The following is a 57,543-nucleotide window of genomic DNA, read 5'->3' on the forward strand; positions in this document are numbered from 1 at the left end:
CGGCCCTCGGAGAGCACGATGATCGACTTGCCGGACTCCTTGAACGTCCACAGGTCGACCTGCGGCTTGATATTCAATTTCGTTGCGCCGGAACGCTCCAGCGCCGCCATATCGATCTCGTTGTCGAAGTGACCGATATTGCCGAGGATGGCCTGGTCCTTCATCGCCTTCATGTGCGCGAGGGTGATGATGTCCTTGTTGCCGGTCGAGGTGATCACGATGTCGGCGTTGCCGATCGCGTCTTCCACAGTGACGACGTCGTAGCCGTCCATCAGCGCCTGCAGCGCGTTGATCGGGTCGATCTCGGTGACCTGCACCCGGGCGCCCTGTCCCGCAAGCGATTCCGCGCAACCCTTGCCGACATCGCCGTAGCCGCAGATCAACACCTTCTTGCCACCGATCAATACGTCGGTGCCCCGGTTGATTCCGTCGATCAGCGAGTGGCGGGTGCCGTACTTGTTGTCGAACTTGGACTTGGTGACCGAGTCGTTGACGTTGATCGCCGGGAACACCAACTCGCCCGCGGCCGCGAACTGGTACAGCCGCAGCACACCGGTGGTGGTCTCCTCGGTGACGCCCTGGACCGATTCGGCGATCTTGCCCCATTTGGTCTTATCGGTCTCGAAGCGCTCGCGCAGCAGGTTCAGGAAGACCTTGTACTCGGCCGAATGATCCTCGTCCTCCGGCGGCACCAGGCCCGCCTTCTCGAACTGCGCGCCGCGCAGCACGAGCATGGTGGCGTCGCCGCCGTCGTCGAGGATCATGTTGGCGGGCTCGCCCGGCCAGGTCAGCATCTGCTCGGCGGCCCACCAGTACTCCTCCAGGGTCTCGCCCTTCCAGGCGAAGACCGGGGTGCCCTTGGGCTCGTCCACGGTGCCGTGCGGGCCGACGACGATGGCCGCGGCGGCATGGTCCTGGGTGGAGAAGATGTTGCACGAGGCCCACCGCACCTCCGCGCCCAGCGCGGTCAGGGTCTCGATGAGCACCGCGGTCTGGATGGTCATGTGCAGCGAACCGGAGATGCGCGCGCCCCGCAGCGGCAGCACCTCCGCGTACTCGCGGCGCAGTGCCATCAGGCCGGGCATCTCGTGCTCGGCGAGGCGGATCTCCTTGCGGCCGAATTCGGCCAGCGCCAGGTCCGCCACCTTGTACTCGATGCCGTTGCGGACATCGGCGGTCAGGGACGTGCGTGCGGGAAGTTCTGAGGTCGTCATCTGCCTCTATCAGCCTCTCCTGGTTCGTCAGTACCGAGATAAGGCTAACCGCTGCGGGCCGAGATGAACTACGCGGTCACACCGTAGGTCATCAGGATCCGACGGCGCTTACGCGGCTGGATATTCGCAAGGGTGATGTCGCCGCCGTAATGGGCCAGCACGCGGTGATCCATGATGGCGCGCCACAGCGGTGGGATGGCCGCGAACACGATCATGCTGAGGTAACCGGCGGGCAGTTGCGGCGCCTGCATCGAACTACGCAGGGTCTGGTAGCGGCGGCCTGGATTCGCGTGGTGGTCGCTGTGTCGCTGCAGGTGGAACAGGAAGATATTGGTGACGAGATGGTCGCTGTTCCAGCTGTCGCGCGGCGAGCAGCGCACGTACTGACCGTTGGGTCGACGCGCCCGCAGCAGCCCGTAGTGCTCGACGTAGTTCACCGTCTCCAGCAGTGCGATACCGAGCGCTGCCTGCACCACCAAATACGGCAGTATGTGCCAACCGAACACTGCGAGCAGGGTGCCGAACAACGCCGCACTCATCGCCCATGCCTGCAAGATGTGGTTGTGCACGCTGAACCAGCGGAGGCCCTTGCGCGTCAGCCGCTCACGTTCCAGCGACACCGCCGAGCGGATACCACCGGAAATGGTGCGCGGCAAGAACTCCCACAGCGACTCGCCCATCCGGGCACTGGCCGGATCCGCCGGCGTCGCCACCCGGGCATGGTGGCCACGGTTGTGCTCGACGAAGAAGTGCCCGTATCCGGACTGTGCCAGTGCGATCTTGGCCAGCCAACGCTCGAGATGCTCGGCCCGATGCCCCAGTTCATGCGCCGCGTTGATGCCGATACCGCTGACGAACCCGAGAGTGACCGCGAGTCCCACTTTGTCGACCACGCGCAACTCTTCGCCCGCCCACATGTAGGCGGCGATCCCCAGGCCGGTCAGCTGGATCGGGAGGAACAGATAGGTGCACCACCGGTAGTAGCGGTCGTTGGACAGCAACTCGTAATCCTCGTCGCGCGGATTGGTGCCGTCCTCGCCGACTATCCAGTCCAGCAACGGGATCGCGATCAAAATGATGACCGGCCCGATCCACCAGAAGACGGGGGCGCCGGTCCGCAGGACGAGTTGCGAGGGCAACAATGCGCACGCAGGAGCGATCAGACCGAGAACCCACAGATGGCGTTTGGGGTCTGGAGACCCGGCCGGTTTGCCAACCGTTTGCACGTTTGCCCCGCTAAATAAGAACCCAATTCTGACGAATGACAATACAGATAGACTTTACGTCCGTTACATCTCAGATTTATCCCCAACGGTGACAGCGGTTACATGCCAGCCAGTCGGTTTTTAAGCACGTTTGCATGTGATCATGATCACCGCACACTCGTCGCAATCGCGCAAGAGCCGTGCGCGGCGTGCTAGCGCCGCTCCCGGGCCGCCAGGATTGCCTCGACGTACGGACTGAATACGGCACTCAACTCAGCGGGCGCATTGCGTCCCGGTGCGGGCGGCGTGGGGATGTAGCTCAACGCAATGCGCACGAGGGCCTGCGCGAGCACATCCGATTCGATGGCCGTCGCCCGCACCCAGCTGTGCTGGAACGCGATGGACAGCCGCGCGGTGGCATGCTCGAGCAACGGCTCGGCATCAAGGGTGATGAGCCGCAACAGATCCAGCTTCACCTCACCCGCGAGCAGCGACCGCACCAGCGGGTCGGCGGCGGCCGCCTGGAAGAAATCGCGCAGCCCCTCTTCGAACGCGGCGCGCGCGTCGTCGACATTGCCGTCGATGGCGGCGCCGACGTGATCGACCAGATCGTCGGCCAGGCGCAGCGCGTAGGACTGCGCCAGCCCGGCGCGCGAACCGAATTCGTTGTAGAGGGTCTGCCTGCTCACCCCGGCCCGGGTGGCGACGTCGCCGAGGGTGATCTTCGACCAGTCCCGTTCGGTGAGCAGCTCGCGCATCGAATCCAGCACAGAGGTGCGCAGGAGGTCCCGCGCTGCCTCCTGATAGGAAACCCTCGGTCCGGTGCGCGGCATACCCGCGAGGTTGTCACGGGTGGTTACCGCAGTCAAAATTCACGACCGTTCGATCTCGACCATGTAGAAGTCGGCCTTGGCCGCGCCGCAGTCCGGGCAGGACCAGTCGTCGGGAATATCGTCCCAGCGGGTGCCGGGCTCGATCCCGTCCTCCGGCCAGCCCTTGGCCTCGTCGTACTCGAAGCCGCACTGGATGCATTGAAACAGCTTGTATTCGCTCATTTTCGGACTCCTACAGGTTCGAAGTCGATCTTCTCGCGCACACCGCAGTCGGGGCAGCACCAGTCGTCGGGAACGGTTTCCCACGCAGTGCCCGCCGGAAACCCTTCGTGTGGCGCGCCTTTCAGCTCGTCGTAGACGTAATCGCAAACCGGGCAACGAAACGCACTCATCACTACGCTCCCGAGCCCGCAGCTCCGTAACGGGCGATCACCTTGTCCCGCTTGGCCGGATGGATATTAGCGCGGGTGATATCGCCGCCGTAGTGCGCGAGCACGCGCTTGTCCATTACGCGCCGCCACAGCGGCGGGAAGTAGGCCAGCAGGATCATGCTGGCGTAGCCGCTCGGCAGATTCGGCGCGCCATCCCAACTGCGCAGGGTCTGGTAGCGCCGGGTCGGGTACGCGTGATGATCGCTGTGCCGCTGCAGGTGGTACAGGAAGATGTTGGTAACGATGTGGTCGCTGTTCCAGCTGTGCACCGGGGCGGGCCGTTCGTATCGGCCGGACGCTGTGCGCTGGCGGACCAGACCGTAGTGCTCCAGATAGTTGACCGCCTCCAGCAGGCTGAATCCGACGACCGCCTGCAGGATCAGGTACGGCAGCAGACCGATCCCGAACACCGCGATCAGCACCGCATACAGCGCAACCGACATCAGCCAAGCGCTCAGCACTTCGTTCCGCGGACTCCACGGCTTCTTGCCGAGCCGCTCCAGCCGGATCTTCTCCAGCCGCCAGGACGAGCGGAATCCGCCCCACACCGTACGCGGCCAGAAGGCCCAGAACGATTCGCCGACACGGGAACTCGCGGGATCCTCCGGCGTCGCGACGCGCACGTGATGGCCGCGGTTGTGCTCGATGTAGAAATGGCCGTAGCAGGACTGGGCCAGTGCGATCCGCGACAGCCAGCGTTCTAGATCGACCTTCTTGTGGCCGAGTTCGTGGGCGGTGTTGATGCCGATGCCGCCGATTATGCCGACGGTGAGCGCCAGGCCGATCTTGTCGACGAGGTGCAGCCCGCCGTCGATGCCGAGCCAGCTCACGTTGTCCGCGGTGATCAGGTAGGCCGCCAGGATCAGCGTCGCGTACTGGAACGGCAGGTAGAGGTAGGTGAGGTAGCGGTAGTACTTGTCGTTCTCCAGGTACTCCATCACCTCGTCGGGCGGGTTGTCGCCGTCCGGGCCGAAGAAGATGTCGGCCAGCGGGATCAGCACGTAGACCAGCACCGGGCCGAGCCAGAACGGGACCTGGGCCAGCCTGTGCCAGCCGAATTCGTTGAACGCCCAGATCAGCGGCAGGGCGATGGTGAACAGGCCGGTCGGCGCGAACAGCCCCCACAGCCACATGTATCGCTTGCGGTCGCGCCAGTCGGTCGCCGCGACCTGACGGTCGGACGTATGGGTTTCCGTGGACATCGTTGTCTCCTCATCCGAGCAGCACATCACATGTGATGCGCAGTACCACCAAAGTTGACATTAGAGATCAACTTGTCGTCTGTCTAGACAAATTGGTCATTTTGTAAAGACTGGCGGAAACGGCAAATCGGACGATCGATAAGGAGCGTGCGGGCCCCGACCCGACGAAGCGCACGTGCCTCGGGTTTCCGTGACACGTGCGCTCGGTCTATGACAGGTCAGCGCAGCAAGACGTCGGCGTTGGCGGGCAGGGCGTCGATCGGCCACCAGCGCAGGTCGGTGGATTCGTGGCTGCGGATCGGGACGGCACCGGGCGGGGCCACGATCCGGAACAGCAGATCGAGGTGCCGGGTCGGGACGCCGAGCGAGCAGGTGATCGGATGCGCCTGCGCGCCGTATAGCTCCGGATCCATCCGGAGTTCGGTGATGCCCGACTCCTCGGTCGCCTCGCGCAACGCGGCGGCGGCCACCGTCTCGTCGCCCTCCTCGCAGTGCCCGCCGAGTTGGATCCAGCGCCCGACCCGCGGATGCAGCGTCAGCAGCACCTCGCGCCGGTCGTGTGAGAAGACGACGGCCGAGGCGGTGATATGCCCCGGGGCGTGCTCACGCAAACACCCCCGCGGCGCCGACCCGAGGAACGCCAACATCGCCTCCCGCAGCGACGCATCCGAACCCCCTGCCGGACACCAGGATTCGAGCAGCTCCGTTGCCGACGCGTGCAGCGAACTCGCACTCACAGATCCGCACCTCTTCGCGGCAAGCGCATCCGCCGGCCTCGACAACGGGTGCGGCGGCCGATAGCGGGTGCGAGGTTACCGATCACAGCTCGACCAGGCCGGGGCCCGGGCCGAAGACCGGGCGGGGGGTGAGTTCTTCCAACGGGTGGCCGATCGCGATGGCGCCCAATGGGTTCCAGTCGGCGTCGAGGCCGAGGACATCGCGGGTGACCTCCGGAGCGAAGATGGTCGATCCGATCCAGCAGCTGCCGATGCCCTCGGTGGCCAACGCGACGAGCAGCCCCTGCACGGCCGCGCCCACCGCGACGGTGAACATGGTCCGTTCATTGCCGCGCCGACGTTCGTCCGGATAGTCGTGCGCACCGTCGGGCACGCAGAACGGGATGATCACCTCTGGCGCGTCGAAAAGAATTCGGCCGCGCCCGATTCGGCGCTCCACCCGCTCCGGGTCGAGTCCGTCCGCAGTGAGATCGGCACGCCATTGTTCGGCCATCGCTTCCAACAGCTGCGCGCGCAGCCCGGACTTGCGGACCCAGACGAACCGCACCGGCCTGGTGTGATGCGGCGCGGGTGCGGTCAGCGCCTTGGCGACCGCGGCCCGGATGCGTTCGGGATCGACCGGGGTGTCGGCGAACTGCCGGATCGAACGCCGCAGCAACAGCGCCTCACCGCGGCCCCGTTCGATCGCCTCGGCGGTGCCGAGCCAGAACAGATCATCGGTGCCCCCGCGCAGCAGATCCGCCGCACTCGACCCGTCGTCGGTGACCGGCAGCCCGCGCACCACCGCGACCGGGACGCCGCCGAGCTTGCCCTTCACCAGATCCGCCGCGGCGGCGAGTTCGTCGGCCACCGCCACCTGGGTGACCTGCAGTTCGTTGCCCTGGCCATCGATAGCGCCCGCGTAGTCGTGTAACACCCGCAGGCCGGCACTGCCGATGGCGGTATCGGTCTGACCGTTGCGCCAGGCCCGGCCCATGGTGTCGGTGATGACCACCGCGACGTCTACGCCGAGCCGCTCGGCGAGCGCGGTACGCAGTGCCTTCGCGCTGGCATCCGGATCGGATGGCAGCAGCACGAGTTCACCCTGTTCGACATTGGAGCCATCCACCCCGGAGGCGGCCTGAACGATGCCGAGCTTGTTCTCGGTGATCAGCGTCCGGCCCTTGCGCGCGAGCACGCGCACCGCCTCCTGCTCGACGAGCGCGCGGCGCGCGGTATCGCGCTCCGCCGGATCCAGCGGCGCCTCGACGATGCGCCCCTCGACCTTCGCGACGATCTTGCTCGTGACAACCAGGATGTCGCCGTCGGCCAGCCACGGCGCGCACCCGGCGATGTGCTCGGCGAGATCGTCACCCGGGCGGAACTCCGGTAGTCCGGTGATCGGCAGAATCCGCAATTCCCCCGCGGCGTGATCGGCGGGTCCTGTCAACGGCGCTTGCACATTCATGGTTTCACCCCGGCGAGGTCCAACGCCTCCCGCACCATCTCGGCGGTGGTCGGCGGATCGGTCATCAACAACGGCACGCTACGCACCTCGACGCCGGGTACATCCGCGGTATCGGTGCTGTGGATCAGCCAGCCGTCCAGGATCCCGGTGGCCGAGCGCGCGCCGTAGTGCCGCCCGATCGCCTCGGCGGTGGTCTCGACGCCGATCACCGATAGGCATTCATCAGCCATACCGCGCAACGGTTTCCCATCGATCACGCCGGAAATCCCGATCACCTTGGCTTCGGTGGTGCGCAGCGCGCCGCGAATACCGGGCACCGCGAGGATGGCGCCGATGCTCACCACCGGGTTGGACGGGGCCAGTAGGACGGCATCGGCGTCGGATATGATCTGCGTCACATTTGGCGCCGGTTTGGCGTCGTCTGCCCCAATTGTGGCGAATCCGTGCGTCTCGATGTCCGCGCGATAGCGAACCCACCACTCTTGAAAATGGATCGCGCGGCGTTCGCCAGGGTTGTCGGGGTCGCTGACAACGACATGTGTTTCACAGCGATCATCGGTAGCCGGGATCAGTTTTACGCCCGGCTGCCACCGGTTGCACAACGCCTCGGTGACCGCGGAGAGCGGGTACCCGGCACGCAACATTTCAGTCCGAACCAAGTGGGTGGCGATATCGCGATCCCCCAACCCGAACCAATCGGGCTGGGCATGGTATTTGGCCAGTTCCTCCTTGGCATGCCAGGTTTCCCCGACCCGGCCCCAGCCGCGTTCGGTATCAATCCCGCCGCCGAGGGTGTACATGCAGGTATCGAGGTCGGGGCAGATTCGGAGGCCGTGCATCCAGACGTCGTCGCCGACATTGACGATGGCGGAAACATCCGCATCGGGCAGTAGTTCCCGGACGCCCTGAAGGAAGCGTGCGCCACCGACCCCGCCCACCAGGACGGCGATCTTGGGCCCACTGGCGGCTGTGCTGTCCGCTTGTTGTGGAGTCACATCGACACAGCCTATGCGCTGCCGGAGCGGCCGCCGTTCATCCCATATTTGCCGGTCATTTGCTATTCCATGGTTCAAGATCAGTTCGGAAAGCGGTAGCGGATAGTAACGGAATTGCGACGGCGGCTTGACCATCGACACGTTCGGCGTGTCTAATCACAGTCATGTCATTTCGGTTCGCGCGAGAGTTCAAGGCGCGGATGGCTTTTCGAACACATGTTCGCATCGGGATGACAAGCTCGGGGATGTCCGCGGGACAACGTCGCGGGGTAGGGCCGTCGGTATGCGTGTTGGTCCGACGGAAAAGAATCATTCTGCGCTAACACACAGTGAGGAGGCGGAGCGATGGCCAATGAGCTGGCCCCTTCGGGCATGCCGGGCGGCGTATCGCAAACCGATTCCACAGCAGGCGCAGCACGTGGCGTCTGCGCAGAGATCGGCCGGATCGAACCGGACCGGATCGGACCTGAGATGACCGACGGAGTGACAGCACCCCGGCTCAGCTTGGTCGTGACGGGCTTCGATGAGATGTTCGAGTCGATCGAGGAGCAGTGGCAGGAACGTGCCCTGTGCGCACAGACCGATCCGGAGGCGTTCTTCCCCGAGAAGGGCGGCTCGACCCGTGAGGCCAAACGGATCTGCATGGGCTGCGAGGTACGCGACGAGTGCCTGGAATACGCACTCGCACACGATGAACGCTTCGGTATCTGGGGCGGCCTCTCCGAACGAGAGCGGCGCCGCCTGAAGCGCGGCATCGGCTAGCAGACTCTGGCGACCCCCAGGGTTACCCAATCGCTCAGGCGACATCTGATTTCGTGAGCACATGGGTAACTCCTGGGGCACGCCCAGCAGCCGAGTCGCGAACGACCGTCGGCCCGGAGCGCGGCTGACGAGGCACCGACTTGTCGGCCTGAGGCTCGGGGAGGCGGATGAGCCCGCCTCGATGCGCATGGCAGAGGCGGGCTGACTAAGTTTTAGTCATGGCCCGTTCACGTAATCGTCGTCCACCGACCGCACGTTCGGTCATCCGCCGTGGGCGCGGGGTGCGTGGGCCGATGCTCCCACCCACTGTGCCCGCGTGGCGCACTCGTGGGCAGCAGTTCGACCGGTTGGTGCTGGAGGCGTTCGCACCACTGGACACCCGCTGGCACGATCGGCTCACCAAGCTCGATATCGCGGTCGACGATGTGCCGAAAATCCGTCCGCTGCACCCGGATTCGGTTACCTGGCCGGACGAGGTGGTGGCCGACGGACCGGTGCCCCTGTCGCGCCTCATCCCGGCCGGCGTCGACCGGCACGGCGTGGCCACTCGTGCGCGAGTCGTGTTGTTCCGCAAGCCACTCGAACTCCGCGCGGGCGATCCCGACGATCTCGTCGATCTGCTTCGCGAGGTACTGGTCCAGCAGATCGCCACCTATCTGGGCGTCGATCCGGACCTCATCGATCCCGAAGGCGCGTAACCGGACAAGGGTGATCTCCCGCCCCAAAACGCCGAATCCTTAGCGTGTCTGAGCACATCGGGGCGTCGAGCGCGTTACTCTCATCGGCGTGATCCCCATGCGTCGTTGCTGCCGACCAGGTTGCAAGAATCCCGCTGTTGCGACGCTGACCTACGTGTACTCCGATTCGACCGCAGTCGTCGGACCACTGGCGACGGTGGCCGAACCGCATTCTTGGGATCTTTGCGAAACACATGGTTCCCGAATCACCGCGCCGAAGGGTTGGGAGATGGTTCGCCACGAGGGCGGATTCTCTTCCAGCACACCGGATGACGACGATCTGACGGCCCTGGCCGAAGCGGTCCGCGAGGCCGGATTGCGCCGCCGTCCCCCGGAGCACGACCAGCGTGGCTACGCCGATTACGCCCCGCCCCCGCCGCGTGCCACTCGCACCGGCCGCCGCGGACACCTTCGCGTACTCCCGGACCCGCCCAGCTGACCTCGGGACGAGGACCGTGTCAGCGGTGTCGGTGGGAGCCACTAGGGTGGTGCTCATGACAGTGGCCCGCTCTGCCGAATTCGTGAACGCGGTGATCAAGGCTTACGACGTTCGCGGTGTCGTCGGTGAACAGATCGACGGAGAATTCGTCAAGGATGTCGGCGCCGCGTTCGCGCGGTTGATGCGCGCCGAGGGCGCGACCCGCGCGGTTATCGGACACGATATGCGTGCGTCCTCACCGGAACTGGCCGTTGCGTTCGCCGACGGCGTGCTCGGTCAGGGTCTCGACGTGGTGCACATCGGACTCGCCTCGACCGATCAGCTGTACTTCGCCTCCGGTCACCTCGACTGCCCCGGCGCGATGTTCACCGCCAGCCACAATCCGGCCCGCTACAACGGCATCAAACTGTGCCGCGCGAAGGCCCTTCCGGTCGGCCAGGACACCGGCCTGGCGACCATCAAGGACGAGGTGGTCAACGGCGTCCCCGCCTACGACGGCGCACCGGGCAGCACCACCGAGGTCGATCTGCTGGCCGATTACGCGAAGTTCCTGCGCGGGCTGGTCGATCTCGATGAGATCCGCCCGCTCACCGTCGCGGTGGACGCGGGCAACGGCATGGGCGGGCACACCGTGCCCGAGGTGCTCGGCACCGTGGCGAAGCTGACCCTGGTGCCGCTGTACTTCGAGTTGGACGGCACGTTCCCCAATCACGAGGCCAATCCGCTCGATCCGAAGAATCTGGTCGATCTGCAGGACCTGGTCCGCAAGTCCGGCGCCGATATCGGCCTGGCCTTCGACGGCGACGCCGACCGCTGCTTCGTGGTGGACGAGAACGGCGACCCGATTTCGCCGTCGGCGATCACGGCGCTGGTCGCCGAGCGGGAACTGGCCAAGGAGCCGGGCGCGGTCATCATCCACAACCTGATCACCTCGCACGCGGTGCCCGAACTCGTGCACGAGCTCGGCGGCACCCCGGTGCGCACCCGGGTCGGGCATTCATTCATCAAGCAGGAGATGGCGGCCACCGGCGCGGTATTCGGCGGCGAGCACTCCGCGCACTACTACTTCCGCGATTTCTGGGGCGCCGATTCCGGCATGCTCGCGGCATTGCATGTGCTCGCCGCGCTGGGCGAGAAAGGTCCGGGCGAGAAGGATCGGCCGATCTCGGAGCTCATGTCGTCCTACGAAACGTATGCGGCCTCCGGAGAGATCAACTCAACCGTGGCGGACGCGAAGGAGCGGACGATGGCTGTAGTGCAAGCGTTCGCGGATCGAGCCATCTCGGTGGACCGCTTGGACGGGGTGACCGTGCAACTCGCCGACGACGCCTGGTTCAATCTGCGCGCGTCGAATACCGAACCGTTGCTGCGGCTGAACGTCGAGGCCCGGTCAGCGGCGGAAGTAGACGTACTCGTAACCGAGATCCTGAGCGTCGTCCGCTCCTGACTGGGATAGTGGAATTACGGCGGAATGGAATCACATGCTCAGGATTCGACGACCGGGGAAGTAGATGGCTCAGCCCGATGCCGAGATCATGAGCATCGTCGGCTCCTGACTGGAATAGTGGAATCACAGACGTTGGATTCGCCCGACCTGGGTGCCCGAGTCGATATCGCAGAGTCGACAGCCCGGGTGGGAGCAGGGCGGGACCGCACACAGCGCGATGAGGGGAGGTGGGACGCCCGATGATCGCTGGAACACCGGTGCTCGACCTCGACGATGCCGCTTCACTCGAGGCGGCTGATGTCGGCGGCGCCCTGCGCTCCGCCGCATCCGGTGGCGCGCAGGTACGCGCGACCGCCGCAGCGGTCGGTGAGGACGCGCTCGCGCGCCTGGCCGATCTGCGACCACGCAGCGTGGTGCTGGTCTCCGGCGCAGGCCGGGCCGCACGCGCCGCCAGCCTGATCGTCGCCGCACTCGGCGATCGCGCGGGCCTACCTGTGGTCCCTGTCGCCGCCCTCCCGCCGTGGGTCGGTCCACTGGACGTTGTCCTGGTCGCCGGTGACGACGCCGGAGATCCGCGCTTGATCGACGCCGTCGACCGGGCCCAGCGCCGGGGCGCGGAGGTCGTGGTCGCGGCACCGCACGAGGGACCGCTGCGCGCGGCGGCGGCCGGGCGGACGTCGCTGCTGGAGCCGCGGATCCCGGTACTCGACCACAACCGGCTGCTGCGCTTCCTCGCGGCCTGCATCGCGGTGCTGCGCATCGTCGACCCGAGCCGCTCGGGCGCGGCGGTACCCGATCTGACGGACCTGGCCGATGTGCTCGACGCCGAGGCGTTGCGCGACGGTCCGCACAATGAGGTCTTCCACAATCCGGCCAAGACGCTGGCCGCGCGCATGCAGCAGCGCGGCATCGTGCTCGCCGGGGACTCCCCCGCCGCCAGCGAACTGGCCGAGCATGCGGCCGAGGTGCTGTTGCAGTCGGCGGGCAAGGTGGCCGCCGCGGTCGACCTGGCCGAGGCCGTCGCCGCCAATCCGCGCTTGGTCGAGGCCGCGGGCGAACCCGCGCCCAATTTCGATCCGCTGTTCCACGACGAGGAACTCGACGGACCCGTACCGGTCGAGCGCATCCGCGTCTTCGTGCTCAGCGCGGACCTGGATCAATCGGCCGCGCGCCGCAGACTGGCCGTCTTCGGCGGCGCCGGAACGGGTCTGGTCGACGCCGACCTGGTGACCGCGGACGTGGAGCTGCTACACAGCTCACTCACCGATCCAGCGGTTCCCGTGCAGGCCCGAGTCGACGAATCGGGCGCTCCGGTGCCCGGCACGCTCGCCCACGCCAGCGAACTCGAACAACTCGCGGTGCTCGCGCTGCGCTTGGAGATGGCCGCGGCCTATCTGCGGCTGATCGGCGCACGCGGCGGCGCGCCCCAGTCCACCGACCAGCTCGACGGGGGACGCTACTAGTGCACGAACTCGTTGGTGCGCTGCGTTCCTATGCCTGGGGTTCACGCACCGCACTCGCTCGGCTGTGCGGCCGACCGGTTCCTTCCGCACATCCGGAGGCGGAGCTGTGGTTCGGCGCGCACCCCGCCGATCCGGCGTATGTCCGCCTCGAGAACAGCACCCGCTCCCTGCTGGAGCTGGTCGCGGCCGATCCGGAGCGCGAGCTCGGCACCGTCGCACTGGAATTCGGCGGTCGGCTGCCGTTCCTGTTGAAGATTCTCGCCGCCGAGGAACCGCTATCGCTGCAGGCGCATCCGAGTTCGGCGCAGGCGCATGCCGGATTCGAGCGGGAGAACCGCGCGCGGGTACCGCTCCAGTCGCCGATGCGCAACTACCGCGATGAGAACCACAAACCGGAGCTGGTGGTGGCGCTCGATCGGTTCGAGGCGCTGGCCGGATTCCGAGAGCCTCGGCGCACCGTCGAGCTGTTGCGCGCATTGGATGTGCCCGGCCTGCGCTCATATGCGGATCTGCTTGCCGCCCAACCTGATTCGGCCGGACTGCGAACCCTGTTCACGACCTGGATCACGCTGCCGCAGCATGTGCTCGCGATGCTACTACCCCAGGTGCTCGACGGTTGCGTGCGCTATCTGTCCAGCAAGGGCAACCGGCAGTTCATTGCCGAAGCGCGGACCACGCTCGAACTCGCCGAAGCCTATCCGGGCGACGCCGGGGTGCTGGCCGCGCTGCTGCTCAATCGGTTGACGCTGGAACCGGGACAGGGGCTGTTCCTCGCGGCGGGCAATTTGCACGCATATCTGCGCGGGCTCGGCGTGGAGATCATGGCCAACTCCGACAATGTGCTGCGCGGCGGTCTCACGCCCAAGCACGTCGATGTGCCGGAGTTGTTGCGGGTGCTGGATTTCGAGCCGATCGAGCTTCCGGTGGTGCTGCCGGAACCGGCGGGTGACGGATCGGTGCGGTATCGCACACCCGCGCCCGAGTTCGCGCTGCGGCGATTCGATCTGACCGCCGGATCCGGGCAGGTGCCACTGACCTCGGCCGGCCCCGGAATCGTGCTGTGCACGGCCGGGACGGCGCGGCTGCTGCAGGGCGGGACTTCGCTGGTGTTGGAACGCGGCGCGGCGGCATGGATATCGGCTGCCGACAGCGAGATTCGCGCGCAGGCGGTCGATGGGGATGCGCAGTTGTTCTGCGCGTGCGTCGGTGGAACCAACTGACGGTGCCGGCCGGGTGCCGGCTCGGGCGGCGGAGTTCTGACTCTGATCCGAGCACAGGCTAAGTTAGCCAAGATCGGCAATACGAGCGGGAGGTAGTCAACCATGTCGGCTGGTGGTGGCAAGAAGGCGATTCTCGCCGCGTTGTCGGCGAACGCGGGGATCGCGGTGGCGAAGTTCATCGGCGCGTTCATCACCGGTTCGGGATCCATGCTGGCCGAGGCGGTGCACTCGGTGGCCGATACCGCCAACCAGGGGCTGCTGCTGCTCGGTCAGCGCCGCGCCGCGCAGGATGCCGACGAACTGCACCCGTTCGGATACGGGCGCAACCGCTACTTCTACTCGTTCATCGTGGCGCTGGTGCTGTTCACCCTCGGCTCGATCTACGCGATCTACGAGGGCGTGCACAAGATCCAGCATCCCGAGGAGCTGAGCAATCCGATTGTCGCGATCGTCATCCTGTTCATCGCGATCTGCCTGGAGGGCTTCAGCTTCAATACGGCGATGCGGGAATCCATCCCGCTCAAGGGAAATGCCAGCTGGTGGCGGTTCATCCGCAACTCGCGCAGTCCAGAGCTCCCGGTGGTATTGCTCGAGGACACCGGCGCGCTGATCGGTCTGGTCTTCGCGTTCGCGGCGGTCGGCCTGACGATGATCACCGATGACCCGATCTGGGACGGCATCGGCACGCTGGCCATCGGCGCGCTGCTGGGCATCATCGCGGTGATCCTGATCGTGGAGATGCAGAGCCTGCTGATCGGTGAGGGCGCGACGCCGGAGGAGGACAAGGCGATCCGTGCCAATCTGGTCGACGGCACCCGCATCGACCGGGTGATCCACCTCAAGACGCAGTACCTCGGGCCCGAGGAGATTCTGGTCGCGGCGAAGATCTCGATCGTGCCGGATCTGGATATCGAGGACATCGCCGCGGCCATCGATGATGCCGAGGCCAGGGTCCGGGCGGCCGTGCCCGCCGCGCGGGTGATGTATCTGGAACCCGACCTCTATCGCAAGCAGACTGTCTAGCGGCTCGTCCGCCGGACGTCAGGGCACCTGTGGGGTGCGCACGAGATCGCTTGGGTCGGTGCGAATTCCGAACTGGCGCAGCACGTGTCGGGCGGCGTTGAGACCCGACATGCCGTGTACGCCCGGGCCGGGTGGGGTCGAGGACGAGCAGAGGTAGACCCCGGGTAGCGGTGTGGCGTAGGGATTCCAGCGCGGGACCGGGCGGAAGGCGAACTGGCGCAGGGTCATCGCCCCCGCCGAGATATCGCCGCCGACGTAGTTGGCGTTGTGGGCGGGCATTTCGGCGCCGGTGACGACATGCTCGGCGAGGATCAGGTCGCGGAAGCCGGGCGCGAACCGTTCCACCTGCGCGATCACCGCGGCGCTGATATCGCGGGTGGAGCCGTTCGGCACGTGCGCGTAGGTGTAGAGGGTGTGGCCGCCTGCCGGGGCACGGGTCTCATCGACGACACCGGGCTGGATGGCGAGTACGTATGGGCGGTCCGCGTGTTGTCCTGCGGCGACGGTCTGCTCGGCCGTCATCGCCTCGGCGCGGGTGCCGACCAGATGCAGTGTCCCCGCGAGCTCACAGCCCGCCGCTTGCCATGGCACCGGTCCGGACAGCGCGAAATCGACCTTGCAGGCCGCGCCGCCATAACGGAAGCGGCGCAGCCCCCTCGCGTAGCGCGCGGGCAACCGGTCCCCCGCCATCCGGAGCAGTTCAGCGGGCGCGGTATCCAGCAGGATGGCGCGCGCACCGGCGAATTCGTCGAGTGTGTCGACCCGGTGTCCGGTGCTGACCTTGCCGCCGAGGCGTTCGAGCTCGGCGATCAGCGCGTCGGGAATGGCCTGGCTACCGCCTCGTGGCAGCACCCAACCGCCGACATGGGCGAGCGTGCCGAGCAGCAGTCCGGCGCCCGCGGCGGGGACGGCGCGCGGCGGCGTAATCGCATGCGTGGCAACGCCGGTCAGCAGTGCGGGGGCCACCTCATCCCGAAAGCGCATATTCCACAGGGGTGATCCCTGTTCCAGCACCCGCAGACCGAAGCGCAGACCGGTCAGTGGATCCCGGGGCAGGCGCCGCAGATCCGACATGGACAGGTCGACGATCGACTGCCAATGCCGGACCATCGGCCCGAACAGCGACCGCCAGCTCGCGCCGTCGCGGCCGAGACCGGCCACCGTGCGGTCGAGATCCCGCCAGGCCAACCCGGCTCTGCCACCGTCGAGCGGGTGCGCGTAGGACACCTCGGGCGCGAGCAGGTCGACACCGTGTGCGGCCAGGTCGAAGGCACGAAAGACGGGCGAGGCCAAGGCCAGCGGATGTGCTCCGGCGCAGACGTCATGCCGGTATCCGGGCAGCGTCAGCTCGGCCGTGCGGGAACCGCCGCCCGCGGTGGTCTCCGCCTCGTGCACCTCGATATCGAGTCCGGCACGGGCCAGGATCACCGCCGCGGCGAGACCGTTGGGACCGGAACCGACGACGACGACATCTGGCATACCTCGATTCTGCCGGGCCGACCCGGCCGATGCCGTCGACCGCGGGAGGTATGCGTCACCCATTCGATCCCTGAGGTCGTGTCGCGGTCCATTGTCCGAGCAGGGCCTTCACGCGCTCCTCACGCAGATCGTCGACCAGCCGACCACTGCGATCCAGGGTGGCGATGCCGTGCAGGGTGCTCCAGGCCACTTCGGTACCCGCCTGCAGGTCGAAATCGCCCGCGAACGGCGCGTACGCGCTCTGGATCTCGCCGAACGCGTCGCGCAGCGCCTGTGGCGCGTCGTTGCCGAAGGTGAGTTCGGTGTTGAGGACGAACATCGCGTCGTAGCGGGCCGGATTCTCGGTCGCGAAGTCCAGGTAGCCGCGCACCATGGCCTCGAGCGCCGCGAGTGGGGTTTTCGCGTGGGCCCGCCGCTCGCGCAGCTGCGTGGTGAGATCGGCGATGCCTTCTTCGGCGACGGCCGAGACGATCGCCGCCTTACCCGCGAAGTGGCTGTAGAGCACCGGCTGGCTGTATTCGATCTTCTCGGCGAGGCGGCGCACGGTCACCGCCTCCCAGCCCGACGTTTCGGCGAGCTCGCGGGCGGTGTCGATGATGCGCTGATGGCGTTCGGCGCGTTCGCGTTCCTTGCGGTTCTGTGTGGTCATACCGAAATTCTAGCAGCGCTAGACAAACTAACGAGGCTCCATTATCGTTGCTCTCACACCTAGCGACGCTAGATTTCAGAGCAGCGGTACGAGCCCTACATCGAGGAGCACCCCATGACCATCTCGCGCATCGCCACCGCCTTTTCCCTGATCGGTGCGGCCTTCATCCTCTACATCGGCATCAACTACCTGGTCACGCCGGAGACGATCGCCACCGGCTTCGGCCTGCCGGAATGGCCGTCGGGTGACGCGGTCGCGTTCATGAACCTCAAGGGCGTCCGCGACACCGTCTTCGGGCTGGTCATCCTGGTGCTGCTCGCCACCAAACAGCGATACGCCCTCGGCATCGTGACCTTGGTGATCGCGCTGGTACCGATCGGCGACATGCTCACCGTGCTCAGCTGGCACGGCTCCACCGCCACCGCGCTGCTGGTGCACGGCCTGACGGCGGTCTTCGTTGTCGCGACCGGCATCCTGCTGATCCGCGAGCGCAGCGTGCCCGCCCGCTCGGCCCAGCCCGCCGCGGTCGCGGCCTGACCAACAGAGCCGCGCACCACGAAGGGGCCTGCAGATCCTGCGGGCCCCTTCGTATTTCGGGGTACAGCTAGGCCTTGGCCAGATCTATGGCCTCGGGCTGCGGCTGCGGCTGCGGCTGCGGCTGCGAACCATGGTCGTTGTCGACCATGGTCTGCTCGTCGAAGGGCAGTTTGCGGTCGAGAACCATGCGGACCCACTCCATGTCGATGGTCTTGGTCCAGGTGCCGACCAGTACGGTGGCGACGGCATTGCCCGAGAAGTTGGTCAGCGCGCGGGCTTCGGACATGAACCGGTCGATGCCCACGATCAGACCGACACCGTCGAGCAGTTCGGGGCGATGGCTCTGCAGCCCGCCCGCCAGCGTCGCCAGACCCGCGCCGGTCACCCCGGCCGCGCCCTTGGACGCGACGATCATGAACAACAGCAGGCCGACCTGCTCACTGATGCTGAGCGGTTTGCCCATCGCGTCGGCGATGAACAGCGATGCCATGGTCAGGTAGATGGCGGTGCCGTCCAGGTTGAACGAATATCCGGTCGGCACGACGACACCGACGGTCGTCCGTTCGACGCCGAGGTGCTGCATCTTCGCGATCAGCCGCGGCAGCGCGGACTCCGAGGACGAGGTGCCCAGGATCAGCAGATACTCCCGAGCCAGGTACCGGACCAGCTTGAAGATCGACACCCGCGACACCGCCCACAGCAGTACGCCGAGCACGCCGAAGACGAACAGCAGACAGGTCAGGTAGAACGCGACCATCAACAGCGCCAACTGCTTCACCGCGTCGAGGCCGGTCCGGCCGACCACGTTCGCGATCGCGCCGAACGCGCCGATCGGGGCGAGCCACAGAATCATCGACAGAATCCGGAACACCAACTTCTGCAGCGACGCGACACCGCGCAGGATCGGCTCCCCCGTCGTGCCCATGGCCTGCAGCGCGAACCCGACCAGCAGCGCGACGAACAGCGCCTGCAGCACGCTACCGGTGGTCAGTGACGAGGCCAGTGTGGTCGGAATGATGCTCTGGATGAACTCCCAGGTACCGCCCGCGGCGTGTGCCTGATCGGCCAGCTTCGCGCCCTGGTTGGCGGTCTTGGCGATATTCATGCCGGAACCCGGCTCCAGCAGATTGCCGACGACTATCCCGATGGCCAGTGCCACCGTCGACATGACCAGGAAGTACCCGAGCGCGAGCCCGCCGACCTTGCCGACATTGGCCGCCGAACGCACCGATCCGATGCCGAGCACGATCGTGCAGAAGATGACCGGCACGATCATCATCTTGATCAGATTGACGAACATGGTGCCCAGTGGGCCCACGTCCTGACCGAATTCGGGAGCCAGCCAGCCGACCAGGATTCCCGCGATTACGGCGATGATGACACCGAGATATAGCCAATGGGTGCGGTCGCGCGGCTGTCGTACTCGTATATCGCTCATATCGGGAAAAGTCCTCTTCAGTGGTACCGGGGTGAGGTGGCTCACGCCATCACGTGCACAATGTTGGCGGCTAGAGGTGACGGCGGTCACGCTTTGGTGCATTTCGTTCAAGAGGTCGCGAGGGAAAAGACAGTGTTGCGCGGTGAGAAACACGAGGGAGGTGGTCGGCTATCGCTGGCCGGACAGGCCTTCGTGCTCCAGCTCGTGGTGCTCGGGCTGGTCATCGGCATCGGGGCGGTCCTGGCCGTACTCGACGCCCGCCACGACAGCGATGTGACCACCTCGCGCGAGGTCACCGACGTCGCGGTGACCGTCGCGCAGGCGCCCTCCACCATCGCGGCGCTGCACACCTCCGATCCGACCGCGCTGCTGCAACCGGTGACCGAACGGACCCGCATCCAGACCGGCATGGACTTCATCGTGGTGATGGCGCCGGACCGGACCCGGTACACGCACACCACGCCTGAGCTGATCGGGCAGCCGTTCAGCGGCACCATCGACCGGGCATTGGCCGGGCAGACGTTCACCGAGACCTATACCGGCACGCTCGGCCCCTCCATCCGGGCGGTCACGCCGATCTATGACAACGGCCGCATCATCGGGTTGGTCTCGGCGGGTGTCACTCGCGCCCGGATCGGCGACCAGGTCGGCACGCAACTGCCGCTGATCCTCGGCGTCGCCGCCGCCGGCCTGGCGGTCGCGGCAGCCGGTTCCTTCCTGTTGGCCCGCCGGATCCGCCGCCAGACGCATGGTCTCGCACCGGATGAGCTGCGCACGATGTACGAGCAGCACGACGCGGTGCTGCATTCGATCCACGAGGGGCTGGTGGTATTCGGCCCGACCGGTGAACGCGCGGAAGTGGTCAACGATGAGGCGCGCAGGTTGCTCGATCTGCCCGCAGGCACGGTCGAACGCGGCGATCTGCCGATTTCGATGCAGCGCATGAGCTGGGGTGTGGTGCGCGACGAGATGCATGTGACAACGGATCGGATTCTGCTGGTCAACCAGGATGTCGTCACCTGGGAGCGACGGCCGATCGGCACCGTGATCACTATTCGCGACCACACCGAATTGCGTACCGTGATGGGCGAACTCGACTCGGTGCGCGGTTTCGCGGAATCGCTGCGCGCCCAGGCGCACGAATCGGCCAATCGGCTGCACACCGTGATCACCATGGTGGAGTTGGGCCGCTACCGGGAGGCGGTGGAGTTCGCGACCGCGGAACTCCAACTGTCCCAAGCCCTTATCGATCGGCTGCTGACCTCGGTCGGCGACCCGGCGCTCGCGGCGCTGCTGCTCGGTAAGGTGAACCAGGCCGCCGAACGCGGTATCGAGCTGACGATCACCGAGGATACGGCGCTGGACTCGACCGCGCCGCTATCCGCGCACGAGACGGTGACGCTGGTGGGCAATCTGATCGACAACGCCATCGACGCGGCGACCGAAGGCGCCGAAGGATGGGTGGAAGTTACTGTGCGCCAACAGGATTCGGAGATGATCGCGGATCCGGCGGCGGCACCCGATCCGGCCGTCGAGTTGGCGGCGGCATTCGATGCGGTGCGTTCGGCGAACGGGGATTCGGCGCTGTACGTCCGCGTCGCGGACAGCGGACCCGGGATGTCCGCGCAGACCTTCGCCCGCGCCGCCGAACGCGGCTACTCCACCAAGGCCGACCACCACGGCCTCGGCCTGGCACTGGTACACCGACTGGTCGATCGCCACGGCGGCGTGATCGGTACCGAACGAGATCCGGAAAGCGCTGTGACCGTGACGATTCCGCGAAAGGACGCGCGATGATCCGAGTGTTGATCGTCGAGGACGAGCCGTTGATCGCCGAGGCGCACCGCGCGTACGTCGGTCGCATTCCCGGCTTCACCGCCGTCGCCGTGGCGCATACCGGCCGCGAGGCCATGCGCGCGGCCGCCGATGCCGCCGCCGAGAGCGAACCGATCGACTTGGTACTCATGGATATCGGCCTGCCCGACGCCAGCGGCCTCGATGTGGCCGCCGCGCTGACCGGCCTCGCGCCCCGCCCCGATGTCATCGCCATCACCTCGGCCCGCGACCTGGCGATGGTGCGTACCGCGGTCTCCTACGGTGTGGTCCTATATCTCCTGAAACCGTTCACCTTCGCCGCTTTCCGCGACAAACTCGAGCGCTACCGCGAATTCCGCACCGCCCTGCCCGCGGGCGAAACCGCCGTCTCCCAACAGGACATCGACCGCGCCCTCGGCGCCCTGCGCACCTCCGACCAACGCACCACCGCCCCCAAAGGCGTTGCCCCACAGACCTTGGACGAAATCTCGCGCACCGTCCGCGACGCCCCCGGCGGACTGACCGCCGCGGATACCGCCACCACCGTCGGAGTTTCGCGCATCACGGCCTGGCGCTACCTCGAAAAACTCGCCGACGACGGCCTCGTCGACCGCAAATCCGACTATGGCCGAGCCGGCCGCCCCAAAACCCGCTACATCTGGAAGATCCGCCCGGAGTAGGACCCGATCACCTGTCGACGCATATCCGGAAACTGCACACAGATCCCGGGTGGTCCCAGGTCTAATGCCTCAGCGGCATGCCGTCGTCAGAGGGTATGCCGACGGCAGACGGGTTGGGTCAGACGTCGGTGGAGAAGCGGATGCCGCCGTCGGGGATGTCTACACCGGGCCAGACGCGGGCGCCGCGTAGTAGTTCGCAGCGGGCGCCGACGTTGGCACCGTCGCCGATAACGGCGTCGCGGACCAGGGCGCGGGGGCCGATGCGGGCGCCGAAGCCGATGATGGAACGTTCCACGGTTGCTCCGGCTTCGATGCGCGCGCCGTCGAACAGCACCGCGCCGTCGAGGCGGGCGCCTGCGCCGACCTCCGCGCCGCGGCCGACCACGGTGCCACCGATGAGCAGGGCGCCGGGGGCGACGCCCGCGCCCTCGTGCACCAGGGATTCGCCGCGCTGACCGGGCAGGGCCGGGGAGGGGGCGATGCCGCGGACCAGGTCGGCGGAGCCTGCGACGAAGTCCTCGGGGGTGCCCATATCGCGCCAGTAGGCCGAGTCGACGTGGCCCTGGACGCGAGCGCCCTCGGCGAGCAGAGCCGGGAAGACCTCACGCTCCACCGAGACCGGACGCCCCGCCGGGATCTTCTCGATGTATTCGCGGCGGAACACGTAACAACCGGCGTTGATCTGGTCGGTCGGCGGATCCTGGGTCTTCTCCAGGAACGCGGTGACCCGGCCGTTCTCGTCGGTCGGCACGCATCCGAACGCGCGCGGGTCGCTCACCCGGACCAGGTGCAGGGTCACATCCGCCTTCGTCGACTCGTGGGTGTCCAGGATCGCGCCGAGGTCGGTGCCGCCGAGCACATCGCCGTTGAACACCATGATGTTGTCGGCGCGCAGCCTGGGCAGCACGTTACGGATGCCGCCGCCGGTGCCGAGCGGTTCGGTCTCGGTGACGTACTCGAGGTCCAGCCCGAGGTCCGCGCCGTCGCCGAAGTGTTCCTCGAAGACCTCGGCCTTGAACGAGGTGCCGAGTACGACGTGGGTGATCCCGGCGTCCGCGATACGCGCCAGCAGGTGGGTGAGGAACGGCAGTCCGGCCGTCGGCAGCATCGGCTTGGGCGCCGAAAGGGTCAGCGGACGTAACCGCGTGCCCTGGCCACCGACCAGAATCACGGCGTCGGTGCCTGCATTTGCTGCCATCATGTTCCCCTGTTCACAGTGGATCGTCCTCGATTGTGCGCACGTCGAACAGCACTGACGCACCTTCGACACCATTCCAGTACCCATCGACACGGCTCGACACCGTGTAGTGGCGAAGTTGTGACGCTAGCCCTGCGCCTGTTGACCTTCCCGCGCCTGTTGACGCAGCGCAGATCGAACCGCAATTCGGGAACGGATCGCAAGTCCGGCGCGCAACGCGAGCCGCAATGGCGCCTGCCACCAGTGCGGATGCCGATCGGCCTGGAATCGGTACGCGCTGGCGTGATGCGCGGGCAGCATGACCTCGGGGTGGCGTCCGGCCGCATGGCCCTTGGCGTGGGTGACCTCGGATTCGGGCACGAAGACGTTGTGCCAGCCCGCCTTGCCCATCCGGTCGCCGAAGTCCACATCCTCCATGTACATGAAGTAGCGGGAATCGAAGCCGTCGATCGAATCGAAGGCCGCGCGCCGCACCAGCAGGCACGAACCGGACAGCCAGCCGACGGCCCGCTCGGAGATCTCCTCGTTGTCCTGGCGGTAGCGCTGGGTCCACGGGTTCCCCGGCCACACGGTGCCGAGGATGGCATGGCCGGCACCATCGAGCAGTCCGGGCACCGAGCGCGCGGACGGGTAGACGCTGCCGTCGGGTTCGCGCACCATCGGCCCGAGCGCGCCCGCCCGTGGCCAGCGCTTCGCGGCCGCGAGCAGTTTGTCGATAGATTCGGTGCCCCAACGGATGTCCGGATTGGCGATGACGATGAATTCGACATCCGGATCGATCTCGGCCACGGCCCGGTTGATCGCGCCGCCGTAACCGATATTTCCGCCGGTCCGTAGCAGTCGCACATGCGAGTTCGCCTCCGCCGCCAACTCCGGCGTACCGTCCACCGACCCGTTGTCGGCGAGAATCACCTGCGGTTTCTCGCTGGTGGCGTCGGCCAGAGTTGTGATGAAGTGCTCGAGGTGTTCGCCGGGTGAATAAGTCACCGTGACTACGACAAGGCCACCAGGGGCTGCGGGATCGGAAGCACTCATGCCCGCGCCTCGCTGACGCTCGGCTCCGGCATGACCGCTCGGGCGGCTGTGTCTATGGTTCGCTCGCTGCGCTCACTCACGACCGTGCAGCCTAGTCCGACAACCCCGACAGCGCGTCCCCGAGTGCGGCCTCCCATGACCGCAGCGGAGTCAGCCCGGCATCGCCCCAGGAACGGTTGGACATTACCGAATACGCCGGGCGCCGTGCGGGTCTGGGAAACGCGGTCGAGTCACACGGCCGAACGCGATTCGGGTCGGCGCCGATTCCGGCGAATATCGCCCGCGCGAAGTCGAACCAGCTGGCCTGGCCGGAGTTGGTCGCATGCAGCACCCGTGGCGCGTCCGGCCGACCTGCCAACTCCAGCAGCCCCGCGGCCAGATCGGCGGCGTAGGTCGGCGATCCGAGCTGATCGCAGACCACCTCGACGGTGTCGCGCTCGCGTTCCAGCCGCCGCATGGTCGCGACGAAATCGCTTCCGCGCCCGGTGTATACCCAAGCCGTGCGCACCACATGAGCGCCCGGCGCGAGGTCGAGCACGGCCTGTTCGCCCGCCAATTTGGACCGGCCGTAAACGGTCGCGGGTGCGGTCGGGTCGTCGGTGTCGTAAGGCTTCTCGTGGGTGCCCGCGAACACATAGTCGGTCGAAATATGGATGAGCCGGGCATCCACGCGGGCACAGGCGGCGGCAAGTACCGCTGGTCCGGTCGCATTGCCGGCGAAGGCGGCCTCGGGATCGGATTCGGCCTGGTCGACGGCGGTGTACGCGGCACAGTTCAGCACGACATCACCCGGTTCGAGCACGGTGCGCACCGCATCCGCGTCCGTGATGTCCAGATCGGTGCGGCCGTAGGCGCGGGCGGCGGGTGCCAGGCGCAACAGTTCGCGCCCGAGCTGCCCGCCGGCTCCGGTCACGACGAGGCGCGCAGCTACGGTCGGGGCGGGCGATATCGCGGTCACGGGCACGAGTCTGGCACGCCGTCACACCTGCGGTTGAGGTCTGCCGGGCTAACCGTTGGTTAGCCTTGATGCAACGAACACGGGGGCTATCGGAGGCGGGACAGTCGGGTCGGCGACGCGTCGGCATCGACGAAACCGGCGCTGCACAGTCAGAACATCAGCTGGGAGCCCTCGGGCGAGCACAGTGTGGTGCTCGGGATCGATGCTCGGGTTTGGCGAGAGGACGTAGTGGTGCCGCAGAAGGTGAAGGCGACAATGCTGTCGCGACTATCCGGAGCCGATGGCCGCCCCGGGGTGTTCGGTCCGCTGCGCGTATTCGTCGCGGTGGGAGCGGTGCTGGTCCTGCTCATCACCGGATTCGCCTGGCACAGCGTCGACTCGCTCATCTCGAATATCGAACGGATCGGCGGGCTCGGTCTCGGCGGTGGCAGCGACGGCGCCGTCGACATCCTGCTGGTCGGTGTGGACAGCCGCACCGACGCGCACGGCAATCCGCTCAGCGACAACGAACGCGCCATGCTGCACGCGGGCGATGAGGTCGGCACCAATACCGACACGATCGTGCTGGTGCGCGTCCCGAACGACGGCCGCTCCGCCACCGCCATCTCCATTCCGCGCGACTCCTACGTGGACATTCCCGATATGGGCAAGGGCAAGATCAACTCGGCCTATGGCTCGACCAAGGAAGCCCAGCGCCTGAAACTGATCAACCAGGGCGTCTCCGAGGCCGACGCGGACAAGCAGTCCACCCAGGCGGGCCGCCAGGCGCTGATCAAGACCGTCGCCAATCTCACCGGCATCACCGTCGACCACTACGCCGAGGTCAGCCTGCTCGGCTTCGTGCTGCTCACCGATGCGGTCGGCGGGGTCGACGTCTGCCTGAACAATGCGGTAGACGAGTGGATGTCCGGCGCCGAGTTCCCCGCGGGCCGCCAGAAGCTGGACGGCCCACAGGCTTTGAGTTTCGTGCGCCAGCGCCATGATCTGCCGCGCGGCGACCTGGACCGGATCGTGCGCCAGCAGGTCTTCATGGCGCAGTTGGTCGGACAGGTGCTCAGCGCGAAGACACTCAGCAATCCGGGCAAGATGAAGAATCTCAGCAATGCGGTCGGGCGGACCGTCGTGCTGGACGACGACTGGGATGTGCTGGCGTTTCTGCAGCAACTGAAGGATCTTTCGGGCGGTCAGGTCAGTTTCGAAACGGTGCCGGTCGCCGATCTCAACGACACGACCAGTGATGGCGAATCGGTGGTCCGAGTCGCCCCGAAGGCGGTCAAGACCTATGTGGCGTCGCTGGTCGACGGCAGATCGGCGGATCACGCCGAGCCGACGATCGATCCGGCCACGGTGCGCGTCAGCGTGTTCAACGCGAGCAGTATCGGCGGGCTGGCGGGTCAGGTGGCACAGGCGTTGACGGCCAAGGGATTCCAGGAAGGTCTGGTCGGCAACTACACCGGACCCGGCGTCACCAGCAGCCGGGTCCTCGCCGCGGATACCTCGAATCCGAAGGCCACGGCGGTCGCGAAGGCACTCGGGGGGCTGACAGTCATGGCGGACAGCACGTTGTCCCCGGATTCGGTGAGCGTCGTGCTGGCAAGCGACTATTCTGGTCCGGGCTCGGCTGCGGGCAGCATGTTCGACTTCTCCGGAACGTCGAGCACCGCATCGCCCGTGCCGCCCGCCCCACCGATCGACGCAGGCCAGAACGGACCGAAATGCGTGAATTGACCATGCGTGAATTGACCGATGCGTGACCGAGACCACGCACTGACCCTCACCGAGGCAGTGCTGGATCCGATCCTCGAGCGCGATCCCGCGGGCCCGCGCGTCACCTACTACGACGACGCCACCGGCGCCCGGATCGAACTGTCCGGGCTGACGCTGGCGAACTGGGCGGCCAAGACCGCCAACCTGATCCGCGACGAATTCGGGCTGAGCCCGGGCGCCAGGGTCGCGGTGCTGCTGCCGGCACACTGGCAGACCGCCGCGGTCCTGCTCGGCTGCTGGTGGGCCGGGACCGAGGTGGTGCTCGGACCCGATCCGGACGCCGATCTGGCGCTGGCGACGGCCGAACGGCTGGACGAGACCGACGGTATCGCCGAGGTCGCCGCGCTCTCGCTGGACGCCTTCGGCATGCCGGTGCGCGATCTGCCGATCGGCGTCACCGATTTCGCCACGTCCGTGCGAGTGCACGGCGACCAGTTCCTGCCGCGCGGCACCGGTGTCGCGCTGGACGCGATGCCGGTCTCCGAGGTGCTCGCCGAAGCCAGGAAATCCGCGCTGCGGCAAGGGTTTTCCGAGGGTGATCGGGTGCTGTCGAGCACGTCCTGGGATACCGCCGCCGAACTGATCGATGGATTCGTCTCGGTGCTGGTCGCCGGAGCCTCGCTGGTGCAGGTGGTCAATCCCGATCCGGCCCTGCGCGAGCGGCGCATCGAATCCGAGCGGGTCACGGCGCAACGCGGCTGAACAGCTCCTACCACGGTAGGGGACGAAGTCCGACCCGAGGACGTTCCCCCCTCGTCGGGCAGTCCGTACGGTGGATGTATCGCGCAACGATGGGGTTGGTGAGAGATGAAGCCGCAATATTGGTTCCACTGGTTGTCGGTGCAGGGTGCGCCTCGGTTGGCGTTGCGCACACAGGCTCGGCGCGGTGATCCGTTCGCCCAACTGATGGGCGGACCGGACGGCCTTGCCGATCCCTATCCACTGATCGAGCGGCTGCGCGGTCAGGGTCGGCTGCAGCGCACCGCCATCGCGTTCGCGAGCTTCGACCACGATCTGTGCCGAACGGTCCTGCGGGACAACCGGTTCGGCGTGCGCACCACCGACACCTTCAATATTCCGAAGCCGCTGCAGTTGCTCGCCGAGCGACTTCCGTTGCCGCCCAACCCGGTCGAGCCGCCCTCGATGCTGGTCATCGATCCACCGGAACACACGCGGATGCGCAAGCCGGTCGCCTCGGCCTTCACGCCGCGGGCGATCGGCCGATTGCGCGAGCGGGTCGAGACGGTCACCGAGGAACTGCTCGGTGCGCTGCCATCGGGCGGTTCGGCGGATCTGATCGAGTCGTATGCCGCGCAGGTGCCGATCGCCATCATCTCGGAGCTGCTCGGGTTCCCGGAACAGGACCGAAAGGTGTTCCGGGACTGGGGCGATCGGATGACGCCGCTGCTCGATGTGGGGATCTCGTGGCGAGCCTTCCGGCGTGCGCTGGGGTCGATGGAGGTCATGAACGACTACCTCGACGGGCACATTCGGCGACTGCGCCGCGAACCGGGCGACGACATTCTGAGCAGCCTGGTCACCGCGGGCGAGCTCGATGATTTCGCGTTGAAGGCGACGGCGAGTCTGTTGATGGGTGCGGGTTTCGAAACGACGGTGAATCTCATCGGCAACGGTGTCGCCCGATTGGTCACGCATCCGGAGCAATTGGACCGGTTGCGGGCCGAACCGGAGCTCTGGTCGAATGCGGTGGAAGAAGTGCTGCGCATCGATGCGCCGGTACAGACGACGGCGCGCATCGCGTTGACCGATATGGAACTCGAAGGGGTGCGGCTGCACAAGGGCAGCACCGTTGTGCTGTCGCTGGCGGGTGCGAATCGCGACCCCGCGGTCTTCAGCGACCCCGATGTTTTCGATGTCGGGCGCGCCAATGCCAAGGAGCACTTGACCTTCAGCAGCGGTATCCACGTCTGCCTCGGTGCGAGCCTGGCTCGAATGGAAGCCACCCATGCGCTGCGGTCCCTGTTCGATCGGTTCCCGGATCTGCGGCTCGATGGGCCGCCGCAGCGGCGAAAGTTGTTCACGCTGTACGGGTATGAACGGATGCCGGTTCGGCTCGGGCAGCGTGCGGCTGCTCCGGAACCCACGGCGGTCTGAGCGGGGCCGCGCGGTCGCGCTCGGGCCGGCGTGCTCCAAGCCGGCGATACCGCTCTCGCAGGCGCGATGCGCGGGCGCCGCGTTCGATGCCGCCGATTTGTGCGTGTGAAATGGCTGGTCCGCAGTCGATCCGAACCGCCATTTCACTACGCGCAGAACTGAATCGGTCGCTACGGGCCATGGCGACGGGCACCCATTGTCAGTTCGGCCACCCGCGCTTCGGTCCGTGCACGCCGTCGGCCGGTGCGTTGCGCGGGCTGCCGGCATCGATGACGACCACCGACCGTCGCGCCCGACCGAGCATCAGCGCCCCGCTCAATCCGGTGGCGCCCCCGCCGATAACCACCACGTCCTTCAACTGATCGGTCACTATGACCACCTCCTGCGCACAACCATGCGAGCCTATCGGCAATATTGGCAAATAGACTTGCCGATATGGCAAACTGGCAGGTATGGACAACGACCTCGGCCAAGCCCTCGACGCGGTCGGACCTCGGTTACGGGCACTGCGCCAGCAGCGTGAAACCACTCTGGCCGACCTCTCGGCGACAACGGGCATTTCGGTGAGCACCCTGTCCCGCCTGGAGTCCGGCGCCCGCCGCCCGACCCTCGAACTACTGCTCCCGCTGGCCAGAGCGCACGGCGTCACCCTCGACGAACTCGTCGATGCCCCACCCACCGGCGACCCGCGCGTCCACCTGCGCCCCGTCACCCGCCACGGCATGACCATGCTGCCGCTGACCCGCCGAGCGGGCGGCATCCAGGCCTTCAAAATGGTCATCGGACCCGACGCCCGTCGCAAGCCCGACCCGCAAACCCACGAGGGCTACGAATGGCTCTACGTCCTCAACGGACGCCTGCGCCTCATCCTCGGCGAACACGATGTGATCCTCGTCCCCGGCGAAGCCGCCGAATTCGACACCCGCGTCCCGCACTGGTTCGGCGCGGCCGAGGCCGAACCGGTCGAATTCCTCAGCCTCTTCGGCAAACAGGGCGAACGCGCCCACGTCCGCGCCGCCCCCAAAACGACACGTCAGTAGGGCGCGCAGCTCGTTGATCGCCACTGCGCCTGCGCCAGTACCGGATTCGATGGCGCACGTTGCCGAACTGGAACGGCGATTCGACGCCTGCCTCGGCGGCCGGACACCACTGCCGCACCTCGAGGAAACCGAGCCCGTTGCCTGTCGGCACTCGAAACTCGAGACAGCACAGCAGGATGCACTCGTCACTCCGGCGCTACCGCCGGTCAGCTGAAGCCGACGGCTTGTTCGCCCCAGGCGGTGTGCAGGTCGCGGTCGGGGTTGTCGATGACGCGGTCGATGTTGTCGACGACGAGGGTGGTGCGGGTGGTGGGGCGATAGGGCGGCCAATGTTTGGAGCCGTCGAGGGCGGCGGGGACGCCGTGGGTGGCGAAGGCGAGCCAGCGGCGCTGCATGCGGCCGGAGACTTCCATGGCCACCTTGCGCCCGCCCAGCCAGAACGTGGGGTCGTGGTTCAGGGTGCCGAAATTACCGAAGACGTACGGTAATTCGGTGGCGTGGCCCGCCCCGACGCGCGCCGCCTTCAACATGGGGGTGGCGTGGTCGAAGCGGTACATCCAGGTCGGCGAGTGCTGGGCGTGTGCGTCGGCGACCCAGTGGGCCGGCATGCGGAAGGCCGCGTCGGTGGACATCGCCAGTGCGCCACGGGTTTTCGCGAGATCCGGGTAGGCCGAGGTGATTTCGGCGATGCGCTCGGGCGACATATCGGGGTGGTTGGCGGCCACATCGCGCAGCATCGCGTTCACCGCGTCGGGGGTGACCGGCAGAATCGGCGAACGGAAGACGCGGAACAGAGATGCCTCGTCCTTATTGGTGCCGATCATCAGCGGCACGCGATGTGAACGGCCGTGCTGGAAGCGGTCGATCGGATAGGTCGGGACCAGATCGCCGTCGACGACCGGCGCGGCGGCCAACCTGCCGGGCTCCTTCAACGGAATCTCGTCGAGCAGTACGCCTGCCGCGGTGACGATCCGTTCGATCGGGCATTCCAGCAATTCGCTTGCGCGCGAATATGGTAACTCCATCAGTTCCAGAAACCGTCGCGCCACACCGGCGGCCCGCTCCTGGCCGAAAACCGTTGTCGCGGGTGGACTCTGGGCAATCGCCTGATGGAACAACCCGGCGGCGCGTGGTGCGGTCAGCAGCGCGGTCACGCATCCGGCGCCGGACGATTCGCCGAACAGGGTCACCTTGCCCGGGTCACCGCCGAATGCGGCGATATTGTCGCGCACCCATTCCAGCGCGGCGATCTGGTCGTGCAAACCGAGGTTGGGCGTGAAATCGCCGGACAGCGAGGACAAGTCGAGGAAGCCGAGCGCGCCGAGCCGGTAGTTGATCGTCACCACCACGACGTCACCGGTTTCGGCGAGCTTACGACCGTCGTATATGCCCTGTGCCGCGGTGCCGAGGCAGTAGGCGCCGCCGTGCAGCCACACCAGCACCGGCCGTGGCGCACCGGTATCGGCGGAACTGTGCGGCGACCAGACATTGAGCCACAGGCAGTCCTCACCCATCCGCAGTTCGGAGTCGACCGGAACCATGTTGCCCATCGTCTGCGGGGCGATCTCGCCGAAGGTCGTGCACTCGCGGATCCCGTCCCAGGGCTCCGGCGGCCGCGGCGGCCGGAACCGGTTCCGGCCAGCGGGCGCCGCGGCGTACGGAATGCTGCGCCACACCGCGACCGGACCATCCCACCGGCCACTCACGCGGCCCCAGGTCGTGCGCACGACCGGCTCGGTATCGCCGACCTCGGAGCCCGGTTCGGTCTCGAACTGAGTGGTCATCTTCCCGCACCTCCTGCCCACGACCCGGCAGTGCACTGCGAGTTTGCTCCGGCCGGGTCCGTGGCCTAGCGATCTCTTCATCGAGAGTACGTCCACCTGGACGGTGGTACGGGAAAGACGCACGACTGGCCCTGGGCGCTACGCTGGGCCGATGCCGAGTTATAGCTTCCGGTGCCGCAGTTGTGGCGACACCTTCGACGTCGATCGCCCGATGGCGCAGGCATCGGATCCGGCGGCCTGCCCGAACGGCCACGACGACACGGTCAAGCTGCTGACCACATTTGCCACGGTCAGCAGGGGTGGCGGCGGTACACCGTCGCCCGTTCCCGCCCCGCGTCCCGCCGGTGGCGGGTGCTGCGGTGGTGGCGGCTGCTGCTGACTCCGCCGATGCCGCGGTGGTGCCGATAGACGTGGTCGATATCACTCTCGCATAACCCGGGATCAGCGGGATCGCCCTCGGATCGCCACGACAGTCCGGGAATCGCCGCGGCGCGTCCGCGATCGCATCAGTGGTCCGCGATCATCGGTGACCGTCCGCGACTTGTGCCTGGAGCATCGCGATGGTCGCGACCAGGCGGTGTTCAGTCGCGCTTGTCGACGTGGCCGAGATCGCGGTCGGGCGCGACCCGGTCCCGCACCCGCTGCTTGAGCACGGCGATATCGGGAAAGCCGCCGTCGGCCTTGCGTTCCCAGACCTGCGCACCGTCGACGGTGATCCGGAAGACGCCACCCGTGCCCGGGATCAGCGCCACCTCACCGAGTTCGGTGGCGAAGGTGCTCAGCAATTCCTGCGCCATCCAGCTCGCGCGCAGTAACCAGCGGCATTGCGTGCAGTACTCGATCGCGACACGTGGCATGGGTGGCACGCTACCGGTCACGGTTCGATGATGCCGTCGAGGTAGACCCAGGCACCTTCGATCCGGGTGAACCTGCTGACTTCGTGCAGAGATCCGCGTGCGCCGTCGGCCTTGTAGTGGGCGATGAACTCCACGATGCCGGTGTCGTCGAACGGTCCGCCGCGCTCGGTGCGCAGGATCTCGAGGAACAGCCAGCGCTGATCCGGGTCGAGGTCGAGCGTCTCGGGTCGGGTGCGCGGATGCCAGGACCGCAGCAGGTAGTCGGTATCGCCGACCGCGAACGCGGTGTAGCGCGACCGCATCAGCGCCTCGGCTGTCGGCGCGGACCGCTCCCCCGCCAGCGCGGGTCCACAACATGCGCCGAACGGTTCCCCACGCTTACAGGGACACGGCTGCGACTCGTCCATGCCGGAAATCTTGCTCGCCGCGCCCGCAGCCGCGCGCATCGGGGCATTGCCGAAGTGCGCGCGACATGACGCCGATTCCGCGGCCACGATCAGATGAAGCTGCCGACCATATCCGCCTCCTGATCTTGATCCGCGGCTGCGGCCGAGCCGCCTCGGCGCGAACAGGTTTCGAGTCACCGCGAATCGGCAATGGTTCGGCGACCCGGCCACTCGTGGGGAAATCCAGCTCGAATTGGCGTGTCGCGCGGAGTGTCGCCCAAATGTGTAGCTACCACGGCGATCCAGCGACTCCGGGGCGACGAATCATGGTGTAAACAATGCGGAAGTGTCGACACCGATCAAGGAGCCCGCCGTGGGACTGCTGAATGTGTTGAACATCTTGAGTACCGGTTCCGCCATTGCCTCGACCGGCATTTCACTGCTGTCCAGCATCATCGGACTGTTCAGTCCGTTCTGATACCGACCAGCGACGCGAATGCGCTGCGGTGCAACAGCATCGACCGATCGGAACACGCAGCACGGCCGATCGCACTGCGGATCCGTCCGCGGGTGCACGGTCGCACAGATACGTATTCGCCGAACCGTGGCGCGGGCCAGCGATGCCGCGATCGCATTCATGCGCGTTCGCCGAATCATGGCCGCGCCAACTGATGCCGCGGGACGCGCTCATCGAAGCGCGGCCGCAGCCAGCGATGCCGCGATCGCAGCGGTCTGCTCGCGCCAGCGGCGCAGTTCCGTGACGCTGGGCGCAAGTTCGTAATCATGGTGATGGGCGGCGCGTGACAGCGCCGCCCATACCGTCGCGACCTCCGCAGCGGCGTCATGACCAGCAAAGACGCGTAAAGCGAGCAGCTGTGCGCGCATCGGGCAGCGCGCCAATTCCGGTGCCACGCGCGACCACAACTCATCGACGGACTGCTCGAGCGCCAGCCGCAGAATCCATACGGTCGCCCGCGACCACAGTCCGTCGGCATCGGTCACCGACCCGTCCAGCAGCCGATCCACGGCCTCGAACCGCTCGGCCACCGACGGCCGCGGCGGACTCGGTCGCCCCGTCCCACGACCCGCGCCACGTTGCCGACCCGCCTTCTCTTGCCGACCCGCGCCGCCCTGCCGCCCTGTCCCGTTCTGCGTACCGGTCCTGATCTCACGGCCCGACGCACCCGCTCGACCCGCGCCGTCCCGCCGACCCGAACCCTCGCGCGGGCGATGCTCGCCGCTCACAGTGCTCGCCCCCGGCCGAGGCGATCCGCGGCACAGCTCATCGCCGCAACCACCCGACGAACTTCTCGGTATCCGCGATCAGGTCGCGCATACTCCGCCCGATCGGCACATGCGCCCCCGCCGTCGCGTCCCGCAACGCGTCGACCACCCACTTCCCTTCGCGCGCAAGGTGTTTGTTGAGATCGTCGACCCGCCCGTCGATACCCATCACCGCCAGCGCGACCATCGCCCGGGTGGTCTGCGCACCTTCGATATGCCGCTCGACCGAACGGTGGTCCATCCCCGCGGCCAGCAAGTTGCGCCGCGCTCGCGCCAGACTCGCCGCCTCCACAGCCGACCGGCAGCAGGTGGCCACCAACTCGTCGGCGATGGCGGGCGGCAGCTGCGGTGTCCGGACCAGCGAGCGCGCGTCGTCGAGGTAGCGACGGATCGGGTCACTGGACACCCGCACCTCCACCACCGAACGCTCGCGCCGCTGCACCTCCAGCACACTGGCGTCGAGCTGCATTCGCCGGACCGCCTCGGCCAACCGCTCGTCATGGGTGAATACGATCACCTGCCGCGTCCATGCCATCACCGCGAGCACCCTGGCCAGCCCGTCCACCTTCGCCGGATCCATCGCCTGCACCGGATCATCGATCATGACGAAGCGAAAGGGACTGTCCTCCACGGTCGCTCGCGGCAGGAACAGCGAAAGCCCGAGTGCGTGCAGTTCGCCCTGGCTCATCACCCCGAGCGCGGCACCGTCCACCTCGTCGACGGTGACATCGAGCAGCACCCGGCGTGCGGTTCCGGCGTTGCCCTGCAACCGAATCGCACCGAGTTCGACATTGCTCTGCTGCCGCAGCGTGCGCCAGACCCAGCGCGCCGTCGTCTCCAGCGGCGCCATCCGTTCGCCGCGCAGTCCGGCGGTCGCGGATTTGAGCCAGTCCTCGGCGCGTTTGAGCGTGCGCAGCTCGCTTCCGTTCGCGACCACCGCGCGCGCCCCCGCCAGCCAGCCGGTCATGCGCGGCACCAGGGGCAACCACACCTCGTCGAGACGGTTCAACTCCTTGCGAGTGCCCTGCTGGAGCAGCTCGAGCTCGTCCACCAGGCGCGAATGCGCGCCGCGCAGTCGGTCGGGCAGTTCCGGGGAGTAGTCGGCGGCGGTCAGCGCCGCCCAGTCGGTCCACGCACTACGCACCGCGCTGGTGTCGACGGTGGGCGGGTTGCGCGGGTCGAAATCCAGTTCCGGCGGAATATGTTCGGGCAGCGCGCGGGCGTCGCGCACGGCCTGCCGCAGCGCGGCGCGCGCGGTGGCGAGCGCGTCGACCCGGGAGGTGAGCTCGGCGATCGAGCCTTCCGCAGCGTGCAGCCAGGCCGTGTCCAGCTCCCCACGCCCGCAGACCGGACATGCGCATTCGCCGCTGGCCGCGACGTGATCGCGCGCCCGGCGCAGCAACTCCAGCACCCGCAGATCGGCCTCGGCATCCGCGGTCGAATCGCGAGCCAGCACCGCGCGGCATTCTTCTAGTCGGGCGGCGATCGCTTCGACCTCCGCTCCGGTGGGCAATGCGAGCCGCACGATCGCCCGCAGCCCATCGGGTCCGACCGGATGCTCCGCCGTACCGAGCACCGCACGATCGATGGCGGTGAGATCGGGCCGGTCCGGGCGCAGCAGCGCCGCCATCCGGACCGCGCGGTCGTCGGCCACCGTCTCCAGCGCGGCCACCAGCTCGACCCGCTCCTGACGCGAATCCCGCGCGGCGCGTTCGAGTTCCAGTCGGCGCGTGCGAATCCGCTCCTGCGCCACGGTCAATTCGTCGAGGCCGAGCAGCCGGTGCAGTGCGTCGAACAGATCGCTCGGCTTGCCGTCGACGAGTGCGCCGAGTTCGCTGTAGGACAGGAAGGGACGGTAGAGCTCGAGCAGACCGGCCCAGCGCGTGCCGTCGAAATCCGTTGGCGCGGTGTCGGACCGCTGTTCGGTCCAGCGCGCTTGGCCCAGATCGGTCTGCGGTGACCACTCTTTGGCAATGGTCAGCTCGGGATCGGCTCCGGTGGTGAGCAATTCGAGTTCGATGCGGGACGAGTCGCCGACGTGCAGATTCCGCCAGCCCTCGCGCCATGCCGCCGACCGGCCGTCCCAGCGGCGATTGCTGCCGGTGAGCACTAATTCGGCGGCCTCGGCGAAGCTGGACTTACCACTTCCGTTGCGCCCCACCACCAGGGTGAGGCCGGGGCCCGGCGGCAGCTCCAGCGTCGCCTCGGGGCCGATACCGCGGAATCCGCGCACCCGGATCGCGCGCAGGAAGATGCCAGCGGCGGCGGATTCGGTTGTCGGATCATCGGACTCACCGCCGCCGAGCGCGCGCAGCACGGCATGCGTGACATCGGGGGTGACCGCGGGGTCCGTGGCGAGCCGGCGGGCGACGACTTCGGTCAGCCGCGGCACGGTCGCCGTCGCAGGATCGGTTCCGGGATCTGTACGCATGCGTCACCCCCTACACCACCGAACCGCGGCACGTCCTCCAACCCCCGTACCGGGTATCACCGTTGAAAGCTGAGCGAAACGGTACCCGATGGCGTGGAATAGGCGCACAGCGGTGTTGTTCGGCATGTGCCGCAGGGAGGGTGCGAACCTGCCCGCGGGGATGGTATGGCCATCGAACGGGCTGGGATCCGCTCGATGTCCACCCCTCGCCAACCCCGACGGGCAGCTCGATGGTGTATCACCCGATATGGGTGGCTCGGTCGGAGCCGAACAGGACAGAATGCCAGAATCGGACAACCAACGCAAGATGGCGGCCGCGCCGAATGTGCTGTCCGTGCAGTGTTTTCCGGGTAAAACTCCCGGTCACCACCACTTGTCGGTGGGCTGCGGTAGAAATCCGTCAACCGAGAAACGGGGGAAGATATGACGCACAGCCGATCCGGGGCCGCCGGATGAGCCAGGCGGGAGCAATCAGATGACCGCGCCGTGGAGCGAGGATCAGGTCAGCGCGCTGGCGCCGGATGCGAGTTCGTTATCCGCCGCGCGCAAGCTCGCCGGGCGCTGGCGCGGCACCGGACAGTTGGACACCGCGCTGTGGGGTCTGTGCCAGGGCAGCGGATCCAAGCCATATCAGACGATCGTCGATCTGGCGGGCCCCGCGTACAAATGCTCGTGTCCGAGCCGCAAGTTCCCGTGTAAGCACGCGCTCTCGCTGTTGTTGACCTGGTCGGGCGGCGCGGTCACCGAATCGACCGCGATCGCGGACTTCGCGGCGGAGTGGATCAACGCCCGGGCGGCCCGCGCCGCCGAACCCACCGCCACCCGCACCACGAATCCGGCGACCGCCGAGCAGCGACGGGTGCGGGTCACGGCGGGTCTGGAGGAACTCGACGTCTGGCTCGGCGACCAGGTGCGCACCGGGTTGGCGCAGAGCGATCGCTCGTTCCAGGCCTTCGAGACGATCGCCGCCCGGATGGTCGACGCGCAGGCGCCCGGCGTCGCGTCGGCGCTACGCCAATTGCCGACCGCGGTGGTGACCAGATCCGACTGGCCCGATGTCGTACTCGCCGAATACGCCAGGCTGCATCTGCTGATCGCCGCGCACCGCCGTCTCGACGACCTGTCCCCCGAACTGCGGGCCGGCGTCCGCACCCACATCGGCTATCCGATCCCCGCCGAGACCGTGCGCGCCGAACCCGCGGTCCGCGATCAGTGGCAGGTCCTCGGCATCCGGACCAGTGCAGATGAGCGGCTCTACACCCGCCGAACCTGGTTGTACGGCAGGCAGACTCGGCGCTGGGCGTTACTGCTCGAGCATTCCTTCGGCGCACCGAACTTCTCGGCCGAGGTGCCGATGCCCGGCATGATGGCCGACGCGGATCTGCACTACTACCCGGGCGGCGCGCCACTGCGGGCGCTGTGGGGCGAGCGGCACGGCGCGGCCGAACCGTTCACCACGCTGCCGGTTGCCGAGGGCACGATCGCGGTCGCGCTGGCCGAGCACGCCAAGGCGCTCGGCGGTGATCCCTGGCTACGGTCACGTCCGATGTTGCTCACCGGAGTGGTCCCCGGATGGACCGAGAGTGGCTGGTACATCACCGAATCCGACGGCACCGCGCTCCCCGTCGCGGCCACCGAACAGCCGTGGCGGCTGCTCGGTGTGTCCGGCGGGCATCCGGTGACACTGGCCGCCGACTGGGGTATCGCCGGATTGATCCCGATCTCGGTGTTCACCGCGGGCGAGGTGGTCGATGTGGGCGGTGCGGAGTCCGCACCTCGCCAGGTGTCGAATGCGGCCGCTGCCCCGGTATCGGAGGATCTGACCTCGGTGGCGCTGCTCGGCACGGCCCGCAGGGCACTCGATCCCGCCCGGCTCGAAGCTCCGGTGGCGGCGGCCGCCGCTCGGTTGCGCACCGATCCCGCGCTGCTGCTGCTCGAATCGGCCGCGCTGCGTGGCGCTTTCGCGCGCGGCGGAGTTTCGGCCGCCACCGCGACCACACCCGAACCTGCCGAGGACGACGCTCGGCGACTCCTGCCGCGCGCCGCGGCCACCCGCCTCGCCAGGATGCTGCGCGACCGCTCCGCCTTCCTGCCCGAATGGTTCGCCGCCGCAACACCATTCGACTATCGCGCCCCGGACGCGCTGTGCGCGCTGCTACTCGAGCAGGCGAAGGCCCATACCGAGCTGCGCGAGCCACTGCTGCGCCTGGCGGGAGCCCGCGGCCGCTGGCTGGCCGATCAGCATCCGGAATGGCGAGACCTGGTGCGGTATTCCGATGCGGCGCCAACGGAGCAGAGCTGGCAGTTCGGCCAGCCGCCCGAGCGCCGCGAATGGCTCACCGACCTGCGCCGCCGCGATCCGGACGCGGCGCGGACCGCACTGGCCGCGTCGTGGCCGAAGGAGTCCGGTCCGCTGAAGGCCGAGTTGCTCGCGGTACTCGCCGAGGGGATTTCGGCCGCCGACGAACCACTCTTGGAAGCGGCGCTGGACGATCGGCGCTCCGATGTGCGGCGGGTCGCGGCCGGACTGCTGCCGCTGCTGCCGAATTCGGCGTTCGCACAGCGCATGACGCGGCGGGCGAGCGCCTGGGTCCAGGTCGAACATCTGCTGCTGCATCGGAATCTGGTGGTCCGCGTGCCGGAATCGCTCGACGACGCCGATCGCAGGGACGGCATCACCGACCGCACCGTGGAGTTCACCTACCGGTGGGACGGCGCACCGGATCTGCGGGCGGGACGGCTGCGGCAACTCGTCGCCGCGACGCCGCTGGCCCACTGGGAGTCCGAACTCGGCGCACCGGATAAGGCCATCCAGGCCAAGATCAGTGACCGGTTTCGGCAGCCGCTGTTCGACGGGTGGGTGGATGCCGCACTGGCGCGACATGATCCGACGTGGGCGCGGGCACTGTTCGAGGCCGGGGTGCCGACCGATCTGGCGATGCTGCGGCGGCGCGAACTGTTCGCACTGCTGGCGCTGCCCGATCGCACCCGGCATCTGCTCCAACTGGACGGCGCGTGGCTCTCGGAACTGGAGGCGCTCCTGCCCGCCGTGGGGCATCCCTGGCCGGAAACCCTTGCGCAGCACCTGATTCTGTTGTTGTTCGAACGCGCGCGTGCCGCGGCCAAACGACCCGAATCGCACGGCAGCAGCCCGAGCGCACATCGGTCGCTGCTGTCCGCGGCGGCCGTGCACCTACCCGTCGGCGCGGCGCGCGCGGCCACCTTGGTGGCGCGCCGATGCGACGACCCCAACTGGGAGCGGGCCTTCGATCAGCTCGCCCATGACCTCAACCACCGCTCGATGATGCTCGAGGAGTTGCGATGACTACCACCCGATCCGCGCCGGAGCTGTTGCGGCCGCACGCCGAACAGGCCTATGCCGACGAGTTGCGCGCGCTGGCCGCCGTCGATGATCGGCCGCGGCCACCGTCCTGGCTGCTGTCGCCGTGGGCGGTGGTCACCTATCTACTCGGTGGCACGCTCGACGACGGCACGGTGATCACACCCAAGTACGTCGGTCCGCGCAGGCTCATGGAGGTGGCGGTCGCGACCCTGGCGACCGATCGGGCACTGCTGCTGCTCGGTGTGCCGGGAACCGCCAAAACCTGGGTGTCGGAACACCTTTCGGCCGCCATCAGCGGTGCCTCGACGCTGCTCGTGCAGGGCACGTCGGGCACCGCCGAAGAGGCGATCCGCTACGGCTGGAACTACGCGCGGTTGCTCGCCGAGGGGCCGAGCGAGGCTGCGCTGGTGCCCTCGCCGGTGATGACCGCGATGCGCGGCGGTGCCATCGCCCGCATCGAGGAACTCACTCGCATCCCGTCCGATGTCCAGGACGCGCTGATCACCGTGCTGTCGGAAAAGACGCTGCCGGTGCCGGAACTCGGCATGGAAGTGCAGGCCGCCAAGGGCTTCAACGTCATCGCTACCGCCAACGACCGTGACCGCGGCGTCAACGACCTGTCCTCCGCGCTGCGCCGCCGCTTCAACACCGTGGTGCTGCCGCTGCCCGCCAGCGAGGACGAGGAGGTCGCCATCGTCACCCGCCGGGTCGAACAGCTCGGTTCCGCACTCGAACTGCCCAGCGTCCCGGCCGCGGCCGAGGAGGTGCGCCGCGTGGTGCGCGTCTTCCGCGAACTGCGTTCCGGCAGCACCGCGGACGGGCGCACCAAACTGAAATCCCCCTCGGGCACGCTGTCCACCGCCGAGGCGATCTCGGTGATCACTAATGGCATCGCCCTGTCCGCCCACTTCGGCGACGGCACGTTGCGCGCCGCCGATATCGCGGGCGCGGTACTCGGGTCGGTCATCAAGGACCCGGTCGCCGACGCCGTCATCTGGACCGAATACTTGGAAGCGGTTGTTCGCGAACGCCCCGAGTGGTCCGACTTCTACCGCGCCTGCCGCGAGGTCAGCGGATGAGCCCGGCCGACAGCCCTCCGGCGACACGGGTGTTCGGCATCCGGCATCACGGCCCCGGCTCGGCTCGATCGTTGCGCGCCGCGCTCGACGAGTTTCGACCCGACACGATTCTGATCGAGGGACCGGCCGATGCCGATCCACTGGTCGGATACGTCGCGGCGGAAGGGATGGCGCCGCCGGTCGCGCTGCTCGCCTATCTGCCCGATGCTCCGGCCAAGGCCGCGTTCTGGCCGTATGCGGTGTTCTCGCCGGAATGGCAGGCGCTGCGGTACGCGGCCGAACACGATGTGCCGGTACGGTTCTGCGATCTGCCCGCGACCACGGTGCTCGCCACCGAAGACGAGCCCGGCGACCGCATCGATCCGCTGGCCGAACTGGCCGCGGCCGGTGGCTACGACGATGCCGAGCGCTGGTGGGACGCGGTGGTCGAATCCGCCGCCGACGCCAACGCATTCGACGCGATCACCGAGGCGATGGGCACGCTGCGCGAAGCGGCCGAACAAGGCATGTTCGCGATCGGCGAAGCGGTCGGTTTCGAAGACGCTGAACGCGAACCCATCGGTATCGACGCGCACACCTTGCGGCGCGAGGCGTATATGCGGCAGACGATGCGCAAGGCGCTCAAGGACGGGGCACAGCGGCTGGCCGTGGTGTGCGGCGCCTGGCACGCACCCGCCCTCACGGGGAAGCTGGGGCCCGCGACGGCGGATACCAAGCTGCTCAAGGGACTCGCGAAGGTCAAGGCGACCGTGACGTGGGTGCCGTGGACCCATTCGCGGCTGGCGACGACCTCCGGATACGGCGCGGGCATCACCTCACCCGGCTGGTATCACCACCTTTTCACCGAGACCGAACAGCCGATCGCACGCTGGCTGACCAAGGTGGCCGGAGTGCTGCGCACCCACGATCTGCCGGTCTCCAGTGCGCACATCATCGAATCCGTCCGGCTCGCCGACACTCTCGCGGTACTGCGCGCCCGACCGTTGGCCGGACTGTCGGAGGTCACCGAGGCGGTGCGGTCGGTGATGTGCGCGGGCGATGAAACCATGGTGCACCTCGTCGCGACCGAACTGGTGGTCGGCGAGGCGCTGGGCGCGGTACCCGAAGGCACGCCCACCGTCCCGCTCGACGCCGATCTGCGGACCCGGATCCGGACCCTGCGACTCAAACAGGAAGCCCTGTCCCGCAACCTCGATCTGGACCTGCGCAAGGAGCGCGAGGTCGAGCGCTCCCGGCTGCTGCACCGGTTGCGCGTACTCGAAATCGACTGGGGCACACCGACAACCGGCGAGGTGCGCAGCACCGGCACGTTCCGGGAGACCTGGACCCTGCAGTGGCGGCCGGAATTCGCCGTCTCGATCATCGAGGCGTCTCGTTGGGGCACCACCATCCGCACCGCGGCCGAGGCCAAGATCCTCGACACCGCGAGCCGCGCGGACAGCACGGTCGGCGACCTCACCGCCGCACTGGAAGTGGCGCTGCTCGCCGATCTCGGCGGCGCCACCGACGGCCTGATCACCCGCCTGGAATCGGCCGCGGCGCTCGACCACGACGTGACCCACCTGCTCGCCGCCCTCCCCGGCCTGACCAGAACACTGCGCTACGGCGACGTCCGCGGCACCGACACCAAGGCGCTCACCCACGTCGCCGATGGCCTGCTCGTGCGCATCTGCGCGGGCCTGCCCGGCGCGGTCACCGGCCTCGATACCGAAGCAGCCGAACAACTCCGCACCCAGATCGACGCCGCGCACACCGCCATCCACACCCGAGACGACGGCTGGGCCACCGGCGAATGGCTCGCCGCGCTACGCCGTCTCGCCGACCGCGACGATGTGCACGGCGCTCTCGTCGGCCGCGCGGTCCGACTGCTCGCCGATGCCGGACTCATCGACGAATCCGATTCCGCACGTCGGCTTTCCGCCGCGCTGTCGATCGGCAACACCGCCGCGGCCAAGGCCGCCTGGATCGACGGCTTCCTCGGCGGCCGCGGCCTCCTGCTCGTGCACGACCGAGAGTTGTTGCGCCTCATCGACGACTGGCTACGCGGCCTCGGCGACGACATGTTCGTCGAGATCCTCCCGCTACTGCGCCGCACCTTCGGCGCATTCGAATCCGGGGAGCGCCGTGCCATCGGTCAGGCGGTACGAGACGGCGGCTCCATCACACCGCAGAGCGGCTCGAGCACTGGTCTCGATTTCGAACGCGGCCTGATCGCAATGCGCACGGTCGCAGACATTCTGGGGGTACCGGCATGAATATGTCACGTCGACAGCCCGGTTGGACGCCGGATCGAACCTCGAACGCCGAAGATGCGACGGCAGGGCGGGCCGCCGCCGACTGCACTGGAGCGGACCGATGACGAACAGTGAAACCCAGTCCAGGCGTTGGCGTTTGGTGCTCGGCACCGCCGCCGAGCAGCCCCTCGGCGGTCTCGGATCCGCCGACGACGAGGCGATGGACAGCGCGCTGTCGGCCCTCTACAACACCGGCGACGACCAGACCTCGGGCAAGCGCTCGGCCGGTCTCGGCGGCTCCGCACCCAAGGTGGCTCGCTGGCTCGGCGATATCCGCACCTATTTCCCGTCCACCGTCGTGGAGATCATGCAGCGCGATGCCGTCGATCGCCTGAATCTGACCCAGCTCCTGCTGGAACCGGAACTCCTCGAGGCCGTCGAGCCCGACGTGCACCTGGTCGGCACCCTGCTCGGCCTCAATCGCGTCATGCCCGAAACCACCAAGGCCACCGCACGAATGGTCGTCGAGAAGGTGGTCCGCGAGATCGAAAAGCGCATTGCCGCGCACACCGTCGCCGCGGTCTCCGGCGCGCTGAACCGCGCCGCCCGTGTCACCCGCCCGCGGCTGCGCGATATCGACTGGAACCGCACCATCCGCAAGAACCTCGCCAACTACCTGCCCGAACATCGCACCGTCGTCCCCGAACGTCTGGTCGGATACGGCCGCAAGGCGCAGGCGGTGCGCCGCGACGTGGTGCTCGCCATCGATCAATCCGGCTCGATGGCCGCCAGCGTCGTCTACGCATCGGTCTTCGGCGCGGTCCTGGCCTCCATGCGCTCGCTGAAGACCTCGTTGGTCGTCTTCGACACCGAGGTCGTCGACCTGACCGAACAACTCACCGATCCGGTCGAGGTCCTGTTCGGCACCCAACTCGGCGGCGGCACCGATATCAACCGCGCCATCGCCTATTCCCAATCCCTCATCACCCGTCCCGCCGACACCCTGTTCGTGCTCATCTCCGACCTCTATGAGGGCGGCATCCGCGCGGAAATGCTGCGCCGGGTCAACGCCATGCGGGAATCCGGTGTCCAGGTGGTCGTGCTGCTCGCCCTCTCCGACGACGGCGCCCCCGCCTTCGACCACGACAACGCCGCCGCCCTCGCCGCCCTGGGCATCCCCGCCTTCGCCTGCACGCCCGACAAGTTTCCCGACCTGCTCGCCGTCGCATTGGATCGCGGCGATATCCAGTCCTGGGCCAGCAGAAATGCCTGAGGTCAGTGCGTCGGCAGCGGCTGCGGCCCGACCGGGCCCATCGCACCCCACGCGGTGGCCGAGGCCGGGACCACCAGCGGATGCAGCAGCGCCGCCAGCCCCAGCAGCACGACCGCGATGATCGCGTCGAGCCAGTAGTGGTTGCCGGTGCCGACCACGACCAGTGTGGTGAGCACCGGATGCGCCAGCGCCAGCCAGCGCCACGCGCCACGGGTCGCCGCCACCACCGCGAAGGCGAGCAGCAGCGCCCAGCCGACGTGCAGCGAGGGCATGGCCGCGAACTGGTTCGATAGTCCGCCGGAATCCGGTGCGCCATAGACGGATTGGCCGTGTACGGCGGCGAGATCGACGAATCCGTACTCGGGCAGCATGCGCGGCGGCGCCAGCGGCATCAGCACGTGCACCGCCAGCGCGGCGCCCGTCAAGGCGACCATCAAGTTTCGCGTCCATCGGTAATGCTGCGGCCGAAACATCCACAGCCACAACAGCACACCGACCGCGACCGTGAAATGCGCCGTGGCGTAATAGAAGTTGGCCGGTACCGCGAGAAAATCCCGGTGCAGGAACACACCCTGCAGCGTCGTTTCCTCCGGCAGCCCGAGCCGGTCCTCGAAGCTCAGCATGGCCCTGGCATTCGCCAGGGCGTGCACCGTGTCGTCCGCGGTGAACATCCGCCCGACCCGATAGCCCAGATACAGCACGGTAATCAGGGCGAGCTGCCGAACCGCCTCGCCGCCGCGGCCGTGCACCGCCGCCCGCATCCGCTCGGCGACACCGCCGAACGCGGGCGAAAAGTCCACATTCGGACCACCGAGACCCACTGCCACCATCGCCAGCGGCCTCCTTCCCCATCGAACCAGGCCGCCATAAGGCGTTAAACGGAGCAACTACCTCCGTTTACCGTAGCATCACTCGTTAGCCAGACTCAGCACACTGTGACGGGACAGACAAAACCCCCGCGGCTGCTCTCGAAGATGCTGAGCGCACCGGTAGAACACCGGACGCTGCACCACGTTCGGCTGCTATCACGGCGCCACCAACACACTCGCCTGCAGCTGGCGGCCGCACGGCGGTAACGGCACCAGGACTGCGCCCATTGGCGATGCCAAGCGCGCGGCCGTCGTCCGCGCCGCACCTGCGCTCTGCCGCACCCGCATGCCCGTCCGGAAAGTCTTCGAATTCGGCTGTACCGCAGCGGCACTCCCCCTCGGGCACCCCGAGTCACCATGGCCGCCGTCGTCGCCAGGCCGACGCAAGACACCGACTCCACGCGCCATCTGCGTGGCGCTCAACGATGCGCACCGCACCGAGCACGATGTGACCGGACTCGACTACAGGCGGATGTCGAGGGGCATCGCGGCAGCATCCATGGTGTCCGCTATCCCGCACGCATTGCGCTGCGCACTCCATGCCGGGTCCGAATAGCGGGGTGGCCACCGACTTCGGCCACACTCCGCCGAGCGACACCCACGGAGCACCGACGGCGGAGTGGCAAGCCCGCTATTTTCCTTAGGTAGCCCTAGAGATCCGCGATGGCGGCCAGCGGCGGCGTGCGGGCGGCCCGGATGCCCGGCCACAGGGCGGCCAGAACGCCGACTACGGCCGAGCTGATGAGCACGAGGACCAGCTGGTTCCACGGGATGGCGATCTCGTCGATGCCGAGGTCACGCAGTGTGCGCAGGAAGCCGACGCCGAGGCCGAGGCCGAGCAGCATCCCGACGATCGCGCCGAATACCGCGATCAGCATGGACTCCAGATAGATGGTCCGGCGCACCTGTGCGCGTTGCATGCCGACCGCGCGCAGCATGCCGATCTCTCTGCGCCGCTCCACCACCGACAGCGCCAAGGTGTTGACGATGCCGAGAATCGCGATCACCACCGCGAGTGCGAGCAGCCCGTACAGGATGGCCAACAGCGTGTTGATCTGCTTGCCCTGCGCGCCCTTGAACTCCTCGCGATCCTGCACCTGCACCACGACGAACTGCTCGGTCGCGTTCTCCAGGTCGGTGCGCATCTGGGTCAGGTCCGCGCCCGGCTTCGCCTTGACGAACATGAACAGGTTGGTCCTGAAGTTGACCGGCATCACCTCTTCGTACATGACCGGCGAGACCATCAGCGGGCCGAGTAGCGGCGTCTTCTTGTAAACGCCGACCACCTTGACCGGAATCTTCTTGAACCCGAGGCTGGTCACGGTGACCTGATCGCCGACCTTCCAACCGCGCTTATCGGCTTCGTCCTGCGAGACCATGATGTCGTGGTCACCGAGCGTGCTGGTGCCCTTGATCATGTTGTAGTTCAGGACGTTATCCACCGCACCGTCGAACTCGGTGCCGCCCAACTGTTCATCACCGATCATGAACGCGACACCGCGCAGACCGACCACATCGGCCACCCCCGGCACCGACTTGCGCACCGCGTCACCCGCACCGAGCGGCACACCGATCATCTGCGGCCCGGCCAGCACATAATCGGCCTTCACACCCTTGTCGACGAGCACGCTGACACTGGCCTTCGCCGACGCGCCGAGCATGCCGATCGCAGTCACCAGCATCAATCCGAGGGTGAGCGCGAAGGCCGTCGCGGCGGTGCGCCGCGGATTGCGCGCGGCATTGTTGCGCGACATCCGCCCGATCGGGCCGAACGGCCGCAGCAGCACCCCGAGCACGCTCACCACCGGCCGCGACAGCGCGGGCGCGGCGAGCAGCACCGCGAAGATCAGGCCGAGCGCGCCGATCCCGACCGTCAACGCGGCATGGCCGCCGGTCTTCTGCGCACCGAGTACGACGAGCACCGCACCCGCGGCGGCAAGAACAACACCGATCACGGTCCGGACCCGCAGCGATTCCCCGGTCGAGGCGAACTCTTCGCGCATCGCCTGCACCGGCGGGATCTTCGCGGCGCGGCGCGCGGGCGCATAGGCGCTGACCACCGTCACCAGCAGCCCGACGAGCAGTCCGACGATCACCGTGCGCGGCAGCACCGTCAGCGAACCGGTCGGCAACCCGAGATCGAACGCGTTGAGCAGGGCCGAGAGCCCGAAGGCCAGACCGATACCGGCCACCAAACCGATTGCGCTGCCGATCAATCCGATGACGAAGGCCTCGGCCACCACCGATCGGCCCACCTGTTGTCGGCTCGCGCCGACCGCGCGCAGCAACGCCAGTTCCCGCAGCCGCTGGGCCACGATCATCGAGAAGGTGTTGTAGATGATGAAGGTGCCGACGATCAGCGCGATCGCACCGAAGGCGAGCAGGAAGTAGTTGATGAAGTTGAGCGCGTTGGAGACTTCCTTCTTCAGATCAGCGCGCACCTGATCGCCGTTCTGCACCTTGTAATCCGGGAGCGCGGTGGCGATCTTGTCGCGCAGCGCATCACCGGGCATGCCGGTAGCCGCGATATCGACATAGGCGACATGTGCGCCGTCGGTGAACAGCTGGCGTGCCTGGGCGTCGTCGAACAGCACGCCGATGAAACCGCCGGTGTCCGAGGGGACTTCGTAGATCCCGGTGAGGGTGACGTCGATCGGGCCGCCGTGCGAGGGAACCAGCACCTTGGTCTTGTCCCCGACGTGCAGGCCCGCCCGGTCCGCGCCGCCGGTGTTGAGCGCGATCTCGCCCTCGTGCGCGGGCGGCGCCCCCTGTAGGAACTTGTCGGGTTCGGCGACCGCCTTGTCCGGCGGAATATAGGACTGGCCGAAAGTCGGTGCGCCGCCGGTCTGTACGGCCTTCTTGCCGTCCGGATTCAGCAGCACCAGTGGGCCGTTCACGCTCGGCGCGACCGCGCGCACCCCGTCCATCTTCGAGATATCGCCGACCACGCTCAGCGGAATGCCTTGCGCCTGTTGCTTTTGCGGGCTCACCCGCACATCGACGCCCTTCGCCTGATTGGCGAAGATCCCGTCGAAGGTGCGCTGCAGGGTGTCGGTGAACACGAACGAGCCCGCGATGAAGGCGGTGCCGAGCACCACCGAGAGCAGGGTCAGCGCTAGGCGCACCTTGTGCGCGGCGAGGTTGCGCAAGATCACCTTGCGCATCGGTTTGCCACTCATTACGCCTGCTCCAGCGACTTCATCTTGTCGAGCACGGATTCAGAGGTCGGATCGCGCAGCTCATCGACGATGCGGCCGTCCGCGAGGAATATGACGCGGTCGGCATAACCGGCGGCATGCGGCTCGTGCGTGACGATTACCACCGTCTGCCCGAACTCGTCCACCGCCGCGCGCAGGATCGAGAGCACCTCCTCGGAGGAACGGGAGTCGAGATTGCCGGTCGGCTCGTCGCCGAAGATGATCTCCGGCTTCCCGGCCAGCGCTCGCGCGCACGCCACGCGCTGCTGCTGTCCGCCGGAGAGTTCACTCGGCCGGTGCGTGAGCCGATCGGTCAGGCCGAGCCGCTTGATCACCGTATCCAGCCAGTCCTGGTTGGGCTTGCGACCCGCGATATCCAGGGGCAAGGTGATGTTCTCGTGCGCGGTCAGCGTCGGCACCAGGTTGAAGGCCTGGAAGACAAAGCCGATGCGATCGCGCCGCAGCCGCGTCATCTGCTTGTCCGAGAGTCCGGCGAGGTCGGTATCGCCGATTCGCACGGTCCCGGTGCTGGCACTGTCCAGCCCGGCCAGGCAGTGCATCAGGGTCGATTTGCCCGATCCGGAGGGCCCCATGATCGCGGTGAACTCCCCCTTCGCAAACTCGGCCGACACCCCATCCAATGCCCTGACCTGCGTATCTCCCGAACCATAAACCTTCACCAGATCGATAGCGCGGGCCGCGACATCAGTCGAGGCAGCCGATTTCTCGAGGTCGGCACCCAGGGCTTGCGAAGTCATGGAATCCAGTCTGTCTGTGTTCACCCGCCCGCGCCATCAGGGAGGACCCCCAACTCTCAGGGTCTCATCGAACCCTTAAGAACTACTGCCCACCGGCAGCGATTGCACTGAGCAGACCTGACACGGCACGGCAACGACCGGCTCTTCGCGACTCACCTGGGCAACCAGGTGTCTTCCGCGCCGATCGCGTGGATGGTCCAGAAATGCATGGACTGCTCGCTGCTGGCAGCGGACGAAATCATGAACACGATCTACACCGCCGACTTCCGCGACGAGCTGCGCGCGATCACCCTGCCCACGCTGGTCATCCACGGCGACGCCGACGCCTCGGCACCCATCGACCTGTGCGGGCGGGTGGTCGCGGACCTGATCCCCGGCAATACCTACAAGGAGTACCCGGCCATCGGACACGGCATCATGATCTCGCACGCCGCGCGGCTCAATGCCGACATCCTCGACTTCATCAAGGCGTGATTCTTGTCGGACCCCACCGCTACCGTTGGCGCATGGCGTTCGCTCTCTCGATCACCGTGTCGCCCGAGGACATCGACGGCAACGGGCATATGAATCAGGCTGTTTATCTGCAATACGCGGAGCGAGCGCGCTGGGCGTGCCTGCGGCAGGGCGGCCTGACCCAGGAGAAGTTGCTGGCGGCGGGGGTCGGCCCGATCGCGTTGAAGGCGACGCTCACGTTCAGGCAGGAATTGTTCGTCGGCGACGAGGTCACGGTCACGTGTGATTTCGTCTGGGACGGTAAGACACATCAAACCGTCCAGGAGATCCGCAAGGCCGACGGGGCCCTCTCCGCTGAGATTCTTGGCGTCGGGGGCCTGCTCGATCTGACGGAGCGGCGGCTGGTGCCGGACGGGGCGCGATATTTCCGCGAACTTGCCGACGATCCAACGGTTTTCGGCCTCGGCTAGCCGGTCGCCCATTCTCGGCAGGATTCCGCCAAGAATGGGCGCTCGGTACAACGGGCCGGCTACTTCAGGATGAGCAGTGCCGACTTTTCGATGCGGTCGGCGATTTCGGAGTAGGAGGCGTAGCCCATGCCGGCGCGGACCAGAGCGCCGGCGTAGAGGAGTTCCAGGGATTCGATGACCTCGGGGTCGGCGTCGGGGCCGAGCGCGCGGATGAGGCGTTTGCGGATCTCGATGCCGATGCGGGCGCGCAGGTGGGCTACGTCGGGGTCGCGGCCGAGCAGGGCACTGGTCACCGCGCCCGAGAGTTCCTGTTCGTCGGCGACCAGCATGGCGATATTGCGGAGTTCGGCGAGGACCCGGATGGTGGGGTCCGGGTCTTCGCTGACCGGAGCCGAACTGGCGCATAGGCGACGCCAGAAGATCTCGGCGACGAGGTGTTCTTTCGAGGAGAAGTAGGTGTATGCCGTGGCGGTGCCGACTCCGGCCGCCGCGGCGACCATACGGATGGTCATCCCCGCAAAACCTTCGCGCGCAAGCACTTCCACCGCCGCTCTGGTGAGCTTGTCGACGGTGTCGGCCTGCTTTTCGGTGAGGCGACGCCGGGTCGCCTCGAGGATGATGGACTCGCCTTCGGACATATGTCTAGATCCTACTTTGCTGCGGCGCGGCCAGCACGGCGGCCATAGAAACTGCCGTCGCCGAGGGACGCGCCGCTGACATAGCCACCCGCACAGAGCCCGGAGGTGCAGCGACCCGCGGCGAACAGCCCGGGAATCGGTTCACCGGAGACGTGCAGCACTCGCGAATCCAGATCGGTGCGCAGTCCGCCGAGGGTGAAACCCGCGGTGAATCCCCGCATGTCGAACGCCGCGAGCGGGGAGCCGATCGGTTTGACCCATTCCGGTTTCTTCCCGAGCAACGGGTCCTTGCCATCGGCGGCATGCAGGTTGTAGCAGTCGATGGTGCCCTGCAGGGCACGCTCTGGCAGGCCCATATCGGACTCCAGTTCCGCGACCGTCTCGGCCGCCCAGGTCGGCGGCTGTCGGAAGAACGGCGTGGAGGTGACGGTCGCCAGCGCGGCCTCCAGCGACTCCTCATCGATGACCAGGAACGCCTGATTCTCCTGTTGGATCAGCGTCGCCTGCCCGATCCGCCCCGGATAGGTGTCCTCCGGGATATAACGCTGGCCACGACCGTTCACCAGAATGCCGCGCGCCAACAGCTGCGGATCACCGAAGAACGCGACCTCGGTGGCATCCATATGCGCCAACTCCGCGCCGAGCGCCTGGGCGACCAGGATGCCGATGCCGTCGTGTTCCTCGATGGCGGCGGCCGGGCGGCCGATCAGCCGCGGCGCGTAGGTCTCGATCATCTGCTGGTGATAGGCGAAGCTACCGGTGGCGAGCACGACGCCACGCTCGGCACGGATCGCGACCTCCTTGCCGAAGTGCGTGGCGATCAGTCCCACCACACGATCGGTGTCGTCGATGACGAGCCGCCGGATCCTGGTGTCGTATTCGACACGGACGCCGAGACTTTCGGCCGTCTCCGCGAGCGGCTTCATCAACATGTAGCCGCCGCTCTTGGCCCCGATCTTCTTATCCGCCATCTGCGGAACATGTCCGCGCGGAGCGGGTTTCGCGATCGTATTGAAGGGCGCGGCGTTCTCGCCGCCGGAGTACATCAGCCCCTCGTCGTGCGGCGGCTCCCATCCGGGCTCACCCCAGAACGCCTCCTTGAACGGCACACCGCACGAGACCAGCCAGTTGTAATGCTCGACGCTGTTCTGGCAGTAGTCCGCGATTTTGGCCTTGTCCTGCCCCGGCCCCAACGCGGCCTGCAGGAATGCCTCCATATTCTCCGGCGTGTCCTCGAAGCCGAGCGCCCGCTGCAGCGGCGTACCGCCACCCATATAGATGAACCCGCCGGCCATCGCCGCCGCACCGCCCCAGCCGCCGGTACGTTCCAGGATCAGCACATCCGAGCCCGCGCGCGCGGCCTCGATGGCGGCGCAGACACCGGCAATGCCGTATCCGGCGACGACGACGTCGGCCTCGAAATCCCACGCGGAAATCGCGCTGGCCCGCAGCGGCCGAATCTTTGTGCCATCAGACATATTTCGCGTTCCTTACTCAGCTACTCGGCGGGGACTGAATCAGATTGCACCTGACCACTCGACGGCGTCTCGCCTTCGGACAACACAGACGATTCGGACTCCTCCACCTGTTCGGACTGCTTGCGCGCCGCCTTTTTCTGTTGGGCGACAATCGTTCCCACCAGGATGTCGAGTTTGGTGCCACTGGGCCAGCCGACGTAGTAGCACAGGAACAATGCGATCTCGTGCAGTTCCGCCTCGGTCAACTCTTTGTTGCGCAGTGCCGCACCGATCTGGATACCCGCCGTATCCTGCAGCCCCTGGGCGGTGAGAGCGCCCAACAGGATCAGTCGGCGATCGCGGATGCTGAGTCCGGGCCGCGACCAGATCTCGGCGAAGAGATGATCGGCCGTCATGGCGAAGTGGTCGCCGGGATAATTCTGGAATTCGGTGCCGTAGACCTCGGCCATCTTGGCCAACCCGCGCTGTCGCACGGCGTCGGCACTTCCGTTCGCACGCCCACCCGTCACCTGGCCACCACCTCTCACCGAATCGCTACGCGATGCTTCACTCATTGGTTTCCCTTTCGCTTGGCACACCGAGCCCCGGCCCGAGGCGATCGAGAGCCAATGCCGCCAGCGGCAATTCGACGCCCAGCCGCGCGCCGAGATCCAGGGCGAGGCCGAGGTCCTTCTCGCCGAGGTCGCGTACATGACTCAGGATCGGCAGCCAGAAGTCCGTCGGCTCGATCGGTGCGGTGCGGTCACGCAGCATGATGGCGCCGGGGCCGCCGGTGACCGCGTCGGAGTGCCGAACAACCTTGCCCAGCACGGTGATATCCAGATCCGCGGCTTCGGCGAGCCGCTGCGCCTCGGTGGCCGCGGTGAACGCGATGAAATGTAAGAGGTTGCGCGCCAACTTCATTCGAGTACCCGCACCGACCGGCCCGGCGTGCACCACCAGATCGGCGAAACATTCGAACGGTCCACGGACCTTCTCGAATGCGGTGTCGGTGCCGCCGACCATGACCGCGAGCTTGCCGCGTGCCGCACCCTGTGCGCCACCGCTGATCGGGGCGTCCACCAACTCGACCCCCCGCTCGGCACATTCACCCGCCAGCGCCTCGGCGGTCCGGTCGCTGATCGTGGAGTGCACGGCCACGACGGTTCCGGGCGCGGCGGTCCGCAGTAGGCCATCCGGCCCGGCGACCACCGCCCGCACCTGCTCGTCATCCAGCACGGTCACCGATATGACGCCGGCCTTCTCGGCGAGCTCCGCCGCGGAATGGGCCGAGGCCGCACCGGCTTCGGTGAGCGGTTGTACGGCTTCCGCGCGCATATCGCAGACGGTGAGTCCACCGGGCCAGTCCAGCAGTTTCTTGGCCATCGGCGCGCCCATATTTCCCAAACCGATGAACCCGACCGGCAATTCAGCATTCATGACCGGAACACTTGTCCGCCGTCGACATTGAAGATCTGCCCGGTGACCCAGCTCGCCTCATCCGAGAGCAGGTACAGGCAGGCACCGACCAGATCCTGCGGCGTGCCCATGCGCTTGAGCGGCAACCGCTTCACCATGTCATCGACGATCACGCTCGGTGTCACGGCTTTGGTGGCCTCGGTGTCGATGGGCCCGGGCGCGATGGCGTTGATGCGGATCTCGGAGCCGCCGAGTTCGAAGGCGAGCTGCTGGGTCAGGCCGTTGATGCCGACCTTGGCCAGCCCGTAGAAGCTGGAGTATGTCCATGCGGCGGTGGAGGATTGGTTGACGATCGATCCGCCGCCCGCCTTGACCATGGGCTGCCACACCGCGCGGGTCATATTCAGCGCACCGTCCATATTCACGCTCATGAACTTCTTGTAATAGTCCCATGGCACGGTGAGCAGCAGGTTGAGCTTCATCTCGCCGTAGATGGCGGCGTTGTTCACGAGGTGATCGATCGCGCCGAACTCGCGGACGGTCAATTCGGCCAGCGCGACGGCCGATTCCGGATCGGCGACGTCGACCTCGCCGAAGATGGCGGTATCGCCCGCGGCGGTGATCTCCGCCGCGACCGCCTTACCGCGCTCGGTATTCAGATCGGCGACAACGACATTGGCCCCCTCGTGGGCCAATGCCTTGGCATATGCCGCACCGATGCCCTGGGCGGCGCCGGTGACGATGGCGGTCTTTCCCGAAAACCGGGTCATGAAGTGAGCTCCTCTGCAGCTGTTCTGTGGTCTATCCGGCGGTGGCGATGAGCTTGGTCTCCAGGTACTCCTCGAATCCGGCGACGCCCATCTCCCGGCCGATGCCGGATTGCTTGTATCCGCCGAACGGGGCGTCGGCCGAGTACCAGATGCCGCCGTTGACGCCGAGCGTTCCGGTCCGAACACCATTGGTGACGTGCCGAATCCGGTCCTTGTCGGTGCCCCATACCGAACCGGAGAGCCCATACGGGGAGTCGTTGGCGATCCGGATCGCATCGTCGTCGCCGTCGTACGGGATCACCACCAGCACGGGTCCGAAGATCTCCTCGCGGGCGACCGTCGCGGTATTGGGCACGTCCGCGATGAGCGTCGGTTCGATGAAGTAGCCGCGTTCGCGGCCCGCCGGGCGTCCACCGCCGACCACGATCCGACCGCCTTCGGCGCGCGCGATCTCGAGATACCGCTCCACCCTGGCCCGCTGACGCTCGGAGATCAGCGGCCCGCAGATGGTGCGCGCATCGGCCGGATCACCCGGCACGATGCCGGACAACGTTGCCGCCGCGGCCTGGACCGCTTCGTCATACGCGGCGCGCGGCACCAGCAGTCGCGTCGTGAGCGCGCAGCCCTGCCCCGCGTGCACGGTCACCGAAAACGCCGCCATCCCACACGCCGCAGCGATATTCGCGTCGTCGAGCACGATGAACGCCGATTTACCGCCGAGTTCGAGGAAGGTCTTCTTCAAAGTCGTTGCCGCGCTGGCCATCACCGATTTCCCGGTCTGGGTCGAGCCGGTGAAGCTGATCATGTCGACGCGCGGATCGGTGGTGAGCTGTGCGCCGAGACCGTGATCGGCGGAGGTCACGATATTGACCACGCCGGGTGGAATATCGGTCCGTTCGGCGATGATCGCGCCGACGGCCGCCGCGCACCACGGGGTGTCCGGAGCGGGCTTGAGCACCACCGTATTTCCGGCCGCGAGCGCGGGACCCAGCTTGGCGAAATTGATCTGGTGCGGAAAGTTCCACGGGGTGATGGCCCCAACGACACCGGTTGCCTCGCGCCGCAGTACCCGATGGCTCGAGATGCCCATGGGCGTCGCGGTGCCGAGATCGGTTTCCCAGCTGTAGGTTTCGGCCAGTGACGCGGAAAACTCCAGATCGGCGACCGGGCCCTCCAGCTGCGGCCCGCGGGTCAGCATGGTCGGTGCGCCCGCCTCGGCGATGGTGATCTCGCGCAGCTCATCGACATCGGCCTGTAGGGCCGTGCGCAACTGCTCCAGGCAGCGAGCCCGGAAGGCGTGATCACGCGACCAATCGGTGTCGTCGAAGGCGGTGCGCGCGGCCGCGATGGCCGCGTCCATATCCGCGCCGTTCGCGTTCGCGGCCTGCCCGATGACCTCTTCGGTCGCCGGGTTGACCGTCGCGAAGACACCGTCCCCGCCGGTGACCAGTTTCCCACCGATCAGCAGGCGGGAACCGTCGGCGGGCAGAAGGTCGCTCATGGATGCTCCGATACTGTCTGGACAGGTGTACGGAATATAGTCCCGATGCACGATCCAGCGCAAGAACTCGTTTCAGAACCATCTGCCGCCGCCATATCCGCGAACGCCGGGACCCATCTCGGCCATACACCTGGCAATGGGTGGCCCCATCTATGATTCAACAGATTATTCAGGGAAAGTACTGCCGATCCGCGAAAACCAGTGGTACCGTCCAGACACATGTCCAGCTATGTGTTTCCCATCGGCGCAGCACCGATGGCCGATGAGAACTGGTTCTCGAATTCCGGGCTATCGCGATGACGGCCGCTGCCCTGGAGCCCCTGATGTTCGACCCCTACGACTACGCGTTCCACGAGGACCCGTACCCCACATACCAGCGGCTGCGCACCGAAGCACCGCTCTACCACAACGCCGACCTCGACTTCTGGGCACTGTCGCGGCACGCGGATGTCACCGCGGCCTTCCGCGACAGCGTGCGACTGTCCAGCGCCAACGGTGTCTCGCTGGATCCGGCGGCCTGGGGCCGGCACGCACATCGGGTGATGTCGTTCCTGGCCATGGACGACCCGCGGCATATGCGCATGCGCCGGCTCGTCTACAAGGGGTTCACCCCGAAGCGGGTCGCCGAGATGGAAGACCGGATCAGGGAACTGACGCTGTCCTATCTCGAACCGGCCATCGCGACCGGATCGTTCGACTGGATCGATGAGGTCGCGGGCAAACTCCCGATGGACGTCATCTCCGAATTGATGGGCGTGCCCGAGGCCGACCGCGCGGAGATCCGCAGGCTGGCCGATCTGGTGGTGCACCGCGAGGACGGTGTCCTGGATGTCCCGATGGCCGCCGCGCAGGCATCGATCAAGCTCATCACCTACTACGCCGAGATGGTCGCCGACCGCAGGCGCTCCCCCACCGAAGACCTCACCTCGGCGCTGCTGGATGCCGAAATCGACGGCGACACCCTGACCGACGAGGAGATCATCGGCTTCATGTTCCTGATGGTGGTGGCCGGAAACGAGACCACCACCAAACTGCTCGGCAATGCGCTGTATTGGAGCGCACGGAATCCGAGCGAGTACGCCAAGGTCGTCGCGGAACCCGAACTGGTGACCGACTGGGTCGAGGAGACCCTGCGTTACGACACCTCCAGCCAGATAGTCGCGCGCTGTGCGGCGGTGGATATCGACCAGCACGGCCGCACCATCCCGGCGGGCGCCAAGGTGCTGCTGCTGATCGGTTCGGCCAATCGCGATCCGGAGGCCTTCGCCGACGGCGACAGCTACCGGATCGGACGCTCGGACAAGGCGGGTCTGGCCAGTTTCGGTGCGGGCGTGCACTTCTGCCTCGGCGCGCATCTGGCCCGTCTGGAAGCCGGTGTCGCACTGCGCGAATTCGTTTCGCGGGTGCGGTCCTATGACGTCGCGGATACCGGCATCGTGCGAGTGCATTCGACCAACGTCCGCGGCTTCGCCAA

At 67.2% G+C, this 57,543-nt stretch carries 52 protein-coding genes and 1 pseudogene (2 of these 53 running past the window's edge); 23 read left to right on the top strand and 30 right to left on the bottom strand.

Translation table 11 applies throughout. The annotated features are described in order from the left end of the window. The 9 genes from ahcY to cofD all read right to left on the bottom strand — a co-directional run. A protein-coding gene (ahcY, locus tag OG874_RS27365) for an adenosylhomocysteinase (protein ID WP_330249987.1) crosses the window boundary here: on the bottom strand, positions 1–1,214 show its 5' portion. The gene continues 271 nt to the left of window position 1, outside the view; the window shows 1,214 of its 1,485 coding nt (coding positions 1–1,214); it begins with the start codon at positions 1,212–1,214; its stop codon lies beyond the left edge, outside the window. Between the two features lie 68 nt (positions 1,215–1,282). Then, a complete protein-coding gene (locus OG874_RS27370) occupies positions 1,283–2,353 on the bottom strand; it encodes an alkane 1-monooxygenase (protein WP_330249988.1) in 1,071 nt (356 codons plus the stop codon). Positions 2,354–2,631: 278 nt separating this feature from the next. Continuing rightward, positions 2,632–3,252: a TetR/AcrR family transcriptional regulator gene (locus OG874_RS27375; protein WP_330257438.1), complete on the bottom strand. Its 621-nt coding sequence runs from the start codon at positions 3,250–3,252 to the stop codon at positions 2,632–2,634. 39 nt (positions 3,253–3,291) lie between these two features. After that, complete coding sequence (locus tag OG874_RS27380; protein WP_040694906.1) at positions 3,292–3,474, bottom strand: rubredoxin; 183 nt, start codon at positions 3,472–3,474, stop codon at positions 3,292–3,294. Continuing rightward, positions 3,471–3,644: a rubredoxin gene (locus tag OG874_RS27385; RefSeq protein WP_330249989.1), complete on the bottom strand. Its 174-nt coding sequence runs from the start codon at positions 3,642–3,644 to the stop codon at positions 3,471–3,473. Before OG874_RS27385 ends, OG874_RS27380 begins: the two co-directional genes overlap by 4 nt. A 2-nt stretch (positions 3,645–3,646) precedes the next feature. Beyond that, the gene (locus OG874_RS27390) at positions 3,647–4,885 is read right to left on the bottom strand and encodes an alkane 1-monooxygenase (protein WP_330249990.1); all 1,239 of its coding nucleotides are present in this window, start codon (positions 4,883–4,885) and stop codon (positions 3,647–3,649) included. 218 nt (positions 4,886–5,103) lie between these two features. Further along, a complete protein-coding gene (locus OG874_RS27395; protein ID WP_330249991.1) occupies positions 5,104–5,622 on the bottom strand; it encodes an NUDIX hydrolase in 519 nt (172 codons plus the stop codon). 82 nt (positions 5,623–5,704) lie between these two features. Beyond that, positions 5,705–7,069 (bottom strand): coenzyme F420-0:L-glutamate ligase, encoded by a 1,365-nt coding sequence (locus OG874_RS27400; RefSeq protein WP_330249992.1) that lies wholly within the window; start codon positions 7,067–7,069, stop codon positions 5,705–5,707. Then, positions 7,066–8,064, bottom strand: a complete 999-nt coding sequence (gene cofD / locus OG874_RS27405; protein WP_330249993.1) for a 2-phospho-L-lactate transferase — start codon at positions 8,062–8,064, stop codon at positions 7,066–7,068. Before cofD ends, OG874_RS27400 begins: the two co-directional genes overlap by 4 nt. 528 nt (positions 8,065–8,592) lie before the next feature. Between cofD and OG874_RS27410 the strand changes: the two genes are divergently transcribed. The 7 genes from OG874_RS27410 to OG874_RS27440 all read left to right on the top strand — a co-directional run bounded on the left by OG874_RS27410 (position 8,593) and on the right by OG874_RS27440 (position 15,155). Further along, positions 8,593–8,826 carry a WhiB family transcriptional regulator gene (locus OG874_RS27410; protein WP_029901515.1) on the top strand — a complete coding sequence of 78 codons (234 nt, stop codon included), beginning with the start codon at positions 8,593–8,595 and terminating at the stop codon, positions 8,824–8,826. Between the two features lie 218 nt (positions 8,827–9,044). Then, on the top strand, positions 9,045–9,524 hold the full coding sequence (locus OG874_RS27415) for a metallopeptidase family protein (protein WP_330249994.1): 480 nt from the start codon (positions 9,045–9,047) through the stop codon (positions 9,522–9,524). Positions 9,525–9,621: 97 nt separating this feature from the next. Beyond that, complete coding sequence (locus OG874_RS27420; RefSeq protein WP_442943432.1) at positions 9,622–10,002, top strand: DUF3499 domain-containing protein; 381 nt, start codon at positions 9,622–9,624, stop codon at positions 10,000–10,002. A 61-nt stretch (positions 10,003–10,063) separates the two neighbouring features. After that, the gene (locus OG874_RS27425) at positions 10,064–11,449 is read left to right on the top strand and encodes a phosphomannomutase/phosphoglucomutase (RefSeq protein ID WP_330257439.1); all 1,386 of its coding nucleotides are present in this window, start codon (positions 10,064–10,066) and stop codon (positions 11,447–11,449) included. 239 nt (positions 11,450–11,688) lie between these two features. Further along, entirely contained in the window at positions 11,689–12,912 is a 1,224-nt protein-coding gene (locus OG874_RS27430) for a tobH protein (protein ID WP_330249996.1), read from the top strand. Next, positions 12,912–14,132, top strand: coding sequence for a mannose-6-phosphate isomerase, class I (manA, locus tag OG874_RS27435; protein WP_330249997.1), 1,221 nt, complete (start codon positions 12,912–12,914; stop codon positions 14,130–14,132). The genes OG874_RS27430 and manA overlap by 1 nt, the downstream gene beginning before the upstream one ends. Positions 14,133–14,234: 102 nt before the next feature. Then, positions 14,235–15,155, top strand: coding sequence for a cation diffusion facilitator family transporter (locus OG874_RS27440; protein ID WP_330249998.1), 921 nt, complete (start codon positions 14,235–14,237; stop codon positions 15,153–15,155). A gap of 18 nt (positions 15,156–15,173) precedes the next feature. On the opposite strand, the gene OG874_RS27445 is transcribed toward OG874_RS27440, so the two are convergent. Continuing rightward, a complete protein-coding gene (locus OG874_RS27445) occupies positions 15,174–16,634 on the bottom strand; it encodes a phytoene desaturase family protein (RefSeq protein WP_330249999.1) in 1,461 nt (486 codons plus the stop codon). 55 nt (positions 16,635–16,689) lie between these two features. After that, complete coding sequence (locus tag OG874_RS27450) at positions 16,690–17,283, bottom strand: TetR/AcrR family transcriptional regulator (RefSeq protein WP_330250000.1); 594 nt, start codon at positions 17,281–17,283, stop codon at positions 16,690–16,692. A 114-nt stretch (positions 17,284–17,397) separates the two neighbouring features. Between OG874_RS27450 and OG874_RS27455 the strand changes: the two genes are divergently transcribed. Beyond that, positions 17,398–17,820 (top strand): DUF4267 domain-containing protein, encoded by a 423-nt coding sequence (locus OG874_RS27455; RefSeq protein WP_330250001.1) that lies wholly within the window; start codon positions 17,398–17,400, stop codon positions 17,818–17,820. 67 nt (positions 17,821–17,887) lie between these two features. On the opposite strand, the gene OG874_RS27460 is transcribed toward OG874_RS27455, so the two are convergent. Next, a complete protein-coding gene (locus OG874_RS27460; protein ID WP_330250002.1) occupies positions 17,888–19,258 on the bottom strand; it encodes a cation:dicarboxylate symporter family transporter in 1,371 nt (456 codons plus the stop codon). Positions 19,259–19,390: 132 nt separating this feature from the next. On the opposite strand from OG874_RS27460, the gene OG874_RS27465 reads away from it, so the two are divergent. Together OG874_RS27465 and OG874_RS27470 are read left to right on the top strand one after the other, a co-directional pair. Next, a complete protein-coding gene (locus tag OG874_RS27465; protein ID WP_330250003.1) occupies positions 19,391–21,055 on the top strand; it encodes a sensor histidine kinase in 1,665 nt (554 codons plus the stop codon). Then, complete coding sequence (locus OG874_RS27470) at positions 21,052–21,753, top strand: response regulator (RefSeq protein WP_330250004.1); 702 nt, start codon at positions 21,052–21,054, stop codon at positions 21,751–21,753. The genes OG874_RS27465 and OG874_RS27470 overlap by 4 nt, the downstream gene beginning before the upstream one ends. A 118-nt stretch (positions 21,754–21,871) precedes the next feature. Here the strand turns inward: OG874_RS27470 and OG874_RS27475 are convergent, their stop codons facing one another. The 3 genes from OG874_RS27475 to rfbD form a co-directional block, all read right to left on the bottom strand. Beyond that, positions 21,872–22,951, bottom strand: coding sequence for an NDP-sugar synthase (locus tag OG874_RS27475; protein WP_330250005.1), 1,080 nt, complete (start codon positions 22,949–22,951; stop codon positions 21,872–21,874). Between the two features lie 126 nt (positions 22,952–23,077). Then, complete coding sequence (locus OG874_RS27480; RefSeq protein WP_330250006.1) at positions 23,078–23,986, bottom strand: glycosyltransferase family 2 protein; 909 nt, start codon at positions 23,984–23,986, stop codon at positions 23,078–23,080. A gap of 91 nt (positions 23,987–24,077) precedes the next feature. Beyond that, positions 24,078–24,944, bottom strand: a complete 867-nt coding sequence (gene rfbD / locus OG874_RS27485; protein ID WP_330250007.1) for a dTDP-4-dehydrorhamnose reductase — start codon at positions 24,942–24,944, stop codon at positions 24,078–24,080. A 255-nt stretch (positions 24,945–25,199) separates the two neighbouring features. Between rfbD and OG874_RS27490 the strand changes: the two genes are divergently transcribed. From OG874_RS27490 to OG874_RS27500, 3 genes are all read left to right on the top strand, one after another. Beyond that, positions 25,200–26,672 carry an LCP family protein gene (locus OG874_RS27490; RefSeq protein ID WP_330257440.1) on the top strand — a complete coding sequence of 491 codons (1,473 nt, stop codon included), beginning with the start codon at positions 25,200–25,202 and terminating at the stop codon, positions 26,670–26,672. 18 nt (positions 26,673–26,690) lie between these two features. Beyond that, the gene (locus OG874_RS27495) at positions 26,691–27,413 is read left to right on the top strand and encodes a TIGR03089 family protein (protein ID WP_330250008.1); all 723 of its coding nucleotides are present in this window, start codon (positions 26,691–26,693) and stop codon (positions 27,411–27,413) included. A gap of 105 nt (positions 27,414–27,518) precedes the next feature. Beyond that, on the top strand, positions 27,519–28,826 hold the full coding sequence (locus OG874_RS27500; RefSeq protein ID WP_330250009.1) for a cytochrome P450: 1,308 nt from the start codon (positions 27,519–27,521) through the stop codon (positions 28,824–28,826). A gap of 223 nt (positions 28,827–29,049) precedes the next feature. Here OG874_RS27500 and OG874_RS27505 read toward each other — a convergent pair. Then, a pseudogene (locus OG874_RS27505) lies at positions 29,050–29,196 on the bottom strand (FAD-dependent oxidoreductase); the annotation flags it as partial. A gap of 82 nt (positions 29,197–29,278) precedes the next feature. Between OG874_RS27505 and OG874_RS27510 the strand changes: the two are divergent. Continuing rightward, positions 29,279–29,866: a helix-turn-helix domain-containing protein gene (locus tag OG874_RS27510; protein ID WP_330250010.1), complete on the top strand. Its 588-nt coding sequence runs from the start codon at positions 29,279–29,281 to the stop codon at positions 29,864–29,866. Positions 29,867–30,072: 206 nt separating this feature from the next. Here OG874_RS27510 and OG874_RS27515 read toward each other — a convergent pair whose 3' ends face one another. Then, positions 30,073–31,650: a carboxylesterase/lipase family protein gene (locus OG874_RS27515; protein WP_330250011.1), complete on the bottom strand. Its 1,578-nt coding sequence runs from the start codon at positions 31,648–31,650 to the stop codon at positions 30,073–30,075. Between the two features lie 151 nt (positions 31,651–31,801). On the opposite strand from OG874_RS27515, the gene OG874_RS27520 reads away from it, so the two are divergent. Next, on the top strand, positions 31,802–32,029 hold the full coding sequence (locus tag OG874_RS27520; protein ID WP_330250012.1) for an FmdB family zinc ribbon protein: 228 nt from the start codon (positions 31,802–31,804) through the stop codon (positions 32,027–32,029). Between the two features lie 202 nt (positions 32,030–32,231). Here the strand turns inward: OG874_RS27520 and OG874_RS27525 are convergent, their stop codons facing one another. Next, a complete protein-coding gene (locus OG874_RS27525; RefSeq protein ID WP_330250013.1) occupies positions 32,232–32,507 on the bottom strand; it encodes a SelT/SelW/SelH family protein in 276 nt (91 codons plus the stop codon). A 17-nt stretch (positions 32,508–32,524) separates the two neighbouring features. Further along, positions 32,525–32,953 carry a YchJ family protein gene (locus tag OG874_RS27530; RefSeq protein ID WP_442943433.1) on the bottom strand — a complete coding sequence of 143 codons (429 nt, stop codon included), beginning with the start codon at positions 32,951–32,953 and terminating at the stop codon, positions 32,525–32,527. 286 nt (positions 32,954–33,239) lie between these two features. Here OG874_RS27530 and OG874_RS27535 point away from each other — a divergent pair, with 286 nt between their 5' ends. Then, positions 33,240–33,371: a hypothetical protein gene (locus OG874_RS27535; RefSeq protein ID WP_330250014.1), complete on the top strand. Its 132-nt coding sequence runs from the start codon at positions 33,240–33,242 to the stop codon at positions 33,369–33,371. A 209-nt stretch (positions 33,372–33,580) separates the two neighbouring features. Here the strand turns inward: OG874_RS27535 and OG874_RS27540 are convergent, their stop codons facing one another. Then, complete coding sequence (locus OG874_RS27540) at positions 33,581–34,138, bottom strand: hypothetical protein (RefSeq protein WP_330250015.1); 558 nt, start codon at positions 34,136–34,138, stop codon at positions 33,581–33,583. 37 nt (positions 34,139–34,175) lie between these two features. After that, positions 34,176–36,608, bottom strand: a complete 2,433-nt coding sequence (locus OG874_RS27545; protein ID WP_330250016.1) for an AAA family ATPase — start codon at positions 36,606–36,608, stop codon at positions 34,176–34,178. Between the two features lie 475 nt (positions 36,609–37,083). On the opposite strand from OG874_RS27545, the gene OG874_RS27550 reads away from it, so the two are divergent. The 4 genes from OG874_RS27550 (at position 37,084) to OG874_RS27565 (ending at position 44,537) form a co-directional block, all read left to right on the top strand. Beyond that, positions 37,084–39,933: an SWIM zinc finger family protein gene (locus OG874_RS27550; protein WP_330250017.1), complete on the top strand. Its 2,850-nt coding sequence runs from the start codon at positions 37,084–37,086 to the stop codon at positions 39,931–39,933. Further along, positions 39,930–41,030 carry an ATP-binding protein gene (locus OG874_RS27555; RefSeq protein ID WP_330250018.1) on the top strand — a complete coding sequence of 367 codons (1,101 nt, stop codon included), beginning with the start codon at positions 39,930–39,932 and terminating at the stop codon, positions 41,028–41,030. The genes OG874_RS27550 and OG874_RS27555 overlap by 4 nt, the downstream gene beginning before the upstream one ends. Continuing rightward, the gene (locus OG874_RS27560) at positions 41,027–43,285 is read left to right on the top strand and encodes a DUF5682 family protein (protein WP_330250019.1); all 2,259 of its coding nucleotides are present in this window, start codon (positions 41,027–41,029) and stop codon (positions 43,283–43,285) included. Before OG874_RS27555 ends, OG874_RS27560 begins: the two co-directional genes overlap by 4 nt. A gap of 100 nt (positions 43,286–43,385) precedes the next feature. Further along, positions 43,386–44,537, top strand: coding sequence for a VWA domain-containing protein (locus OG874_RS27565; RefSeq protein ID WP_330250020.1), 1,152 nt, complete (start codon positions 43,386–43,388; stop codon positions 44,535–44,537). A gap of 2 nt (positions 44,538–44,539) precedes the next feature. On the opposite strand, the gene OG874_RS27570 is transcribed toward OG874_RS27565, so the two are convergent. The 3 genes from OG874_RS27570 to OG874_RS27580 all read right to left on the bottom strand — a co-directional run bounded on the left by OG874_RS27570 (position 44,540) and on the right by OG874_RS27580 (position 49,361). Beyond that, positions 44,540–45,367 (bottom strand): phosphatase PAP2 family protein, encoded by an 828-nt coding sequence (locus OG874_RS27570; protein ID WP_330250021.1) that lies wholly within the window; start codon positions 45,365–45,367, stop codon positions 44,540–44,542. A gap of 689 nt (positions 45,368–46,056) precedes the next feature. Then, positions 46,057–48,585, bottom strand: a complete 2,529-nt coding sequence (locus OG874_RS27575) for an ABC transporter permease (protein WP_330250022.1) — start codon at positions 48,583–48,585, stop codon at positions 46,057–46,059. Further along, positions 48,585–49,361: an ABC transporter ATP-binding protein gene (locus OG874_RS27580; protein ID WP_330250023.1), complete on the bottom strand. Its 777-nt coding sequence runs from the start codon at positions 49,359–49,361 to the stop codon at positions 48,585–48,587. The genes OG874_RS27575 and OG874_RS27580 overlap by 1 nt, the downstream gene beginning before the upstream one ends. A gap of 240 nt (positions 49,362–49,601) precedes the next feature. On the opposite strand from OG874_RS27580, the gene OG874_RS27585 reads away from it, so the two are divergent. Together OG874_RS27585 and OG874_RS27590 are read left to right on the top strand one after the other, a co-directional pair. Then, positions 49,602–49,835, top strand: a complete 234-nt coding sequence (locus tag OG874_RS27585; RefSeq protein ID WP_330250024.1) for an alpha/beta fold hydrolase — start codon at positions 49,602–49,604, stop codon at positions 49,833–49,835. Positions 49,836–49,867: 32 nt separating this feature from the next. Beyond that, positions 49,868–50,284: an acyl-CoA thioesterase gene (locus OG874_RS27590; protein ID WP_330250025.1), complete on the top strand. Its 417-nt coding sequence runs from the start codon at positions 49,868–49,870 to the stop codon at positions 50,282–50,284. 59 nt (positions 50,285–50,343) lie between these two features. Here OG874_RS27590 and OG874_RS27595 read toward each other — a convergent pair whose 3' ends face one another. The 6 genes from OG874_RS27595 to OG874_RS27620 form a co-directional block, all read right to left on the bottom strand. Next, the gene (locus OG874_RS27595) at positions 50,344–50,922 is read right to left on the bottom strand and encodes a TetR/AcrR family transcriptional regulator (protein ID WP_330250026.1); all 579 of its coding nucleotides are present in this window, start codon (positions 50,920–50,922) and stop codon (positions 50,344–50,346) included. Positions 50,923–50,933: 11 nt separating this feature from the next. Beyond that, positions 50,934–52,400, bottom strand: coding sequence for an FAD-dependent oxidoreductase (locus tag OG874_RS27600; protein WP_330250027.1), 1,467 nt, complete (start codon positions 52,398–52,400; stop codon positions 50,934–50,936). 20 nt (positions 52,401–52,420) lie between these two features. Then, the gene (locus tag OG874_RS27605; RefSeq protein ID WP_330257442.1) at positions 52,421–52,849 is read right to left on the bottom strand and encodes a carboxymuconolactone decarboxylase family protein; all 429 of its coding nucleotides are present in this window, start codon (positions 52,847–52,849) and stop codon (positions 52,421–52,423) included. 97 nt (positions 52,850–52,946) lie between these two features. Continuing rightward, on the bottom strand, positions 52,947–53,819 hold the full coding sequence (locus OG874_RS27610) for an NAD(P)-dependent oxidoreductase (protein ID WP_330250028.1): 873 nt from the start codon (positions 53,817–53,819) through the stop codon (positions 52,947–52,949). After that, on the bottom strand, positions 53,816–54,568 hold the full coding sequence (locus tag OG874_RS27615; protein WP_330250029.1) for an SDR family oxidoreductase: 753 nt from the start codon (positions 54,566–54,568) through the stop codon (positions 53,816–53,818). The genes OG874_RS27610 and OG874_RS27615 overlap by 4 nt, the downstream gene beginning before the upstream one ends. Before the next feature lie 31 nt (positions 54,569–54,599). Continuing rightward, the gene (locus tag OG874_RS27620) at positions 54,600–56,069 is read right to left on the bottom strand and encodes an aldehyde dehydrogenase (RefSeq protein ID WP_330250030.1); all 1,470 of its coding nucleotides are present in this window, start codon (positions 56,067–56,069) and stop codon (positions 54,600–54,602) included. 296 nt (positions 56,070–56,365) lie between these two features. On the opposite strand from OG874_RS27620, the gene OG874_RS27625 reads away from it, so the two are divergent. Then, positions 56,366–57,543: the 5' portion of a cytochrome P450 gene (locus OG874_RS27625; RefSeq protein WP_330250031.1), read on the top strand. It continues 28 nt past the right edge of the window; 1,178 of the gene's 1,206 nt are visible here — the first part of the coding sequence; the start codon lies at positions 56,366–56,368; its stop codon lies off the right edge, out of view.

The organism is Nocardia sp. NBC_00565 (assembly GCF_036345915.1).
Lineage (GTDB): Bacteria > Actinomycetota > Actinomycetes > Mycobacteriales > Mycobacteriaceae > Nocardia.

Excerpts from the sequence above, each read along its gene's own strand:
- OG874_RS27590 (WP_330250025.1), top strand. The coding sequence starts at position 49,868 with ATGGCGTTCGCTCTCTCGATCACCGTGTCGCCCGAGGACATCGACGGC.
- OG874_RS27410 (WP_029901515.1), top strand. The coding sequence starts at position 8,593 with ATGTTCGAGTCGATCGAGGAGCAGTGGCAGGAACGTGCCCTGTGCGCA.
- OG874_RS27595 (WP_330250026.1), bottom strand. The coding sequence starts at position 50,922 with ATGTCCGAAGGCGAGTCCATCATCCTCGAGGCGACCCGGCGTCGCCTC.
- OG874_RS27570 (WP_330250021.1), bottom strand. The coding sequence starts at position 45,367 with ATGGTGGCAGTGGGTCTCGGTGGTCCGAATGTGGACTTTTCGCCCGCG.
- OG874_RS27510 (WP_330250010.1), top strand. The coding sequence starts at position 29,279 with ATGGACAACGACCTCGGCCAAGCCCTCGACGCGGTCGGACCTCGGTTA.
- OG874_RS27525 (WP_330250013.1), bottom strand. The coding sequence starts at position 32,507 with ATGCCACGTGTCGCGATCGAGTACTGCACGCAATGCCGCTGGTTACTG.
- OG874_RS27520 (WP_330250012.1), top strand. The coding sequence starts at position 31,802 with ATGCCGAGTTATAGCTTCCGGTGCCGCAGTTGTGGCGACACCTTCGAC.
- OG874_RS27495 (WP_330250008.1), top strand. The coding sequence starts at position 26,691 with ATGCGTGACCGAGACCACGCACTGACCCTCACCGAGGCAGTGCTGGAT.
- OG874_RS27560 (WP_330250019.1), top strand. The coding sequence starts at position 41,027 with ATGAGCCCGGCCGACAGCCCTCCGGCGACACGGGTGTTCGGCATCCGG.
- OG874_RS27380 (WP_040694906.1), bottom strand. The coding sequence starts at position 3,474 with ATGAGCGAATACAAGCTGTTTCAATGCATCCAGTGCGGCTTCGAGTAC.
- OG874_RS27445 (WP_330249999.1), bottom strand. The coding sequence starts at position 16,634 with ATGCCAGATGTCGTCGTCGTCGGTTCCGGTCCCAACGGTCTCGCCGCG.
- OG874_RS27420 (WP_442943432.1), top strand. The coding sequence starts at position 9,622 with ATGCGTCGTTGCTGCCGACCAGGTTGCAAGAATCCCGCTGTTGCGACG.
- OG874_RS27605 (WP_330257442.1), bottom strand. The coding sequence starts at position 52,849 with ATGGCCGAGGTCTACGGCACCGAATTCCAGAATTATCCCGGCGACCAC.
- OG874_RS27620 (WP_330250030.1), bottom strand. The coding sequence starts at position 56,069 with ATGAGCGACCTTCTGCCCGCCGACGGTTCCCGCCTGCTGATCGGTGGG.
- OG874_RS27545 (WP_330250016.1), bottom strand. The coding sequence starts at position 36,608 with ATGCGTACAGATCCCGGAACCGATCCTGCGACGGCGACCGTGCCGCGG.
- OG874_RS27565 (WP_330250020.1), top strand. The coding sequence starts at position 43,386 with ATGACGAACAGTGAAACCCAGTCCAGGCGTTGGCGTTTGGTGCTCGGC.
- OG874_RS27415 (WP_330249994.1), top strand. The coding sequence starts at position 9,045 with ATGGCCCGTTCACGTAATCGTCGTCCACCGACCGCACGTTCGGTCATC.
- OG874_RS27430 (WP_330249996.1), top strand. The coding sequence starts at position 11,689 with ATGATCGCTGGAACACCGGTGCTCGACCTCGACGATGCCGCTTCACTC.
- OG874_RS27400 (WP_330249992.1), bottom strand. The coding sequence starts at position 7,069 with ATGAATGTGCAAGCGCCGTTGACAGGACCCGCCGATCACGCCGCGGGG.
- OG874_RS27470 (WP_330250004.1), top strand. The coding sequence starts at position 21,052 with ATGATCCGAGTGTTGATCGTCGAGGACGAGCCGTTGATCGCCGAGGCG.
- OG874_RS27515 (WP_330250011.1), bottom strand. The coding sequence starts at position 31,650 with ATGACCACTCAGTTCGAGACCGAACCGGGCTCCGAGGTCGGCGATACC.
- OG874_RS27575 (WP_330250022.1), bottom strand. The coding sequence starts at position 48,585 with ATGAGTGGCAAACCGATGCGCAAGGTGATCTTGCGCAACCTCGCCGCG.
- OG874_RS27610 (WP_330250028.1), bottom strand. The coding sequence starts at position 53,819 with ATGAATGCTGAATTGCCGGTCGGGTTCATCGGTTTGGGAAATATGGGC.
- OG874_RS27490 (WP_330257440.1), top strand. The coding sequence starts at position 25,200 with ATGCTGTCGCGACTATCCGGAGCCGATGGCCGCCCCGGGGTGTTCGGT.
- OG874_RS27580 (WP_330250023.1), bottom strand. The coding sequence starts at position 49,361 with ATGACTTCGCAAGCCCTGGGTGCCGACCTCGAGAAATCGGCTGCCTCG.
- OG874_RS27480 (WP_330250006.1), bottom strand. The coding sequence starts at position 23,986 with ATGAGTGCTTCCGATCCCGCAGCCCCTGGTGGCCTTGTCGTAGTCACG.
- OG874_RS27385 (WP_330249989.1), bottom strand. The coding sequence starts at position 3,644 with ATGAGTGCGTTTCGTTGCCCGGTTTGCGATTACGTCTACGACGAGCTG.
- OG874_RS27600 (WP_330250027.1), bottom strand. The coding sequence starts at position 52,400 with ATGTCTGATGGCACAAAGATTCGGCCGCTGCGGGCCAGCGCGATTTCC.
- OG874_RS27475 (WP_330250005.1), bottom strand. The coding sequence starts at position 22,951 with ATGGCAGCAAATGCAGGCACCGACGCCGTGATTCTGGTCGGTGGCCAG.
- OG874_RS27375 (WP_330257438.1), bottom strand. The coding sequence starts at position 3,252 with ATGCCGCGCACCGGACCGAGGGTTTCCTATCAGGAGGCAGCGCGGGAC.
- OG874_RS27460 (WP_330250002.1), bottom strand. The coding sequence starts at position 19,258 with ATGAGCGATATACGAGTACGACAGCCGCGCGACCGCACCCATTGGCTA.
- OG874_RS27500 (WP_330250009.1), top strand. The coding sequence starts at position 27,519 with ATGAAGCCGCAATATTGGTTCCACTGGTTGTCGGTGCAGGGTGCGCCT.
- OG874_RS27585 (WP_330250024.1), top strand. The coding sequence starts at position 49,602 with ATGAACACGATCTACACCGCCGACTTCCGCGACGAGCTGCGCGCGATC.
- OG874_RS27440 (WP_330249998.1), top strand. The coding sequence starts at position 14,235 with ATGTCGGCTGGTGGTGGCAAGAAGGCGATTCTCGCCGCGTTGTCGGCG.
- OG874_RS27615 (WP_330250029.1), bottom strand. The coding sequence starts at position 54,568 with ATGACCCGGTTTTCGGGAAAGACCGCCATCGTCACCGGCGCCGCCCAG.
- OG874_RS27390 (WP_330249990.1), bottom strand. The coding sequence starts at position 4,885 with ATGTCCACGGAAACCCATACGTCCGACCGTCAGGTCGCGGCGACCGAC.
- OG874_RS27450 (WP_330250000.1), bottom strand. The coding sequence starts at position 17,283 with ATGACCACACAGAACCGCAAGGAACGCGAACGCGCCGAACGCCATCAG.
- OG874_RS27555 (WP_330250018.1), top strand. The coding sequence starts at position 39,930 with ATGACTACCACCCGATCCGCGCCGGAGCTGTTGCGGCCGCACGCCGAA.
- OG874_RS27455 (WP_330250001.1), top strand. The coding sequence starts at position 17,398 with ATGACCATCTCGCGCATCGCCACCGCCTTTTCCCTGATCGGTGCGGCC.
- OG874_RS27550 (WP_330250017.1), top strand. The coding sequence starts at position 37,084 with ATGACCGCGCCGTGGAGCGAGGATCAGGTCAGCGCGCTGGCGCCGGAT.
- OG874_RS27530 (WP_442943433.1), bottom strand. The coding sequence starts at position 32,953 with ATGCGCGCGGCTGCGGGCGCGGCGAGCAAGATTTCCGGCATGGACGAG.